Source organism: Sphingobacterium faecale (assembly GCF_016746095.1).
GTDB classification, from domain to species: Bacteria; Bacteroidota; Bacteroidia; order Sphingobacteriales; family Sphingobacteriaceae; genus Sphingobacterium; species Sphingobacterium faecale.
Genome location: NZ_JAERTY010000001.1, coordinates 519,044 through 576,714 on the forward strand (window position 1 = coordinate 519,044; position 57,671 = coordinate 576,714).

Annotated in this window: 36 protein-coding genes (1 of these 36 cut by a window edge); 19 read left to right on the forward strand and 17 right to left on the reverse strand. The window is 42.1% G+C overall.

What is annotated here, in order from left to right; translation table 11 throughout:
* Positions 1–47 precede the first annotated feature (47 nt).
* The 9 genes from JKG61_RS02085 to JKG61_RS02125 all read left to right on the forward strand — a co-directional run bounded on the left by JKG61_RS02085 (position 48) and on the right by JKG61_RS02125 (position 15,631).
* Positions 48–1,463 carry a TlpA family protein disulfide reductase gene (locus JKG61_RS02085; protein ID WP_202101328.1) on the forward strand — a complete coding sequence of 472 codons (1,416 nt, stop codon included), beginning with the start codon at positions 48–50 and terminating at the stop codon, positions 1,461–1,463.
* Positions 1,460–4,624 carry a SusC/RagA family TonB-linked outer membrane protein gene (locus tag JKG61_RS02090; RefSeq protein WP_202101329.1) on the forward strand — a complete coding sequence of 1,055 codons (3,165 nt, stop codon included), beginning with the start codon at positions 1,460–1,462 and terminating at the stop codon, positions 4,622–4,624. The genes JKG61_RS02085 and JKG61_RS02090 overlap by 4 nt, the downstream gene beginning before the upstream one ends.
* A gap of 10 nt (positions 4,625–4,634) precedes the next feature.
* Positions 4,635–5,993, forward strand: a complete 1,359-nt coding sequence (locus JKG61_RS02095; RefSeq protein WP_202101330.1) for a RagB/SusD family nutrient uptake outer membrane protein — start codon at positions 4,635–4,637, stop codon at positions 5,991–5,993.
* 260 nt (positions 5,994–6,253) lie between these two features.
* Positions 6,254–6,859: an RNA polymerase sigma factor gene (locus JKG61_RS02100; RefSeq protein WP_202101331.1), complete on the forward strand. Its 606-nt coding sequence runs from the start codon at positions 6,254–6,256 to the stop codon at positions 6,857–6,859.
* Positions 6,860–6,943: 84 nt separating this feature from the next.
* Positions 6,944–8,083, forward strand: a complete 1,140-nt coding sequence (locus tag JKG61_RS02105) for a FecR family protein (protein ID WP_202101332.1) — start codon at positions 6,944–6,946, stop codon at positions 8,081–8,083.
* A gap of 142 nt (positions 8,084–8,225) precedes the next feature.
* Entirely contained in the window at positions 8,226–11,813 is a 3,588-nt protein-coding gene (locus JKG61_RS02110) for a SusC/RagA family TonB-linked outer membrane protein (RefSeq protein WP_202101333.1), read from the forward strand.
* A 4-nt stretch (positions 11,814–11,817) separates the two neighbouring features.
* Entirely contained in the window at positions 11,818–13,176 is a 1,359-nt protein-coding gene (locus JKG61_RS02115) for a RagB/SusD family nutrient uptake outer membrane protein (protein ID WP_202101334.1), read from the forward strand.
* Positions 13,177–13,194: 18 nt separating this feature from the next.
* Positions 13,195–14,442: a TlpA family protein disulfide reductase gene (locus JKG61_RS02120; RefSeq protein WP_202101335.1), complete on the forward strand. Its 1,248-nt coding sequence runs from the start codon at positions 13,195–13,197 to the stop codon at positions 14,440–14,442.
* Between the two features lie 97 nt (positions 14,443–14,539).
* A complete protein-coding gene (locus tag JKG61_RS02125; RefSeq protein ID WP_202101336.1) occupies positions 14,540–15,631 on the forward strand; it encodes an IS110 family RNA-guided transposase in 1,092 nt (363 codons plus the stop codon).
* Positions 15,632–15,974: 343 nt separating this feature from the next.
* Here JKG61_RS02125 and JKG61_RS02130 read toward each other — a convergent pair whose 3' ends face one another.
* Positions 15,975–17,957 carry a hypothetical protein gene (locus tag JKG61_RS02130; RefSeq protein ID WP_202101337.1) on the reverse strand — a complete coding sequence of 661 codons (1,983 nt, stop codon included), beginning with the start codon at positions 17,955–17,957 and terminating at the stop codon, positions 15,975–15,977.
* 11 nt (positions 17,958–17,968) lie between these two features.
* On the reverse strand, positions 17,969–18,145 hold the full coding sequence (locus tag JKG61_RS02135; RefSeq protein ID WP_202101338.1) for a hypothetical protein: 177 nt from the start codon (positions 18,143–18,145) through the stop codon (positions 17,969–17,971).
* A gap of 755 nt (positions 18,146–18,900) precedes the next feature.
* Between JKG61_RS02135 and JKG61_RS02140 the strand changes: the two genes are divergently transcribed.
* The 5 genes from JKG61_RS02140 to JKG61_RS02160 all read left to right on the forward strand — a co-directional run bounded on the left by JKG61_RS02140 (position 18,901) and on the right by JKG61_RS02160 (position 29,856).
* Positions 18,901–19,752 (forward strand): bifunctional UDP-sugar hydrolase/5'-nucleotidase, encoded by an 852-nt coding sequence (locus tag JKG61_RS02140; protein WP_202101339.1) that lies wholly within the window; start codon positions 18,901–18,903, stop codon positions 19,750–19,752.
* 53 nt (positions 19,753–19,805) lie between these two features.
* On the forward strand, positions 19,806–20,336 hold the full coding sequence (locus JKG61_RS02145; protein WP_202101340.1) for a phage tail protein: 531 nt from the start codon (positions 19,806–19,808) through the stop codon (positions 20,334–20,336).
* A gap of 4 nt (positions 20,337–20,340) precedes the next feature.
* Positions 20,341–21,495, forward strand: a complete 1,155-nt coding sequence (locus JKG61_RS02150) for an ABC transporter substrate-binding protein (RefSeq protein ID WP_202101341.1) — start codon at positions 20,341–20,343, stop codon at positions 21,493–21,495.
* A gap of 18 nt (positions 21,496–21,513) precedes the next feature.
* Positions 21,514–28,746, forward strand: coding sequence for an MBG domain-containing protein (locus JKG61_RS02155; RefSeq protein WP_202101342.1), 7,233 nt, complete (start codon positions 21,514–21,516; stop codon positions 28,744–28,746).
* A 228-nt stretch (positions 28,747–28,974) separates the two neighbouring features.
* Positions 28,975–29,856: a PorP/SprF family type IX secretion system membrane protein gene (locus JKG61_RS02160; protein ID WP_202101343.1), complete on the forward strand. Its 882-nt coding sequence runs from the start codon at positions 28,975–28,977 to the stop codon at positions 29,854–29,856.
* A gap of 50 nt (positions 29,857–29,906) precedes the next feature.
* On the opposite strand, the gene JKG61_RS02165 is transcribed toward JKG61_RS02160, so the two are convergent.
* The 7 genes from JKG61_RS02165 to JKG61_RS02195 form a co-directional block, all read right to left on the reverse strand.
* The gene (locus tag JKG61_RS02165; RefSeq protein WP_202101344.1) at positions 29,907–31,130 is read right to left on the reverse strand and encodes a thioredoxin family protein; all 1,224 of its coding nucleotides are present in this window, start codon (positions 31,128–31,130) and stop codon (positions 29,907–29,909) included.
* Between the two features lies 1 nt (position 31,131).
* Positions 31,132–32,715: a PKD-like family lipoprotein gene (locus JKG61_RS02170; protein WP_202101345.1), complete on the reverse strand. Its 1,584-nt coding sequence runs from the start codon at positions 32,713–32,715 to the stop codon at positions 31,132–31,134.
* 15 nt (positions 32,716–32,730) lie between these two features.
* On the reverse strand, positions 32,731–33,498 hold the full coding sequence (locus JKG61_RS02175) for a DUF4843 domain-containing protein (RefSeq protein WP_202101346.1): 768 nt from the start codon (positions 33,496–33,498) through the stop codon (positions 32,731–32,733).
* A gap of 11 nt (positions 33,499–33,509) precedes the next feature.
* The gene (locus tag JKG61_RS02180) at positions 33,510–35,000 is read right to left on the reverse strand and encodes a RagB/SusD family nutrient uptake outer membrane protein (protein ID WP_202101347.1); all 1,491 of its coding nucleotides are present in this window, start codon (positions 34,998–35,000) and stop codon (positions 33,510–33,512) included.
* Between the two features lie 11 nt (positions 35,001–35,011).
* The gene (locus JKG61_RS02185) at positions 35,012–38,563 is read right to left on the reverse strand and encodes a SusC/RagA family TonB-linked outer membrane protein (RefSeq protein ID WP_202101348.1); all 3,552 of its coding nucleotides are present in this window, start codon (positions 38,561–38,563) and stop codon (positions 35,012–35,014) included.
* Positions 38,564–38,737: 174 nt separating this feature from the next.
* On the reverse strand, positions 38,738–39,874 hold the full coding sequence (locus JKG61_RS02190; protein ID WP_202101349.1) for a FecR family protein: 1,137 nt from the start codon (positions 39,872–39,874) through the stop codon (positions 38,738–38,740).
* Between the two features lie 80 nt (positions 39,875–39,954).
* Complete coding sequence (locus JKG61_RS02195) at positions 39,955–40,539, reverse strand: RNA polymerase sigma factor (RefSeq protein ID WP_317192366.1); 585 nt, start codon at positions 40,537–40,539, stop codon at positions 39,955–39,957.
* Between the two features lie 209 nt (positions 40,540–40,748).
* On the opposite strand from JKG61_RS02195, the gene JKG61_RS02200 reads away from it, so the two are divergent.
* Entirely contained in the window at positions 40,749–41,948 is a 1,200-nt protein-coding gene (locus JKG61_RS02200; RefSeq protein WP_202101350.1) for a M20 metallopeptidase family protein, read from the forward strand.
* A 70-nt stretch (positions 41,949–42,018) separates the two neighbouring features.
* Here the strand turns inward: JKG61_RS02200 and JKG61_RS02205 are convergent, their stop codons facing one another.
* From JKG61_RS02205 to JKG61_RS02215, 3 genes are all read right to left on the reverse strand, one after another.
* Positions 42,019–42,582, reverse strand: coding sequence for a biliverdin-producing heme oxygenase (locus JKG61_RS02205; protein WP_202101351.1), 564 nt, complete (start codon positions 42,580–42,582; stop codon positions 42,019–42,021).
* A gap of 235 nt (positions 42,583–42,817) precedes the next feature.
* Positions 42,818–43,378 (reverse strand): DUF4230 domain-containing protein, encoded by a 561-nt coding sequence (locus tag JKG61_RS02210; protein ID WP_202101352.1) that lies wholly within the window; start codon positions 43,376–43,378, stop codon positions 42,818–42,820.
* Between the two features lie 197 nt (positions 43,379–43,575).
* A complete protein-coding gene (locus tag JKG61_RS02215; RefSeq protein ID WP_202101353.1) occupies positions 43,576–44,124 on the reverse strand; it encodes a thioredoxin family protein in 549 nt (182 codons plus the stop codon).
* 192 nt (positions 44,125–44,316) lie between these two features.
* On the opposite strand from JKG61_RS02215, the gene JKG61_RS02220 reads away from it, so the two are divergent.
* The 4 genes from JKG61_RS02220 (at position 44,317) to JKG61_RS02235 (ending at position 52,542) form a co-directional block, all read left to right on the forward strand.
* On the forward strand, positions 44,317–44,646 hold the full coding sequence (locus JKG61_RS02220) for a DUF6660 family protein (protein ID WP_202101354.1): 330 nt from the start codon (positions 44,317–44,319) through the stop codon (positions 44,644–44,646).
* A gap of 189 nt (positions 44,647–44,835) precedes the next feature.
* Positions 44,836–49,146 carry a CusA/CzcA family heavy metal efflux RND transporter gene (locus JKG61_RS02225; RefSeq protein ID WP_202101355.1) on the forward strand — a complete coding sequence of 1,437 codons (4,311 nt, stop codon included), beginning with the start codon at positions 44,836–44,838 and terminating at the stop codon, positions 49,144–49,146.
* 18 nt (positions 49,147–49,164) lie between these two features.
* Positions 49,165–50,448, forward strand: a complete 1,284-nt coding sequence (locus JKG61_RS02230) for an efflux RND transporter periplasmic adaptor subunit (protein ID WP_202101356.1) — start codon at positions 49,165–49,167, stop codon at positions 50,446–50,448.
* Positions 50,449–50,472: 24 nt separating this feature from the next.
* Complete coding sequence (locus JKG61_RS02235) at positions 50,473–52,542, forward strand: heavy metal translocating P-type ATPase (RefSeq protein WP_237249343.1); 2,070 nt, start codon at positions 50,473–50,475, stop codon at positions 52,540–52,542.
* Positions 52,543–52,554: 12 nt separating this feature from the next.
* Here the strand turns inward: JKG61_RS02235 and JKG61_RS02240 are convergent, their stop codons facing one another.
* The 5 genes from JKG61_RS02240 to JKG61_RS02260 all read right to left on the reverse strand — a co-directional run.
* On the reverse strand, positions 52,555–53,112 hold the full coding sequence (locus tag JKG61_RS02240) for an AAA family ATPase (protein WP_202101357.1): 558 nt from the start codon (positions 53,110–53,112) through the stop codon (positions 52,555–52,557).
* A gap of 223 nt (positions 53,113–53,335) precedes the next feature.
* On the reverse strand, positions 53,336–54,181 hold the full coding sequence (locus tag JKG61_RS02245; protein WP_202101358.1) for an EamA family transporter: 846 nt from the start codon (positions 54,179–54,181) through the stop codon (positions 53,336–53,338).
* 289 nt (positions 54,182–54,470) lie between these two features.
* The gene (locus tag JKG61_RS02250; RefSeq protein WP_202101359.1) at positions 54,471–55,118 is read right to left on the reverse strand and encodes a hypothetical protein; all 648 of its coding nucleotides are present in this window, start codon (positions 55,116–55,118) and stop codon (positions 54,471–54,473) included.
* Between the two features lie 368 nt (positions 55,119–55,486).
* Entirely contained in the window at positions 55,487–55,657 is a 171-nt protein-coding gene (locus JKG61_RS02255) for a hypothetical protein (protein WP_202101360.1), read from the reverse strand.
* A gap of 115 nt (positions 55,658–55,772) precedes the next feature.
* On the reverse strand, positions 55,773–57,671 hold the 3' portion of the coding sequence (locus JKG61_RS02260) for a S9 family peptidase (RefSeq protein WP_202101361.1). The gene runs 276 nt beyond the window's last position; 1,899 of the gene's 2,175 nt are visible here — the last part of the coding sequence; its start codon lies beyond the right edge, outside the window — the gene reads right to left on this strand; the stop codon is at positions 55,773–55,775.

The window sequence follows — 57,671 nt, forward strand, 5'->3', positions numbered from 1 at the left end:
CATCGTTGCTACTTATAGCTTTAGCGGGAATCAGTAGATCTCAAACTATGATAATTGATGAAAAGCAATACATTGATAGTATTAAAGCTTTGAAAATAGGAGATACAATTCCACAAGTCCTTTGGGATGTGAAGCTTGGTGTCGTAGGGCATCCCGCTGGAGCAAAACAGTTGGCGCTCCGTGATTATAAGAATAGTGAACTAATTATTTTGGACTTTTGGGCTACGTATTGTTCCTCCTGCATAGCCGCATTTCCAAGCTTATCTAAGCTGGAAAAAGATTTTGGAAAAGAGCTTAAGATACTTTCTATAAGCCATCAGGATGCTGCTTCAATTCAAAAGTTTATTGATAGGAGTGAATATCTCAAAGAAAATAATCTTGATAAATCCTTCTATTCCGTGGTTAACGATACAATACTGGCCAAATACTTTGGAAGGAGTACGATCCCTTTCAATGTCGTTATCGACAAAAAGGGAAAAGTAAGGGCGCTGACCACCCCTGATGAGTTGACAGCCGATAGACTTGCTATGATGATAGCAGATAATACCGCCAAACCAATTCTGCCGAGAAAAAGCACAATAGATGGCCCTTTATTACGCAGCATAACGGGCGAAGCAAAAGATATTTATTATAGTGCTATACTTCCATATGATCCTACGCTTCCCGTAGCAGTAAAGAAAAAGGTGGATTCTTTACGACAGATCAAGCATTTCGTCTTACCTAACTGGGGTTTAAAACGTCTTTTTGCTTACTTGATCCACCATCAATCTCCTCGTAAGGAAAATGTTACTTTCACTCCTTCACGATGTATCATCGAAGCTGATCCACAAAGTGAAGAATTTTTGTCGGTTTTTGATACCAATGGGAAATATTCAAGAGTGACTTACGAATCTGTTTCACCAATGCTGGTGTCAGACTCCACTATTTTTGCCAAAATGAAGATTGACCTAGATATTCTGACAGGAATGAAAGCTTCGTACCAAAAAAGAAAGATTCCTTGCCTTATAGTGACTGTCTCAAATCAAAAGCTTCTCCCTATTAATAAATCCGGGCTGGGGTACCCCACACTGGTAAGGAATGGACGATCGGATGGAGATGGCACTGGCGACGGTAGATTTGAACAGCGTGTTCAATTAAACAATAACCAGACTAAGAACTTTATGAGTAATTATAGTATGAAGGATATGCTATATGCTTTTAACCAATCAATGGGAGCAAATCTCCCTTTTATGATTGATGAAACGAATTTTAAGGGTAAGCTGGATTTAAAATTACCCCATAAGGTAGATGACTTGCAAAGTCTCCAAGCTTCGTTCGCAGAGCAGGGACTTCGCTTAAGTTTAGAACAGCGTGAATTGGAGGTTTTTGTATTGTCATCCAACAAGTTTAAGATCAACAATGCAACGTTGACGCTCACCTCAAACGGGTATGTTTATTCGAAGAGAAAGGAGGTGCTAAAATGAGACTAGTTTTAATAGTATTCCTTTTTAACATTATTAGTATTGCTGAAGGATCGCATCTAGAATTTCGTTCCCATATGCCCGAGAAAGCTCAAAAAATGCTGTTCCCGCCATCAACCACTGAGGGTTTTTCTCAACATCAGGATAATTTAAAGCCTATTTATGGGTTAAGAATACCAAAGGATACAGCGTTGTTAATATTCAGGCGATTGGGCTATATGTCGGATACATTGAGTACACGACAAATAATAGAAAAAAATGGAGAAGTAAAATTAAAGGTCCTTAGTCAGAAAATGGAAGATATTATTATCTCCACAGGATATCAAAAAATCCCTAAATACCAAACCACAGGTGCAGTGGATCTCGTTGCTAACAAGGATTATGAAAGGCAGATCGGTACTGGCGTATTGGAGCGTATGGATGGATTGGCCGCTGGGCTAACATTTGATCGCAGGAAAGGATACATGAAAGATCTCCAGATAAGAGGGTATAGTACCATGACTTCGACAATTGCCAAACCATTGATTATTATGGACAACTTTCCTTTCGACGGTGATATTGAAGCGATCAATCCAAACGATATTGAAAATGTCTCCCTATTAAAAGATGCCGCTGCTGCTGCGATATGGGGGGCAAGGGCTGGAAATGGTGTATTGGTCATTACCACTAAAAAAGGAAAAATGGATCGGCCAATGGCTGTGCAGTGGAATTCGAATGTCAGCATCATAGACAAGCCGGATCTATTCTATTCACCGAGAGTCAGCAGTAGTCAATTTATAGACAATGAAATTTTTCTTTTTGAAAAGGGAGTCTTCAATGCAAATCTTTCTAATAATACCAAACGTCCGATTGTGACTCCAGTAGTCGAATTACTGGATGCCGTAAAAAAGGGTAATCTAAATGAAGCGGATGCTATAGCCCAGATAGATCGGTATCGGTCATATGATCTAAGGAATGATTATGATCGTTATCTATACCGTAAAGGTATCAATCAGCAGCATTACATAGCTTTGCAGATGGGCGGACAGAAATGGAATAATAGGCTCGCCATTGGCTGGGATAGGGATGTAAGTGTATTGAAAGCCAATGACCAAAATAAATTATCAATCCGTACAAATCAACAATGGCAGCCGTCAAAAAAGATAGAGATCCAAATGGGATTACAATATTCGCATGCACTAGCTCATAACAATAATCCTGGAGAGCTAACATCCATTTATCCATACGCCCGTCTTGCAGGGGCCAATGGCTCGCCATTGGCAGTAGACAACTTGTATCGGTACAGCTATATCGATACTGTCGGACAGGGGCTTTTGATGGACTGGCGTTATTATCCTTTGAATGAAATACAACAGCGCGATAATAGGACATTGCGTAGAAATATAATCATGGATATCGGCGCTACTTATAACCTATGGAAAGGTCTTTCATTTGATCTGAAATACCAATTTAGTAGACAGGTGGGGGAGCATAAAAAATATCAATCCGAGGATCTGTTTTACACGCGGGATTTAATCAATAGGTTCAGCGTAATCAAAAATGGAACGTTGACTTACAACTTGCCCAAAGGAGGGATTTTGGACTATGATAATGACGAAAGCATTAGTCATCAGTTCAGAACGCAATTAAACTTTAACCGTGTTTTGTCAGATAAACATGAGGTACAGTCACTGCTCGGGACCGAATGGCGTAAGATAGATAATAATGCACATATTGGACGGTCTTACGGGTATAATGATGACCTTAAACTGTCGAGTCAGGTGGATTATGTTACCCTCTTTCCCAATTTTGACAATCTTTATTCCAGTATGTCGGTTCCATTTATGGATCAGTATACCTCTTCGGCAGACAGAATGGTTTCATTTTTCTTTAATGGAGGGTATAGTTACAAAAAGCGTTATACATTTTCTGCTTCGGCACGACGAGATGCTTCTAATCTCTTTGGAGTAAATACAAACAATAGATGGAAACCGCTGTGGTCTGTCGGTGGTAAATGGATCGTCAATCAAGAGGATTTTTTTCATGTTCCGTGGATGGATCAGTTGGTGTTGCGAACATCCTATGGTCATAGTGGAAATGTGAACAATGCCGTTCCTGCGGTGGTTACAATCGATTATAATTCATTTTTGAGCCCACTGGCACGATTACCGTATGCGAATCTGAGAAACGCGCCCAATCCTGATTTACGTTGGGAAGATGTAGCACAATGGAATATTGGAGTAGATGCCACTTTTCTAAAAAATAGGATTTCGCTGACGCTAGATTATTATAATAAGACATCAACAGATCTCATTGCAAATGAAGATGCGGATAGAACAACAGGTTTTGCATCCTTTACACGCAATAGTGGAACCTTAATAACAAAAGGGATAGACCTCACATTAAGGACGTTAATTGTAGATCGAACGTGGAAGTGGAAAGCTGATCTGCTGGGAAGTTTCAATAGTAACCGTATGGCTGTACTCAATCGCACGAGAACTTCATTGACAGCAGGAGAGTTTTTTGTGCCGCCAGCTATTGACTATCCAATGAATTCGATGTTTTCATACCGTTTTGCTGGACTAAATGCCAATACAGGTGCACCACAGGGATTTGTTAATGGTGAACTGAGCGAAGACTATACAGCACTGACGAGTACGAGCAAAGTTAAATTGGAGGATCTAATCTATCACGGAAGTGTCGTACCTCGATACTATGCCAATCTAAGAAATTCATGGCATTATAAGGGGGTGGAAATGCTTGTAAATATAAGTGGTAAATTTGGTTATGTGTACCGTCGGAATACAATATTATATGCGCAGATGCTGTCTACTGGTTTAGCGGCCGCGCATGCTGATTATGAAAAGCGATGGCAAAATCCGGGGGACGAGCTTCATACCAATATTCCTTCATTACAATATCCGGCGCTGGCATCAAGGGACAATTTTTATAGGCTGTCGGATGCGACAATCGAACCGGCGGATCACATCAGGATTCAAGACATCAGTTTGGCTTACTCACCAGTCATGAAGTCTAAATACATCAAGGCCGTGCGTATCCAACTTTTTGTCAATAATTTGAATTGGATAGTTTGGAAAAAGAGTAAAAATGAACTCGATCCACTATTTGCTGATAATACTCCGATTGCCCGTTCATATACATTAGGATGTAATTTTCAATTTTAAATCGAATACCATGAATAGAATAATAATATTATTAGCCTGTGTTGGCGTCTTAGGGTTGTCTTCATGTAACGGTTTTCTGGATGTAAAACCAGATAGTTCTCTAGCCCTGGTCAAAACAGTCGATGATTATTTGGCTATAGTTCAAAATGAAACGCGGATGAATGCCAATTACCCTTTCTCATACGATTATGCCAGCGATTTTTTCTATTTGTCAGAACAGAATATTGATGCACTAGATGAGACTGGACGGTATGCATATCTTTGGATAGCTGAACCATGCCATGCAAATAACTGGAATCAAAATTATGTTCGCATATATGATACGAACGTCGTGTTGCAGGGTATAGATCATGCTGAGCTAGGCAATAGAACTGAGTCAGATCGTAAAATGGCTAAGGGACTGGCTGCTTTTTCAAAAGGTTTTACATTGATGCAGCTCGCTGCTTTGTACGCACCACCCTATGAGCGTGGAAATAATATGGGAAAACTTGGTATTCCGATTCGCCCCTCGGCCAATATAGAAGAAAAATCTGTTCGTCCATCGCTCGATGATTGCTATAAGGAGATGGAGCGTTTATTAATAATGGCAAGTAACCTATTGCCAGAGTATACCAAAGCAAAGACAATATCAAATCAGGAAGCCGCATGGGCTGCATTGGCCCGTTTTTATTTAGTGACTCAAAATTATGAAAAGGCATTCGCATACGCAGATTCATGTTTGCAGTTTAATGGAGAACTTATTGACTACAATTTACTTGATCCGATGGCTTCAGGGACACAGTTTCCGATTTTGAACAAAGAGGTTGTTTTCCATGCTACTAAAGGTGATTTTTCGGGTATTTCTTCTAGTTCACGAGCAGTAGTTGATAATCTGTTATACAACAAATATGCGGTGGATGATCTCCGAAAAAGCTTATTTTACAGAAAGAATGTTGATGGAGTTGTAGGGTTTTATGGAAGCTATGATGGTAATGTCTCCTCGGCGGTGTTCAGTGGTATTGCGAGGGATGAAATTTATTTGATTGCAGCGGAATGTGCTGCTCGCCTTGGAAAGTTGGATACTGCTGTGGATAGGATAAATGCACTCCGCGAAAAAAGAATTGCTAAAGGGAGTTTTACAGTTTATAATTCCAAAGATCCGGATAATGTACTTCGATTTGTTCTGGAAGAGCGGGAGAGAGAATTATCTTTTCGTGCTGGTATTCGATGGATGGATCTTAGAAGGCTCAATCTTGAGGAACGTTTCAAAAAGAAAATTATACGATCATACAAAGGGAAAGTCTATACGTTAGAACCTAACGATGTAAGGTATACCTTCAAAATTCCAGATGAGATAGTTTCAATAGGAAAATTAGAACAAAATCAATAGTTATTATACAGACGGTTTTTTTGATCTGAAATGCGATTAATCACATTTAAAAATTGTGAAGTGGGTGATGTATCTAACAATTTACATCATAGAAGTATCATTCTACCGATTTTTTCATTGATTATCTCGGATACCTCCCAAGTACGGTAGGATCAAATGCCAAACTGCTTATTTATTTTTCCCTAACCAGTATTTGCAAATAGTTTCATTTTCCGTAGTTTTGGGCAGACCATAATGTCCAAAACTACTATCCAATCTGAATGAAACCTGTCGTCACAGATACTGTAAGTCGAGAAGATGAACTGTTGTCGCAGTTGCGTGGTGGCGATTATGCGGCTTACCACCAGCTTTACGATAGCTATTCGCCCATGATTATGGCTCGGATCCGTCGACTGGTATTGGATCAAGAGATAGCGCTGGAATTGCACCAAGAGGTATTCTTACAGATATGGAACGAACGTAAAAAACTACCTGCCGATGTCCCATTCAAGGCTATTCTGCTGCACCGAGCGAAACTGCAAGCCTATAAATATTACCATAAAGCTTCACAGGACCGTGACATGCGGGCACACCTGATGACAGTGGCGACGGAGCTCTACGATCAACTGCAAGAGCAGATTGATTTTCAGGAAACGAATGCATCTCTCTTGGCTGCCATAGCCAAACTGCCTGAACAACGTCGTAGAGTATTTGTACGGATTAAACTGGAAGGTCGATCGTATGAAGAGGCAGCGGATGAGTTCGGCGTATCCGTATCGACTATAAAAGACCATATGACCCGAGCGCTCAAATTCCTGCGAACGGAACTGACCCAAGACAACCCATCTCTTCTTTTTTTCCTCTTGGCGGCTACGCTTTTCAGGTAGTTTAAAAATATATCAAAAAATAATTGCCCGCGAGCCGTACTTTTTTCTGTTTGTCCACACTGTATAGGTAAAAGAGGAAAATATATGCCAGACATACAGGAGATATATGCAAAGTTTTTAGCTCGTCAGTGTACAGCCGAAGAGGTAGAGCTATTAATGGTGCAATTTGCAGATAAGGATAATGCGGCAGTGATACAGGAATTGATACAGGCTGAAATTGACCGAGGCCATGATGTGGAAGTCGAACAGAGAGATATAGCGTCAGCGCATCAAAACTGGGGTGCATTGGATACCCGTATCCATCGGCAGGGGCGCATACGTAAGCTACAACGTTACTGGATATCTGCCGTAGCGGGTTTATTATTGATAGCATTAGGTGCGACATTTTATTATTATAACATTAACATCAGCACAGATAACACAGCCGTCGTAGCTGCAAATAAGATTGTACCTGGAACCAATAGAGCCACAGTAACCCTTGCTGATGGGAGTATAGTCGATCTGAGTGATAGGCAGACAGGGCTAGTGGTCGGCGATAACCTTACCTATGAGGACGGTTCTGCTATTTCGGCTGCAACTACCTCAGCGACATTAACTACTCCCCGCGGTGGGCAGTATCGCATCACATTGGCCGATGGTACCAAAGTATGGCTCAATGCCGCCTCGTCTCTGCAGTACCCAGTTCGTTTTGATGGAGATACGCGAGAGGTGACCCTTAGGGGAGAAGCTTATTTTGAAGTCGTGCACAACGCCCGCAAACCGTTTATCGTAAGTAGCGGAGAGCAACGGACACTGGTAAAAGGTACCAGGTTTAATGTCAGTGCCTATGCAGATGATCATCAGATAGCCACTACTTTGTTGGAAGGATCGGTCGCCATCCAGCGGATGCGAACTACCGAAGACGAGGGACTGCTGTTGAGACCAGGCCAACAGGCAGTCATGAAAGATGGCGAGATGAGTATACGACCGGTAGATGCCCATGAGGCGATGGCCTGGTCACAGGGCAAATTTATGTTTACCGATACAGCGTTGCCCGTCATCATGCGTCAGATCGCCCGCTGGTATGACGTAGAAATAGTTTATATGCAACCTGTAGACGACGTGACTTTTACGGGGTCAATCTCTAGATTCGATAACATACAGGATGTGCTGCGCAAGCTGGCACTGACCGAACGTATAAAATTTGAAACACAGGAAAGGAGGATCATGGTCAAGCGGGAATAGTATTTTACAATAAGGTCTAGCCATCGTTTCTACAAAATAAGACCGGATTCTGTTTGCTCCAGAACCCGGTCTAAGACAAGGTAATGACCAACAAAAGTTAGCTAACAACTAGTTATTTATCATTTTAACCCTAATCAAAGATATGAATTTTTATCATCATGTCGTGGGAATTTTATTGTCTATCCCACGGCAGACACGCTGGAGGATTTTTATGCGGGTACAGCTTATACTCATTTCGATATTTTTACTGTTGGCACAACTGCAGGCTACCGATCTCCGGGCGCAGCGCATGTCCTTGCACGCCAATGGGCAGCAGTTGCAGCAGGTACTGAAAGAAATCCGTAAGCAGACAGGATATGATTTTGTGTACAGTCCAGAGACATTGAAAGCGCATGCACAGCCCGTCACTATAGACGTCAGCAACGTTCTTGTTTTGGACGTTTTAAAACAGCTGTTTGGCAGCCAGTCTCGGCTGCAATATACCGTAGATCAACAAACAGTCATTGTCAGACCGAAGGCTACTACGGCAAATAGCCGCCCGGCTCCAGAAGCTAACGATCTCATTCAAACGCCGATCCGCGGGAAGATCACCAATGAAAAAGGCGAACCGTTGGGCGGTGCGTCGATCTATATACTGGATGCACACGGAAATCGTACGGCAGTGCAGACCAAAACCGATGAGCAGGGCTATTTTGTGCTGCCACAGGATCAGATCGGCGCAAAGCTCGAAGTGGTGTACCTGGGGTATGCCGCACAAAAGCTTACCGTCCGAGCAGATATGGGGGTGATTGCATTGAAACCTTTCTCAGCGGAAGTGGAGGAAGTCGAGGTGGTATCTACGGGATATCAGAAGATACCTAAAGAAAGAGCTACGGGGAGCTTTGAGTTTATAGACTCCGCATTATTCAACAGGAAGGTGTCTACGGATATAATAAGTAGGCTAGAGGATGTTGTTCCTGGGCTTTCATCTAATAAGTCTTCTCATAATGCCAAAGGGGTAATGTTGAATATCAATGTGAGAGGGGTAAGCTCCATATCATCTAATATATGGCCGCTCTTGGTGGTAGATGGTATTCCGTACGAAACCAATTTGGCAGATTTTGGGATGGGAATGTTCAATAATATCAATCCCAATGATGTAGAGAGTGTATCTGTCTTAAAAGACGCTGCTGCAGCGTCAATATGGGGTGCTCGGGCAGCCAATGGTGTCATCGTGATCACGACAAAACGAGGTAAGTTTAATAGTAAGGCACAGGTAGCTGTAAATTCAAACCTTAGTATCAAAGAACGGCCTGATCTCTATTACACAAAACCCATGGGTACTTCGGACTATATCGACCTAATGCAGTTCTTTTTTGACAAAGGACGGTATAACTCATCTTTTAATAAATGGAATTTTAATGCGCAGCCGATTATCTGGATGATGAAAGATGAGAGGGAGGGCAAAATCACAAAAGAAGAGTTAAACGGTAAACTTGACGCCTTACGGAATATAGATGCACGGGACGATTACTATAAGTATATCTATCGAAGAGCCGTGACTCAAAGCCATAATATACAATTAAGTGCTGGTGGGGATAGAATCAATACGATATTCTCGGCAGGGCTTGATAAGGATAAAAGAAGTCTCGTAACAGATTCCTATAATCGGATCTCGCTGAAATCCAACTCGGAGATCAAACCAATAGAAAATCTCTTGCTGAATGTCGGTCTGAACTATACAGAATCCAAGAATGTATGGAATCTCGATGATATCCTATATCGTACATCCCGTAATCCCTATGTCCGCTTGGCAGATGATAATGGTAACCCTGTTCGGGTAGATGTAAGCTCGAGGCACCCAGTCTATAGGGATACCGTTGCGGGAGGTAGGTTGCTAAGTTGGGACCACTATCCATTGAAAGAATTGTATGCATCAAAGTTTTATCAGAAGGTAAAGGAGACCGTGTTGAACTTTTCGGCACAGTACACATTCAACAATGGACTCAAGATACAGGGTACCTATAATTATCAGCGTACAATCAATCCAGTGACCAATTATCAAGGGCTGGAATCATTCGCCACTCGAAACCTGATTAACTCGTACGCTTCGTACAACCCCAATACTGTAACGTGGAATATTTCTGTTGGGGATATCATCTATACCAATCATTGGGATACTTATGTACATACTGGGCGACTTAATTCTGAATTCAACAGGACTTGGTCTAACGTTCATGATCTAAACCTACTGGCTGGTTTCGATATGCGTGAACTTGTCAATGAAGTCCATACTTCGCAGTATTATGGCTTTGACCCAGAGACAGGTAAATTTAGCCCTGTCGCCTATGGGAGACAGGTGCCTTGGTGGAACGGAAAGGTCGGGACGACTACGATAACAGACTATAGTGCCTATGATAAGACCACAAATAGATTTGTGTCCTATTATGCAAATGGATCATATACCTATATCCAGCGTTATATCCTTAGCGCCAGTTTCCGCAAAGATGCTTCCAATCTGTTCGGTGTCAAGACTAATGAAAGAGGGCAACCCTTTTGGTCGGTAGGGGCAGCATGGCTATTGTCCAAAGAGGGATTCATAGAGAATAAAAATATCGATGTGCTTAAATTCCGAGCGACATACGGCTATAATGGTAATGTCAATAACCTACTCTCAGCATATCCGATTATTACGGTAAATAACAATCCGAATACAATAACGGGACAACATTTCGCAACAATGCAAAGCCCGCCGAATCCATCCCTGAGATGGGAGAGAGTAAGGAATATAAATTTTGGACTAGATTTTTCATTTTTTGGCAATCGTATTAATGGAAGTTTGGAAGCCTATGAGAAGTATGCAACGGATCTGATATCCATGGCACCCGTAGATCCGACAATGGGGTTTGGTACACTGATGATCAATCACGGTAATATTAAAAATAGGGGTTGGGATGCCTCAGTGAATGCTACCGCCCTCAAAAAGAAAGATTGGCTATTGACGAGTCATATTATGCTATCGTATAGCAGGCCAAAGGTGACCAAAGCCTATTCGGATCCCAATGCTGTTTCGTATCTGTACATGGCCGGACCTAATGCAAGACAGATGACACCGTTCGAGGGAATGGACCTATATAGTTTGCTGACTTACAAATGGGCCGGATTGGATCCTGTTGATGGCACGCCCAGAGCTTATCTAAATGGTGAAATCTCTAAAGACTATAGCAAAATCATAGGTTCTACTGTAGAGGATCTTCGGAATCATGGCTCGACTAATCCTACTTATTTTGGTTCGTTCAGAAATGCACTTCGATATAAAAATCTAGAGGTATCTATAAATATAGCTGCTCAGTTCGGATATGTGTTTTTAAGAGAATCTTTCGATAATGATCTGTTTATAAATAACGATGCCAAACATAGTGACTATAGCCGCCGTTGGCAGAAGCCGGGCGACGAGTTGATTACGGAGGTACCCGCGTTTACCTATCCCAACAAAGCGGCTTCAAGTCAGGTGTACAGGCAGTCCTCTGTATTGGTAGAAAAAGGAGACTTTATAAAATTGCGTGACATCCAATTTAGTGTTTCATTACCAGGCTTAAGACAGTATGGCTTTAGGAATGCCCGTATTTATGCCTATCTGCAAAATTTAGGAACGATCTGGAAAGCAAATGATAAAGGTATAGACCCCGAGTTCGGCGCTTCTGTGCCTGATCCTATCATGTACTCTTTTGGTCTCAACTTTAATCTTTAGAAAAATGAAAAATATAATAATAGTCTGTAGCTTAGGAATAGGGTTCTTTTCTTCCTGCAGTTCATTTCTGGACAAAAAGTCGGATATACATTTAGCTGTTCCAAATAAATTGGAACATGCTACACTATTGCTCAATGATTATACAGAACTCAATTCTGGCTATCCTATCTTCGGTGATCTCGGTACAGATGATTTTTATCTAACGAGCGAAAACTGGGACGCAGCTAATTCCGTAGATCAACGTAATGCCTATATATGGGCAGACGAGCCATATATCGATGCTGCACAATGGCAGCGACCTTATAAAACGATCTATATCGCAAATCAGGTGCTAGAAATATTGGAAAAGGTGCATAAGGAAGAGGATGTTCTGGAATACAGGCGTAACTTGGGTACAGCGCATTTCTATCGGGCTTTTGTGTTTGCGCAGCTTACCGAATTACATTGCCCTGCGTATGATAAGTCCACAGCAGGTAGTGAATTAGGAATACCATTACGACTCAAAGCTGGTATTGATGCGCTTTCGGTGAGAGCGACATTGAAGGAAACGTATAGGCAGATCGTCAATGATTACAAGGCAGCAATAGTGAATCTACCACTTGTAGAGCCCGTTATAGGACGGCCATCGAAAGCCTCCGCTTTTGCAGGTCTTTCCCGTACCTATTTAAATATGGGAGATTTTAGAAATGCCTATCTATATGCAGATTCTTGTCTGCAGATCAATCCGAGCCTTTTGGATTATAATACACTAAATGCAAGCGATGACCTACCGATACCAAGATTTAATGTCGAAGTATTATTTCCGGCGCAGAGTGTTGTTGCAGGATTAATGGATCAAAATACAGCATTGGTTGATGACGATTTATACGATAGCTACACGATCAATGACCTGCGAAAGTCTGTTTTTTTTAAAGCTAATGGGACTCCCGTAAATACGTTCCGATTTAAGGGTAGTTATGATAAAAGTTTGGGAGCTCTATTTATAGGAATAACCACAAGCGAAGTCTATTTGACCAAAGCTGAGTCTGCCTGTCGAATCGCAGAAATTGATGAAGCTCTCTCAGCAATTAATACACTTCTAAAGAGCAGATGGAACAAAGCCGTTGCTTATACACCGATCACAGAATCAGATCCAGAGAATCTGTTATTTATAATCCTGAAGGAGCGAAGAAAGGAGTTACTATTCAGAGGAAGGCGTTGGTCAGATCTGAAGAGACTCAATCTAGACGAACGTTTTAAAAAGACATTAGTAAGGAGTATAGGTAACGATACATATACCTTGGAACCTAATAGTCCGAAATATGCATTCCGCATACCACAGTCGGTCATCGATCAAACGGGGATGCCTCAAAACAAACGCTAATTTTTAAAACATTAAAACATGACGATATTTAGATCAAATATTTGCTTAACAATACTTTTATTGTTTATTTCTGAAATGCTTCTTGCACAACAAGATCCTAGAAAGTTTGATCCGGGGCTTGAACATCATATTGGCGACGCATTCAAGGGACCCGAGAAAGTGCAATGGATGCGGGGTGATGTGAGATCTATAAAATGGAAATCGTGGCATGATAAGGTGATTGTATTGGACTTTTTTGACACCTACTGCACGAGCTGTATTCTGTCTATGCCGCATTTGCAAAAGCTTCAGCAACAGTTTGGTGATAAAATCCAGATTCTAAATGTGACTTGGCAAGATAAAGCTACGCTGGACAAGTTCTTTGCTACAAATGAATATCTTAAAGAGCATCAGGTCAATTTACCAGTGATCTATAATGACAAGATATTGAGAAGCATGTTCCCCTATCAGGCAGCACCTCATATCGCTATGATCTACAAAGGAAAAGTGCAGGCAATTACTTTCAATAGACTGTTGACTACTGATAATATAGAGAAGCTTCTGAATGACGGCCGTATAGATCTACCTTGGAAAAATGACTTTGGTAAAGGGAGTTTAACCCAAGATAATTCTATCGAAGATATAGGTGTATGGCTCAGCGGATACCAAAGTGGGGTGAGGGGGCAATCTTTAAAGTTTGAAAAAGATAGTCTGACTGGAAATTACAAAACGTCAATCTATAATCGAGAACCTTATGCGGCATTGATCAATACATGGGGAAAAATCGTAATACCGAGGGCCTTGCTTCGAGCTGAGCAGGTCGTTTGGAATGTATCAGACTCGAGTCACTACAAGAATTTTACGAACAGCGGAGAGGCGTGGGATGTAAAGCATAGCATATCCTATGAACGGATCGATCGGATACATCGTGCTGATTCTGTTCAGGCAAAAGTGGTACTTCAGGACCTACATAATTTCCTTGGTATCAAAACTTATTGGTCCAAAAAGCGAATTAAATGCCTCATTTTGAAAAAGTGTCCAATAGAGAAAACCGAAAAAGTATTTGATGGTATTGTTCGATATGAAGGAACGGATGTGTTTTCGAAATTTATGGCATTTCGTGAAGATTATCCATTGATCTATGATGAAGCGAAGCTAACTGATATATTAGAGATTGGTGTATTCAACAGTCTTGACGAGCTAAATGAACAGTTGCGGCAATATGGACTAGAGTTGAGAGAAGGGGAAGCAGAGTTCGAAACCTTTGTTGTAGAAGAGGAGAAATAGGGAAGCAATAGAGAGTATCCATGTAATAAAATAAGCCTATGGTTTTTGTAAGTAGTCAATTAACTTGCTACAATTTAAACACAAAACACCATAGGCCATGGATACAAATATACAAACAGATCCAGATAAAGTAACAGTTAGTTTTTCTGATCAGCAGATTTTTTTAGGTATTGATGTTCATAAAAAGAACTGGAATATTAGTGTATATATCGGCGACACATTCTTCCAGAACTTTCATCAGGAAGCAAACTCATTGCTTCTTTTGAATTATTTGAATTCTCATTTTCCGGAGGGGCATTACGTAGCCTGTTACGAGGCCGGTTTCTGTGGTTTTTCGGTTCAGCGTGAACTTAAGTCACTTGGAATAGACTGTATAGTTGTCAATCCTGCCGACATCCCACAAACGAATAAAGGTATGCTGTCCAAGACTGACACTTCTGATTCCCGCCGATTGGGGACGGCCCTGTCCAGAGGTCTGTTGAACCCTATATATATTCCTGATAAAATTACGGAGTCTGACAGACAACTCATCAGATACCGTAGGAAGACACTAACGGATTTACAGAAAAAGCGTAAGATATTAAAATCCGCCTTTCATTCTATGGGGATAGTTATTCCCAAAGAGCACGACAAGCCATATTGGACCAAAAGATTCATTGAGTGGATACGAAACCTTAATCCCGCAGAAATATCTTCGCGGATATTAATAAGCCACGTGGTAGATGATGTTGAGTTTCTTCGCAGGCGGTTATTGCAGATCAATAAGGACGTACGCCAGCTCTCTTCACACGAAAGATATAAGGAAGCCTATTCAATATTAATCTCTGCGCCAGGTATCGGCATTATCACGGCTATGACACTGCTGACTGAAATTGGGGAGATCAAACGTTTTGATAACTTTGGAAAGTTCAATTCCTTTATCGGCCTATGTCCAAGTGAATTCTCTTCCGGTGAGACTATAAGAAAGGGAAAGATGACTTCACGTGCAAACACTGCGTTGCGCCCGTTGCTGATCGAAGCAGCTTGGATAGCCATAAGAACAGACCCTGCTCTAGCACTTAAATTTCAGGAGCTCATTAAAACCAGGACGAAGAAAAGAGCAATAGTGGTCATTGCTAGGAAATTACTTTCGCGAATATATCATATATGGACTAATACAAGATTGTATGAAAAAGGAATATTAAAATAAACACACAACAAACAAGTGAAAAGATAATTTCTACTTGATGCTCCCGACTACTTGAGACAGCCTGAATTTAGTTTCTTTATTTAGAGTGTGTAGCGGGCCATCAGATTAAATCTAACGGATACCTGTAACTTTGATTACTAATAGGAGGCTGAAATAATTATCTTTTTACTAAATTTGTAATAGAGAAAAAAACCGGAGAAAGCGCCTTTACAAAATTTTTGAAGGCCTTTCTTAGGAAGTTTTTTGACTAAAATCCAAGAATTATAGAATTTTATTCATAGGGGGCTGCTCGATGATGACGAGACAGCCCCGTATTTGTTGGATAGATAGCCTTTTTTCTTCGTTAAAATGGCGACCTGTCTACCGGTGTGTAATGCGATTGCGCGATCATTACTGCAAAAGCATTACCAAATAGGGCTGCGTTATGCACTTGCCATCCTTCATTAAGCTTTCCGGGTTCTAGTGCTCCTGTGACGGAATAGTGACCATATTTAGGCTTTGCTATCGGGAAATTTTGCGAATTCGTCGCAAAGGGCTCTATGGTGTAATTAATATAGATTCCGTTTTGAAGTTCGTTGGATAGAAATCCGGTATCTCCAATATAAAAAAAATTGAGTGTCTTATGCCGGAACATAGAGACTGCATTGCCTGCCGTGAAAGGATAATAATTGACGGAAGATCCGGTATAGATAATAACCTGATCTGTAGGAAGGTTTTGTACATACAAGGTCTGTGATCCATCCTGTCCCCAGTATTTGCCCCTGACATCATCAAAAGGCCAGGCCAAAATATCAGATTCTACGTCATTGAATTTGTAGATAGCTCCACCTAAGCCGTTTTCAATGGTCGTTATATTGTTGTCATTAAAGAGTGCCCGTAAGAAAGTCTGTGGTATTGCACTATGGTAGTTTTCTATCATCAAAAAGGCTACGCCTCCACGTTTAATATAGTTGTGCAAAGCCGCATAGTCATCCGCATATAAAGTAGCAAATAGACTGGCAATAATAATATCGGGATAGTTCGTGGGGTCGGCTAATCTGTTTTTTAGATTATTTATAGAAGGAGAAATGGTCTCATAATCAAATCCTTCTATACGTAGATATTCGCTGTCCGGACCAAAATTTAGCGAATCCCTTAAGAAATTTCCTGATGCTTTTGCTGAAGCTGCATAACCGTAAACAGCATTTCCTTCAACATGGAGGATCTTTTTTCGGGGATAGACTTTGTAAATGGCCACTTTGGCGTATTGTATCCTTCCGGCACCGCCCGTCGTGAATTCGAAAGTGCGATTGGCAAGTCCTATATTACTTACCGGTAGATCTTCAACTATGTTGTTGAGAGGTTTGACCGATAGTTGTTCTAAATCGATTATGTATTTTCGTTGGGTAAGATCTGCGGTATAATAGCGTGCTTCTACCTGACGCTCGGAGTCAGCCTCTACGTTGGAAAATGTAAGGTCTTCAATCGGTACGTTGGTCAAAGCTCCTGTGAAAGCTCCCGTCTTTATATTAAATGTGCCGGTTTTGAGCGGTGTATTGCTTGCAAACTTTGCCAACAGGGTAGTTACATTTCCGAATAGACCACGCGTATCTACACGTATTTTTAACTGTTGCAATTGGTGTTTGAAGGTGATTGATAAAGGGGTATCTCCCGTAGTCGTTGCTTTGATTGTCCCTGCGGTATATAAGAAGGGGCGATCGGATTTGGTCTGTATCTGTGGGTTGTTCGGATCCAAAGCCGTGATGTCATTGGTGTCATCGTAAGAATAGGCATACCATTCGTAGTTCTGATTCAGTACCACGTCCAGTTTTGTAGGGGTACCTGATACCAATTGTAGCGATTGTTCAAATTTTTGGGTCGTGGTATTGAACAGCACAAACCAGTACTTGACACCGACTTCCATAGGGATGTCGGCTGCCAGAGGATTAAGGGAGCGGGTACTCATCTGCTTAGATGGTAGAGCCGCTTTTACCTTGTCAAATCTGATCGCTTTCGTATGCTCGCCAAATGAGAGATCCTTGCCTTCAGCCGATGTGAAATCAACTTCAATATCATTGAATTTGACTGTTTCTTTGTGTAGTATCTGCTCGCCTGTCGCTGTTTTGGGAGCAATAGATCTCATCTTTGCACCGGACGAAGACACAAGGTCTTCGTCCGTGATACTGCCTACTGTAATGCTTATCTTGGTCGAACCATCGGGCGTGGTTTGTTTTGTCTCCTCTTTAGAACAGGATGACAATGTAAAAATACACAATGCTATTATCGTAATCAGATGATAGATCTTGGATATAACTCCTGCTATAGCAGTTAAATTAGTCTTTCTCATGTCTCTGTATTTTAAAATTCCCAGTCTTTTTCTACTGTTTCCGTCACTTCTTCCGTGATCCAGGGTTGACTATTGCTGGATCCCCCTCCAGGGCTAATAGTAGTCGATGAGGCTGCAATACTATGCTCGAGCTCTATTTTGGTCACAAGAAGTAATGGAGGGAAGTATTTTTTTTTCTTTCTGTCCATATATCTTAATTATAATGTGCTATACTTCGTTTTTCTGTAATAGGCCAGCAACCATGTCGATTGCCGAGAAAATGTAGGGTGTTATATATGCTGTTTATCCTGCCGCTGAACTGATTCTGGTTACATTATCCGGTGGAATTTAGTTCTGTTTGTTAATTAATGTTTTTCATTCCTTGATGCCATAAAAATGGCAAAGGATTTAGAGCCTATTAGTTTCTTTGATCGAATGTAGACGCAAATTAAGAAAAGCTTTTTTATTACTACCTAATTGGCTCCTGATTTATATACTTAAAAATACTCAAACTGCGTCAGGTTACGTCTTAGCATATTTGCATCTATATTATGTGTTTTCAAACTAATAGATCCTTCTCAACTATTTATAGTGTTTTTTTTGGGTCTGTTTTATCTCGCTGAATTATAGGTTCTTATAATTTTCGATTGCATTTGTCCCCCAATTGTCCACCCCTCCGATGAGTCTGTTCTGTGGCTTTTTGTCTACATTTATAGCGCAATTATTAAGCATCATATCTCATTCTATTAAATCCGATAGTATCTACGAAGTGCCTATCCGGCTATAGATTTCTATCTACAAGACGAGCGTATCGTTATGGAAGAAGGTAGCTGAGATCGGGGGACCTCCGAAATGGCGATGGGGATACGGTCGAAGAATGCAAAAATGGTCAAGAGAATGGTAAGTGCTAAAATTGGAAACAAACTGCGTCCGTCCAGAAACCGGATCATGAAATTATACATAGATGAACAATAACAACCGTCGTTTTTTCCTGAAGAGTTCAGGACTTATATTGGGATCGTTTCTGCTCGCAAGGTTGGGAATGGCCAAATCTCCGGCTCAAGCTGCGCGCTTTAATTTAAGGCTCGACTTGAAGGATGTTAATTTCGTTTTTACCGGAAATCTTAATCGGAAGCAACATCTCGAGACTACAGTAGCGCCGATATTGCAAAATATATCTGCGGTGTATTTAGATACAGGGAATTTTACAGCGCACTCAAAGGCTAAAACGATAGATCGGGTAAAACAAATGAATGATTTGGGATGCCAGGCGGCAGCATTAGGTAGAGATGAATTGACTATGCCGGAGACAGACTTGCTGACATTGGCCCGGTCATGCGACTTTACATTGCTGAATAGTTTGGCTGTTTGGCAGAATCGGGAATTATCCAATCGGATCAAACCTTTTCAGTTGATCCAGATTGTAGATAGGCGTGTCGGCGTCTTAGCTATCGGACCTGTATCTCTTTCCGGATCAGAAGTGCACAGATTGACCTCATTAGCTAAACGCTTAAGGGAAGAAGAACAGTGTCACATGATTATATGTCTGGTACCGGAGGGGCATAACAAGAAAAAGCTTAAGGAAATTGCGGAGCAAAGCGAAGCAATTGATCTTTTCTTATGTGCAGCAACAGATGCGGAGGTTGGATTGTGCTATGTTCTTAAAAACCGGGAGCATACCGATACGACCTTGATCTACGGAGGTAAAGGAGGTGTAGAATGGGGACATTATGCAGCAAATATGGAAAGTGTCGGCTATGTATTGCCGAATACTATGGGGTGCTATACACCTAAAAATCTACCAGGCCTGTCATAGCCTGTACGAATGCGTATTGAATAATATAAGTTAGTTATAAAAAATATAAGATTATGGAAGAATATTTTGGAGTAATAAAAATATTTGGCGGCAATTTTGCAATGAGGGGTACCATGTTTTGTCACGGTCAGATCTTGAGTGTTGCAAATAATAGCGCTCTTTATTCGATATTGGGAATAAGTTATGGTGGTAACGGTCAAACAACATTTGGATTACCGGATCTGCGGGGTCGGGTCCCTATCGGAGCAGACGAAAGATATGCTTTGGGCCAGAAAGCTGGATCTGCGTCTGTTAGTTTGAACATCAGTAATCTGCCGGCTCATACGCATGCGCTGAACGTGAGTACCAACACGGGCGATAGCTCTACGCCGAGTAATACGCTGCTCAGCGTATCACCAAAGGTAGGGTCGGGACCCAATGCTAGTCAGCTCAAAAACTATAGCGCCAATCCAACGGGTATTGCAACAATGGCACAGTCGGCAGTGGGGGCCACTGGAGGAAGTGCGGCGTTTTCTATTATGCAGCCTTATTTGGCTGTAAATTATGTTATAGTGACAGAAGGTATTTATCCATCCCGTCCTTAAAAAAATGGATAAACCCTTGAAAATTGGATTTTTGACACCATTCTCGGCAGTGTATCCCTTCTATGGACAACATATAATGGCTGGTGTATTCACCGCGCTGGCCCAGTATGGGCTTGCCGCGAAGGATGTGGTATTTGTTCCGGTGTATATCGGGCAAGGGCAGTATAAGATGGTGGAGGAAGCAATCCAAAAGCTTTTGTTCTTTGAAGGGGTAGATTTGATCAGTGGAATGGTCAACATCAAATCCCTACTCGAAATAGCACCATTGTTTGATACTTATAACAAGCCGGGACTTTTTATAGATTTCGGAGAGTTGATTCATCCTTCTGTCGGTTACGCTAAAAACGTGGGCTGTATCTCCATGAATTATTGGCAAAGTGAATATGCGCTGGGGAAATGGGCTGTAGAAGAGTTTGGCCCGGACGGACAGATCATTATGCCGACCTATGAATCTGGGTTTAATCTGCATCAGGCCTTTTTGGACGGTGCAGGGGCCGCTGGTTCAAGGGCCTTAAATAGTATGGTCATGCCCGAGCATTATGTTGATAAGAAACATGTCGACCTGCAGCCCTTCTTTGAGGCAATCGAACGGGACACGCCCAACTTTGTCCATGCTATTTTTTCGGGATCACCCGGGACTGCTTTTTTAAAGGAATGGAGAGCAAGTAAGTTTTATGATGCCATACCTCTGCTGACCATAGAGAATATGGCCTATAGAGATATGTTGAGCGATGTGCAACATTTAAATCTGAAATTTTATGCCGCCGCCAACTGGCAGGATACGGATCAATCGGCATTGAACCAGTCCTTTACACGACAGTTCCTAGCAGCAAATCATCAGCCTGCATCTGTATTTAGTATGTTGGGCTTTGAGCTTGGACAGGTCTTGTCGCAAATGCGACAGGAACTGATCAAAGGCGATGCGGCTGCGGCTATAGCTAAATTTAGGCAGTCTGGAGTGACAGGACCAAGAGGTATGATCAACATACAGGGGTGGAGCATGCCGGCTTACCCTATGGTGGATATCAATAGAGTCGTTACGAGCGATCAACATATTAATTATACGGTTGTATCTCAGGGTACTGCGCTGGGATATGATACAACACAAGTTTTCGAAGAGTCAGTCAGTGGTTATTTAAATCCATACTGGTCTGTATAGCTTCAATTAATGAAACCTATGAAAAAATACATCTATCACTTTCTCGTACTTTTGTCCATCTCGGTACTGGGACTATTTTGTGGACAATCGGCTTGGGCTCAGACCTACGACGTTCAGAATATAGCGACCGGAGGACTGTATAGCGCCTTGACCAAGGATGCGGATGGTAACATTTACGTTCTCAGGGCTGTATCTTCGAATAGCTATGAACTGGTTAGATACACCAACGGACAAGGGCAACCTAGGGTCCTTTATTCGGGATTAAGCTATACCGCCGGTGCATTTCCATGGGGTTTGGCGGTGGGGACTGACGGTAGTATTTATTTGAGTACCGCACATACGGATAATGGTAATAAAATTATCAGACTGACCAGTAGTAACGGGATATATACGGTTTCTGATTTTCAGAGCGATCCTTCTAAATATTATACAGGATTGGCAATAGATGCTGCCGGTAGTCTTTTAGCACTACAGTACAATGCGACAGATGCGGTTTATGAGGTCGTAAAGTATACTGCACCCCACACGGTAGGAACAACGGTTTTTAAGGGGATAGTATCGGGGACAGGTTTGTCGTACCCTACTGCCTTGGCCGTATCGAGTTCGGGAGATATTTATTATAATGAACCTTACTGTATTGACGAAAATGAGGCAGCGGCCCTACCTTATAAAGGTGGAGTAGTCAAGGTTACTGCACCCGCATTTAATTTTGGTGCCAAAACATACTTGTCCAAAGATAAGTATGTGTCGGCTTTAGCATTGGATGAAAGCAATAACCTCTATAGTTTGGAAAGTGCAGGAACGCCCTTGAAATATAATTTGGTAAAGTATACGAATGCGACGGGTACAGCCGGGGTGTTGCGCCAGGACTTAGCGAATTCTTCTTTTATTTATCCATGGGGGGTCGTGTTCCATCAGGATATCGGTTACTATACGACAGGTGACGACGGGATCAGTGGTGGGAGTGTAATGCGTATCGTACCAGCTGTAGTAAATCCTACAGAGCCCGCAAATGAAATAACAGGACCGGTCAGCGTAGCTATATGTGCTAACACATCGACAGTTTTTTCTATTTCAACTACCGGTGCTACCGCTTATCAATGGGAAAAAAGTACGGATGCGGGTGCTTCGTACGTCGTTATTTCCAATAATGCGAACTACACCGGGGAAACCACATCAACATTGGCTATCTCCAATACACCCGCAACTTACAATGGAGAGATGTACCGCTGTAAGGTCACCTTTGGCACAAATGGAGTAAAAGCTAGCTCGTCGGCTACTTTGACGGTTCAGCCGGCATTGAGTATACTGTCTCAACCGGTTAATACCTCGCTAACTACCAATAGCTCGGGATCGATAGCTTTGCATGCCGTAGGTGTAACGAGCTATCAATGGCAGGTGAGCAACGATAGTGGAGGTTCCTATACCAACCTGGTAGACGGGACTAATTATGCTGGGACGAATGCCTCTAGCCTGCAACTTATTCAGGCTCCTGCTGCCTATAATAACAATATGTACCGATGTGTGTTGTCCGACCCATGTGGGGCTATTGTTCATTCAGCAGCGGTGAAACTTACTGTAAGTGGAGCACCGACGATAACACAGCAGCCGGCTGATGTGACTGTGCAATCGGGCAATACTACTTCATTTAGTATAGGAGCTGTGGCTGCAACAGCATACCAATGGGAGGTGAGTGTAAATGGAGGTGTATCTTATGCTGATGTTAATAATGGAGCCTCTTATGGAGGTGCAACGACGAAAACACTTACGGTATTGGCTGCATCCACTTCCTTGAATGGTAATCTATACCGTTGTACCGCGTCGGGGAGTGTATCGCCTGCCGCGACTTCTTTAGCCGCAAAATTGACGGTGGAAGGCCCGAATATTACGGCAACTGGTCCTTTGCTACCATTTGTTACCTGTGCGGGAACAAATTCTGCAACACAAAGTTTTGACGTAGCTGGGGCTTTGTTGACAGCCGCTGTTCATATTCAGGCAGCTGCAGGTTATGAACTGTCATTGGCGTCAAGCGGTGCATTTACCAACAGTCTAACATTGACTCCAACTGCAGGAGCGATATCGGCAACACCTATTTATGTCCGGACGACGACTGGTGCGGTTTCTAGCTCGGGAACCCATATAACGCTGAGCAGTACTGGAGCCACAGATGTGCAGTTGGCGGTATCAACGACCATTAAATCGGCGCCATCTATAACCGCTCAACCTGCTGGAAGTACGATTTGCGCTGGGTCAAATACTACTTTCTCAGCGGCAGTAGCCGATGCTACAGGCTATCAGTGGCAGGTAGATCAAGGTCTTGGCTACACAAGTATTGCAAATACGGGGCGTTATTCTGGAGCTACAACAGCGACATTGACCATTACTGGGGCTGAACCGGGAATGAACGGTTATACTTACAGGCTGGTTGCAACAGGCGATTGTACTCCAGCAGCTGTATCTAATGGAGCCTCTCTTACAATCGAATCCGCACCGGTAATAACAGGCGTAACTTCACCGACTGCAGATGGTTCCTATAAAGTAGGCGATGTCATTTCTATACAAGTTAACTTTTCCAAAGCAGTAAATGTAACAGGCACGCCTCAGCTTATATTAGAAACAGGAACTACTGATCAAATCGTAAATTATTCATCTGGTTCGGGGACATCGACATTGACCTTTAATTATACGGTACAGCTCGGAGATATTTCGGATCGTCTGGATTATATTTCTACTGGGGCGCTGGCTTTAAATAATGGGGCTATAACAAGTTTAATCGGCTGTAATGCCAGCTTGGTCTTACCAAATCCAGGAGGTGCAAACTCTTTGGCTGCGAATAAAAATATAGTGATTGATGGAATACCACCTACAGTATTTTCTATTACGCGTGCCGATGGAAGTCCAACCAATGCTACAACTGTTCGTTTTATTGTTACTTTTTCAGAAAGTGTTACTGGAGTAGATGTCTCTGATTTTACGCTATCCGCTACTACTGGTGTTAGCGGAGCTATCAGTTCAGTATCGGGTTCTGGAAATATATACACCGTATCTGTAAATAATCTCAGTGGCGATGGCACGCTTCGGTTGGATGTTAAGAACAGCGGAACAGGAATTGAGGATGCTGCAGGTAATGCCATTGCGGGCGGATATACAGCTGGGGAAATGTATGTTTTAGATTATTCGCCACCAAGTATCCCTACAATTTCTCTCGCGGATGCCAGCGACAGCGGAATCAAAGGTGATGGTATCAGTAATGTAAGTACACCAACGTTTATCGGGGTTACAGAAGCGAATGCTACAGTGACGCTGTGGGACACTGATGGTACTACAGTGCTTGGTACAGCAACGGCTGATGGTTCTGGAAGCTGGTCGATAACCACTGCTGCATTAAGCCCAGGTGTGCATATTATTCGGGTTAGAGCTACCGACCAAGCTGGAAATACGGGCGACGAAGCAACTTTTAGTTATACCCTTGATACCACAGCGCCTACCGGTATAAGTTTGAGTAAAACTACCGTAAGTGTCTCGCAGGCAACCGCTGGGTCTACGATAGCTACATTGACCTCTATTGATGCGACTACGGTTACTTATGTTTTAGCTGCAAGTAATAACGTTACTGATGTAGATAATAGTAAGTTTGCCATTACTGGAAATTTGTTAAAAGCAGCTCAGAATTTACCAAAGGGTATTTACTCTATCAATGTCGTCGCAACAGATGCAGCTGGGAATACGGCAGTTCAGGCGTTTAGTATTCATGTTTCAGATAAACCCCGAGTAACCTCCGTAAAATCTGGAATGGTAAATGGAACTTATAAAATAGACGATGTTATTTACCTGAAAGTGACTTTCGATCAGGCTGTGAATGTAGATATGTTTGGAGGAGCGCCTATTCTCTTGTTGGAAACAGGAACTGTAGGTCGTTTGGCGACTTATGTATCGGGGGGCGGAAGTAATACGTTAACATTTAAATATACGGTTCAGTCTGGAGATGTATCAGATAACCTGGACTATCAGTCGACTAATGCTCTTGAACTGGATGAAGCATCAACTATTAGAAATGCTGACGGGGAAGATGCCATATTGACCCTTCCTGCGCCTGGGACTGCTGGCTCTTTAGGAGCAAGTTCAAATTTAGTGATAGATGGTGTCCGACCAACTGTAATATCGGTAGTTCTTTCTAAAACAGTCTTAAAAATAGGGGAGACAGCAGCAGTTACCATAACGTTTAGTGAGAAAGTTACGGGCGTAAGCGTAGCTAATATTATCACGAGTAACGGAACATTATCTAGTTTATCGACAGCGGATAATATAGTCTATACAGCAACCTTAACGCCACTTGTAGATATAAATAGCGAAGGGAATACGATAACAATAGATTTAGCTCATGTGAAAGATGTCGCTGGAAATTCCGGTGAGGGTACGGCGTCATCTCTGGCCTATGAGGTGCGTACTAAAAAACCTGCGGCGCCTATTACGCCGAAACTTTATCCAAATGATGATACTGGAATTTCAAATAGTGATAATATTACGTCTAAAACACAATTGAATTTTCTCGTTAATAATCCTGATGAAGTAACACTTAATGAAGTATGGAATGCGTATAAATTTTTTGTTGATGGTGTAGCGCATAATACTACAAGTATTTCTAGTTCTACAAATGTGGATTACTGGGTTACTTTGTCTCCGCTGACGGAAGGTACACACGTTATTAAAAATAAATTTACCGACAAGTATGGTAATGAAAGTGATTTTTCGGAAGAGGTACTAGTTACTATTGACCTGACTGCGCCAACAGGTACTATATTGATTAATAATGGAAATCTTTACACGAATAAGCGGGAGGTCACGCTAGGGATGACATCCGATGAACTGGGCGTACGGATGAGTTTTTCTACGGATGGAACCACATGGTCGGATTGGGAGGCCTTTTCTGCTAGTGAAATTTTAACATTACCAGCAGGAGACGGAACTAAAAAAGTGTATTTAAGATTGCAGGATATAGCGGGGAATATATCTTCGACCTATAGCGATGAAATTATCTTGGATACACAAGCACCGATTGTGACAGGAGTGACTGGTGGGGGAATTTATAATGATGACCGAACGATTGTTTTTAATGAGGGGGATGCTACGCTGAATGGGGCGAATATTGCCTCAGGAGCTACTGTTTCTGCCGAAGGTAATTATACATTGATCGTAACTGATGCGGCTGGAAATTCTACAACGGTGCAGTTTGAAATTGATAAAACGCCGCCGATGGTTCCTGCTGCGTTTGTTGCTATAGGTCAGAACGGACAGATTTCGCTCACTTGGTCTGCTAATACGGAACCAGATCTTGACAAGTACATACTCTATGTAAAACCAAAAGATGGTGTCAAAATACATTTAGCAGATGTAGTAAAAGGAACGGAACATTATACGTATGCTGGCCTCGCGAATGGAAAAACTTATGAGTTCTATTTGGTAGCAGCGGATCAGGTAGGTAATCTGAGTGGAGAAGCTCTTGCCTCCGCAAAAACGATGGGCGAACAGTCGATTAGCTTTGCTACCATCCCCAATCTAACTTATGGGCAGCAGGGGATTGTAGTGACGGCTTCGGCAACATCGAACCTACCAGTAGCATTTGCATCTTCTGACTCGAATATAGCTGAAGTATACCAAGATAACAATGATGGGGGTAAGTGGAAGATTAATGCTAAAAAAGTGGGTAATGTTACCATTATAGCTACTCAGACCGGAAATAATGAGTACTTACCTGCGCTACCTGTTAAACGGTCATTTACCATAGTGCCTGCAAGCCTTACCGTAACAGCGGATGCGAAGACCAAGGTGTACGGTGACACCGATCCTGCACTGACCTATACGGTGAAGGCTTCGGATCTGCGTAACGGTGATGCGGTATCGGTGGTAAGCGGTAGGCTGACACGTGAAGTCGGTGAGTCTGTGGGCAGTTACGCTATTACCAATGTGGATCTTGCGGCAGATAACTACAGTATTGACTATGTGAAATCACAGCTGAGCATTACCAAAGCGGTACTAACGGTATCAGCTGATGCGAAGACCAAGGTGTACGGTGACACTGATCCTGCGCTGACCTATACGGTGAAGGCTTCGGATCTGCATTATGGTGATGCAGTATCGGTGGTGACAGGAACATTAACACGTGCAGCCGGAGAAAACGTAGGTAGCTACGCTATTACCAATGTGGATCTTGCGGCAGATAACTACAGTATTGACTATGTGAAATCACAGCTGAGCATTACGAAAGCGGTACTAACGGTGACAGCTGATGCGAAGACCAAGGTGTACGGTGACACTGATCCTGCGCTGACCTATACGGTGAAGGCTTCGGATCTGCATTATGGTGATGCAGTATCGGTGGTGACAGGAACATTAACACGTGCAGCCGGAGAAAACGTAGGTAGCTACGCTATAAATAATGTAAACCTTACAGCAAGCAACTATAATATCAATTATAAGGCAGCGAATTTGGATATTACAAAAGCGACACTCTCTGGATTGAAGTTCGAGAATAAAGATGTGGTCTACGACGGTACGGTTAAATCTATTGTACTTAAAGGCACACTTCCGGTAGGGGTAGAAGTAGTCTACGATAACAATGATAAAATCAATGCAGGAAATTATCAAGTGAAAGCTGTTATCGCTGAAACGCAAAACTATTTTGGAACAAGCTTTAACGCGACTTTACTGATCCGTAAGGCGAAACAGACGATCCACTTTACAGCCCCTGAAGTATCGGGTCGCGATGCCGGTATAGTTTCATTGGATGTACGGAGCAGTAGCGGGCTTCCCGTGGCACTGACAGTGGATGATCCGATGGTGGCCACCGTATCCGGCACCGAATTACATGTTCATCGCTTGGGAACGGTACATATCACCGCTGTACAGATTGGTAATGAAAACTATGAAGCGGCAACACCTGTGACGGTATCCGTACGTGTGGCAAATGATGCTGCTTCACCATTGCCTATCCGTGTACACCAGGCACTATCGCCAAATGGTGATGGCTTGAACGAGTTCCTAGTTATAGAAGGCATCCGTGATTATCCGGACAATAAGGTGACCATCTTTGATAAAAACGGTTCGGTACTGGCCGAGATCGCAGGCTACGATAATAGGGATAAGGTATTCTTTGGCAAAGACCATCGGGATGGTACCTATTTCTATTATATTGATGTGAAAGACAATGGCGTGTGGAAACGGGAGAAAGGATATTTTGTGATTAGGAGGTAGAAAGTTAGGTAAGGTTAACGAGTTATCGAGTGAACAAGTTAACGAGTAAGGGAAGTGATGTTGGAGCGTCACTGCTAGGCTTGTCGAAGCAGTCTGTTTTAATGAAGATGAAGAAGGTTAACGAGTTATTGAGTGAACAAGTCAAGGAAATGATAAACTGATTAAGGTTAACGAGTGAACGCGCTATTATGATAACATGATCACTTGTTAACATTATAACAATACAACATGATAACAAAGAATACAATCATAGCCCTATTATCCCTGCTGCCGCTGTGTAGTATGGCCCAACATGGGGTAAGCTATAACCAGTTCGGTCAGTTGCGTAATGCATTTAACTCATCGCTGAGTACGATGGACGAGCGTGGCAGCCTTGCTACGCTGGGCCGGAGCCAGTGGACAGGGGTGGATGGTGCGCCGAGATCGGTCTGGGTGACAGGGCATGGCATGGTCAAGAATCTTGGTCTGGCTATCGGTGGTGATTTTAAGCATGCTTCGCTAGGGGTAGTGCGTGAGAATGAAATTACAGCCTATGCTGCTAAAGCAGTGCAACTTGGGGAGAATGAATACCTGAGCCTATCCATGGGTGGTGGGCTCTTATTCTACCAGGGTAACTACCGGCAGCTGGATGGTGAGGATCCGGCCTTCTGGGAAGATGTGCGGGGTACGGCAGGGGTGCTGAGTGTGAGCTCTTCGTACTACCAGAAAGATAGATTCTACGTGGGGGTAGCGATGCCGCGTTTTTCCTTAAACAGAAACACGGATCGGGAATATGAGTTCCGCGATGTGATCTATGTGACAGGGGGGATGCTGATCCGGCTGGACGACACGTTCAGGTTGCGTCCGTCATTCTTGGTGAGCCACATGCAGGAGATGTCTCCACGCTATGATGTAAGTGTCCTGGCCTTTATGGGACCGAAGATCGGATTGGGGATGGGCGTACAGAACCAGGGTGACCTTTCAGGATTGATGCAGCTCAACTTCGGTAATTTTGGTGTGGGATACAGCTATCAGTTCAGCGTCAACGGACATACGCTGAACCAGAAAATATCGACCAATACCCACGAAGTCGGCTTCCGTTATCGTATAGGTGGAATAGGGTTGTTGTAAAAGCAGAAAAAGCCTGAGATATGAAATCTCAGGCTTTTTCGTGTTAAGTTTTATCCTCCGTACTTAATTTTTAGATCTTTTATCATTTGGATCTGTGTGTCGACATCGGATGTGGATGCGTTATTAGAAATGGCGTGTCTTTTTATATCTTCGGCGATTTCTAAAGCTTTATCCCATTGGTGATTGCGCCAGGTAATATAGAAGTAGGTCTGAAGGTATCTCGAATTGTTGGTTCGGGACAACAGATCTTCCATCCATTTTATTCCTTCTGGACTTTGGTTTTTACGGCCTGTGAGGTTTCCCAGTAGGCTCGTCAAAGAAATAGTATACGCATCATTGTTTTTACCATATTGATTTAGAAACTCGGTGCCCCGTTCAATATAGAGTCTGATGTCGTAAGCTCCTGTTGCGTCCTTAGCGTCAAAAATGTGGTAAAAGCTGGCATATTCTTCATAGTAAGGATAATTTTTGGCTTTGAATTGAGCCATTTTTTGATCAAAAGCGTCCCTGTCCTGCTGGGTTGATGCGGTTGAATGAATGCTTTTTAGATATCCTAAGTACTGTGAAGCAATGAGTGAGTCTATTTCTAACGGAGCTATGTTGTTTTTATAATACTCATTTTTGTGCTCTTCTAAATACGTAAAGGGTACTGTAAATGGTGCCACCTGCACGATTTTCATAAGTTCGATTGTGTTTCTGCTTGTTTTTTCTTTTGCAGATAGTTCGTCGAAATACTTTTCAAAATCGGCTGTTGCTTTCTCCTTTTGGTAAGAACGTGTCAGGTTCTGAAAATAGTTGATCAGAAATTCAGGCTCTCGGTTCCCGGAGTTCCACTTATTAATCATCGCTAACTGATTCTTAGTGGGATCCGCAGCTATTTTAGCCAGCTTGATCAACCCCTTTACACTTTGTCCTCCGGCTGTAGAATGAACTAAGTTGCCCCTTTGATCTAAAAACATTAGTGTAGGGTAGGCCATAATGTTGTACTTCTTGCCGAGTTCTACACCTTCTCCCTTATCATCACACTGTACCTTGACATTTACAAACTGGCTGTTGAAAAAATCTCCAGCTTCTTTCTGTGGGAATACATCCGCAGACATTGCTTTGCAGGGACCGCACCAAGAAGTGTAAAAATCGACAAATATCATTTTGTTTTCCCGTTTGGCTTTCTCCAATGCGATATTGAAATTGTCTTCAAAATGTATACCCTGTGCTTTAGCAAAACTTATAGCCAGTATAAATGTACCTGCTAGTATAGTTGTTAGTCTTTTCATGTTAATTTTGTAATCCAAAAGAAGTAATACGACCAAAGCCTCGATATTCGCGGATATAATCAGGGTTTGTTACCAAGCCACCGACACCTAATGATTCGATTGGAATTGTTATTATTTTTCCCTCTTTGGTATTTTCATTATAGATACTTAGGAGCAACAAGCGCTGTGAAGCATTGGTGGAGATACGTTTGGTCCAATCCAAAGGATCTGAGCTGCTGGGCAAGTACATGCGTCCTGAACCGGTAAAGATCTTCATCCCAGTGATTTTTTCTCCAGGATTGGTTTGATAACGTAACGTTGTCGTGGAAGGAGATCCGATTTCAACAATAGTGGTGTATACTTTATCAGGTGTGCCGTAAAATAACACTTGCTCCGAAGTAGAAGAGGTGAAAAATCTAGCGTTTGAAATATCTGGATTCTGACTAAGATCGTTTACCGCTACACCCATACCACCAGACAGCGGGGCGGTGAACCTAATCTGATAGGCATAGTATTTTTCCTGATCACGTTCTTTCATAATACACATCATACTTTTGTCATACCCCTCAAACATATGTAGACATGTTTTATTCCCCATTTGACCCGGGTCAAATTTTGCGGATGAATGTTTGGGGTCAAACGTCGGAAAATTGCGTAACGGATCTGCCATATAGACGATACCGGGTAAGATTAAAAAGCGGCTATTCAACTCATCATATAACACACCACCTGGTATGGATAAGCTTGGGTTTTGTAAACCAATTATTTTTTTTGTCTCATAGCCTAATTTGTCGGAAGCCAAAAATGAATATAGAAATTGTCGGCTCTGTCCATAACGTCCGTGTGCTTTTCCATTGTTAACTAGATATTGATGTTGATTGGTAACAATAGCTGTCGATATATCAGTGGGTACAATTTTAGTCGGAGGTATGAGAAACAGTTTCTCGTCCGTATCGACTTTTTTATAAGAATTGACATCGATACGCGTCAAGGCTTTGTCTGTCAATAGCGTTACGTTTTTTTCGGCGTTATAGCGGTAAAAGTCTAAATGGCTAACTAACCCTTCTATTTTTTCACCATTTGCCACACTATAGGCATTATAAATTATTCGTTCGGTTAAGCTGTCTTTCTGAATAGCTGTAGTGAAGTTAAATGCCATGATCAGATTAAGATCAGTGGTTTTTTCATCTCGCGTATCTGCAACGACCAATCCCTGACCGAAAGGGGAGATGACAGAAATATCCCAGGTGAAAAAGGTTTTGATATTGTTGAGGGAATCTGTAGCAGTGAAAATAAGCTTGTAGGCCGTTGGAGACGGGGCTTCATTTATTACTGCCTCTAGACGGGATGCTGTCCCCACTAATCGCTCGTATCCAAAAGTATTCATAGTCCATTTGTACTTCAGTCGATTCCGGTCGCCGTGTTCAATTGTAATGACGGGCTCGATGACAAGGGTGTCTTGTTGGAATACGGTGTGCCTTGTGGCAAATCCAGCTGTATCAATGCCTATGATAGGAATTTCATTGATGGCCAGGGTAGATTCGTCTTTTATGCAACCTCCGATCAATAGAAGAATTGCTGAAAAAATGAAGATAATATGTTTCATGTTCTAATCTGTTAGTTAGTAAAATACGACAGGAAGTCCTTTCTTGGGACCGTCGTTGTGCATAAATGCAGTATCCCTATCAGGGTATTGATGCTGTAAATTTAAATTGTATTGGATTAAAGCGTCTTTTACCATAAGCCCCCAACCCTGTATTTCTCCCGCAGACATCCACCATGTTTCTGGGTCTGTTTTGGCCCATGTCGGATGGTAAGGGAAAGAGTTTCTTCCGGTTACATCAATGATAAAGGAGAACCATGCGGTTGAGAAATCTGCTCCTAAATAATAGCGCATCCAGGACCAGTTTGAGGGTTGGATGATTCTTCCTGTCCAGGTGATTTTTGCTTTAGTATTTAGAATAGTACCAAGCGAAGTGGAAGGGACTAACTGCAGGTTGAGGTCGACCAATGAGGTGTCGATAGTGGTATTCCGCTTTAATACAATCGGAATGCGGCCATCTACGCTGTTTTTAGGTAGTATACCCTCCTGGATTTCGAACCATTCTGGTTTTGCTGTCGTAGTGCTGTCGAAGATGGCTTCCATTTTAAAACTACGGTCGTGGTCTGCCATTTCGCCTGATAGTTTTACGGCTAAATAGATGGTTTTAGAGTTCGCATCTTTATCATCAATAAAGGAATAGGAGTAACTTGTAGTTCCCATATAGATTGCTGGCGAATCATCGGAAAATAAAGGGATCTGTTCTTTTTGACAGGCTGTAGCAAACAGTACAATAAGGGTCAAAATAGCCGAAAATCCCTGTTTTATTTTTATGTTATTACGATTCATACTTTTAATAATTAATTACCCATTTCGATCTCTCGCTGAGGAAGCGGTAATACATAAACTGAATTATTCATTTCTTTATTTGTACTAGGGATACTGCTATTTCCCCGACGTTTGTAATAGTAAAATAGCTGCCCCTCGGAAACAAATTCTTTTCTATATTCCAATTGAAGCTGTGCATGAACTTCTTCTTTACTTAAAGTTTCATTTAGTTTAAAGTTGGGTGCAATGCCTCGATTAGTACGGACTGTATTCAGGTATTGTACAGCTTTAGGGCTGTCACCTAACTCATTGTAACATTCAGCGAGAATATAAAACATCTCTGGAAGTTTGATAAGGGGCATCCTGTCTTTGTACCTTGAATTTTTTGCGTGCGTGAATTTTAGTAAAAGATAAGCCGTTGTCGAAATTTTGTTGTACAGCTCTTTGTAACGATAGTCCGATAAGGACATGTCGCCTTTGGTATCGATTTCATATAGCGTTTTGGCCATAGTGGCGCTATGATGTAATCTACGGTTGTTTTCATTTACCCCATCTGGTCCGTACTGTCTTATAAAGGGTTCTACATAGTCAAACATATTCTGGATATTCAGGCCAAATATGTGTTCTGTACTAAAAGTAAAATCTTTATTAATAGGATCTGGATCATTTATGTTTCCAGAATGAAAGGATACAAGTGGCCCCCTGGCTTTGGTAGCTACTTCGTCTGCTGCGTCGCGGGCTTTTTCATAATCTCCGAGCCATAAATATAGTCTGGCAAGTGTAGATTTGACGGCGTAATAATTGAAACGCAACCGACGATTGTCATAGAAGTGATCGGTATTGGGAATCTCTACTCCTCCAAGATTGTTTGTTGGAGTGATCAATGCAGGCTCATAATGAACCATCAATTTTTCGGCTTCATTAAGATCTCTTTCTACAAGTTCTAGAAATGCGCTGCCTGATACCGGAGCACTAATGCTTTTTGAATACTGGTCTACATAGGGAAGACTGATCCGTTCTAGGTCAGTAGGTGATTTTTTTAGGTTGCCATACCCGAAAAGCCTGTAAAGATCAAAGTGTACGAATGCGCGTAATCCCAGTGCTTCTCCCTTGATAAGATGATAGTGTGCTGGATGTATTTTATCCTTATATCCATCAATTGTATTGATTAGATTGTTTAAGTTGGCTATAACACTATAGCTTTTTGTCCAGATATTGTCCTTATAATTCGTTACTACCGATGACTGGTATTGATAGGAAGAGACGTTGGCATAGGGATGGTTTAACGCTGTTGTTGGGTATTGCTGGGCTAATACATCAACAAAGCCTATGGTACTTTCAAAGCCATATATTCCCCGCTCGGTCATCATCAGATAGACACCTATTAATGCGTCTTTAAATCCTTGTTCCGATTTAAATAGTTCATCTGAAGCAATTTCAGATTTAGGAGTTATAGAGAGCCATTTTTCACAAGAACTCAGACTGAGAATTGTGAGTATAGCTAAAGGTATAAATTTTCTCATTTTGTTGATTTTTAAAATGTTGCTGTTAGACTGAATGAAAATTTACGTGCGAAAGGGTAGATCATACCTCGCTCGATAGGCACACTGGATACGGTAAATACATCATTGGTATATAGTGCACATCTCAATCGGTCTAGTCCTATGGTTTTTAAGTAGTTCCAGCGGTAGAAGTCGTAGGAAAGACTTAATGACGACAATGCGAGTTCATTTTGATTCATTACAAAGCGGTCAGATACCTGTGTCCGGACATGTTGTCTGATCCAGGTTCCGTCTTCCTGTTGGGTAAGTACACTACCGAGTGCTTTATAAGGTTTTATGTCTCCAGGTTTCTGCCAAGTACTATTTAGTACTCTCTTGTCAACATTGTAGCTCATATCCACGTTTTCTACGCGGTCTACCAACGTCTGATTATACAATTGACCGCCGTATAGAAATCTAAAGTATGCAGACAGTCCAAATCCTTTATATTCTCCATTAATACCGAATGAACCCGATACCTTAGGGACTTTGTCTCCTACAATGACTTGGTCGGCAGCCGAATAGGTATATGTTTTTGCTCCATTCTTTTTGAGATAGATCTCCCTTCCATTGGCAGGATCAATTCCTAAGGAATGGACGGCCCAGATAGCGTTCATAGAGGCTCCATCATAATACTTGGTAACAGGTTTGTTGTTGAATTGATCGCCTGCAATCTTGTCCTGAGCTTGGTTGAAAGCTTTGAGCGCATCCGAAATAGAGACAATTTTATTGGTATTTCTTATTGCAGAACCCGTAATTGAAAAATAAGATCTGTTTTTTGGATCGGAATAGAGCATGTAGTTCAGCATTAACTCCATACCTGTGTTTTTTATTTTACCCATATTCTCTTTAACCGATGAAAAACCGGTAGAGGGTGGCAGACTGAAATCTACAAGCGTATTCTCCGTAATCGAATTGTAGTAATCAAATCGTCCGGATAGTTTTCGGAAAATGGAAAAATCAAGACCTACGTTGTAATCCATTTTCTGTTGCCATTTTAGATCAGGGTTGGCTAGGCCTTTTAAAAATGCCCCTAAATATTCTTGATACACCTTGTCCATGAAATAGGTGTATGTCGCGATGGACTGGTAGGAACTGAAATTTTGCGATCCGGTCGAACCTATAGATGCTCTTAATTTAAGGCGGTCGAAGATCTGATACTCATTTAACCATTTTTCGTTGTGGATGTTCCAGCCGACTCCTGTGCTCCAAAAAGTACCCCACCGTTGGTTCGTACCAAATTGTGACGATGCGGAGGCACGAACAGAAGCATCAGCAAAAAGACGGTTATCATATGAGTAACTGGCTATCGATAACAAACCGAGGTCTCGTGTCGTTCCCTCCGTACCTGAAGGTCTATTTTGATATTTGGCGTACTGCTTCGCAAAGAGAATATCGTTCATGCGATCATTTGGAAAGCCTTCGGTATTATATATAACTTCCTCAAAGCTACGTTGGCTTATTGTTCCTCCGGCATTAATAAATAATAGATGTTTTTCGCCTATTGGTTTATTGTAATTAATATTTAAGTCGCCCGAGTATCGCATTTGAGTTCCTTCATTTTTCTTGTAGGAACCTTTACGGAAGAAGTCTTCGTTTATATAGCTATCAAATTTTAGGTGATTGGCCGGATAAAATTCGTCCGCTTCGTTTTTAGTGTTCGTGAAACTACCGCGGAGAAGCATTTTTACACCTGTTGCCAAAGTCGCTTCTGCGTATAGATTGTTCGTAAACTCCGTATACTGCTTGGTTAGCTTGGTATTTAAGGTTGAGTTGTATAAAGGATTTGAAAAGCTGAGATCTTCAATAGACGAAGTCCCTATCCAAGGTACTAAACCAGTCTCCGCATTTTTCTTCAGATTGCCAAACTCATCATAGGGCGTCCAGTAGGGGTTCATTTTGGCATAGTCGTTGAATGTTCCGTAAGGAGAGTCACTGCTGCTACCGTTAGTATAGCTGATGATATTACGGAATAGAAATCCTTTAAAACGATAGGACATCATTGCATTTGTTGATATCACATCACGTTTAGATCCTTTCATCACACCTTCCACATTATTGTACGAAAAGTCGGTGATGAGCTTTAGATCGCGGTCTCCTAATTCGACGGATACACCGTGCTTCTGTCCAATGGCATTGCGTAATGGCAAAGACATCCAATCTGTATTGACACCGGAAAGAACAGCCTTAAGCCGTTGATTATATTGTTGGTCTAATTTTAGTTGTGTAGCATAGCTCGGTATATTGTCACCTGTCTGTTCGTATAAGCCGTAGATACGTTCTGCTTCTAGTTTTTCTGCTGCATTGGTCAGGTTGTAACTGCTTAAGTCGGGAACCTCGGCATCTAAACTCCCACTGTAGGTTATGAGTACTTTATTTTCGGTGTTTTTTTTCGTTTCGATAACGACAACGCCATTTGCTGCTTTCGAACCATAGATTGCTTTAGCGGAAGCATCTTTGAGGATAGTGATCGATTCAATACGATTCATGTCCAGGTCAATAACCTTAGTGAGTCCGACTTCAAATCCATCCAGGATGAATAGGGGTTGGTTGGGGTTGTTGACATAGTCTCCTTTCAAATCAGAAACACCATCTTGAGGAAAAGTGGAATTACCACGCAATGTCATTTCGGGCAAAGCATTGGGGTCTGATCCAAAGTTGAGATTATCGAAAATCATCAATGATGGTTCTAGAACCTTTAAGCTCTGGATGACATTTTTATGGCTTACACGTTGTAGCTCATCTTTAGTAATACGTGTGGCAGCACCGGTGAAGGTATTCAGATTACGGTCCACAATACCTGTACTGACGACGACTTCTTCCATCAGATGGTCTGAATTCTTCAGTACAATTTTATTGTCGGTACCAGATATCGTTATTTCTTGGTCAAAATACCCTATACAGGTAACAATTAGTACCTCTGTTTTACCTGCATTTGGGATCGTGAAGCTACCATCTTGTTTGGTGGAGATGGAGCGTCCATTGGACTTGAGCTTGATGGAGACACTAGGAATACCTTTGCCGTTTTCATCCACGATACGTCCGCCTAAGGTATGCTGTTGGACCTCTATTGACTTGAGTGTCGAAGAGGTCTGTTTGGTGTTTTTGTCTTCTGATCGTTTTAGTACAATAGTGTTGTCAAAGAAGTCTACATTAAGGTTAGTATGTTGTAATACTTGATTAAGTGCTTCTTTGAAAGGTTTGTTTTGTATGGATACATTGATGTTTTTTATACTTTCGACTTCTTGCTTATCATATAAAAATACATAGCCACTTTGCCTTTCAAGTTCTTTGATAACTTGCTCTAGGTGAATTTTTTGCTTCTTGATCGTTATTTGCTGACCATAGGTGTGGGCATTGACCTGCGACAGACATGTGCCGACCAAAAGCACGATAGCATTCATTTTCATAATTTTTCTTCGCATTGATCTGGTCCAAAATGCTAAGGGGTCTCTGTTGGTGTCCAAAGGTGATACAGAGCTCACATCGGCTGACACAGAAAGGGAAGCCCACGAAGAACCAGTTTGGTTTTTGTGAATTTTCATTAAATTTGGTTGTTGTAATAGAATGATTTGTTAGTAACTCATGATTCATTGTTGCAACAATAAAAATGGACCGGAGGATGAGCCAACATTCTTCGGTTTTTTTATGTCACTGGAATAGGTCAAATGATCGTTTTTTTTCTTTTCATACTTTTTTTAAAAGGTTAGTTATTGAATCTATTTTATTATTAGTTTTAATCTATCCTGCTGTAGGATAGGCTCTGCCTTTAGCTCTGTGAATGTCAATAGATCGATTAGTTTATTTAAAGGTAAATTCTTTGGAATCTTGCCTTTATAATTGTTCTGTTTTTTGCTTTGGTTATAATTGATTTCGATATCGTACCAGTTAGCTATCTCTTGCAGAACTTCTGCAGTATTTTGTCCATCCAGGTAAAAGTAACCTTTGGTCCAAGCCAGATAAGGTTCTAGATCTACTGTTTTAATTTTCGTAGTTGTAGGACTGATTTCCATCTGTTGACCCGGCTGTACGATTTGTAACGCTGTATTTCTAGTATTCACCACTCGGATAAGACCTTCTTCTAGGGAGATCTGCTCCGAAGCTTGATAATTTCTAGCTTTGATATTGAATGTCGTTCCCAGGACTTCGGTGATCTGCTGACGGGTCTTTACCAAGAACTTTTGCTTACTTGTTGTTTTCTGAACTATAAAATAGGCTTCTCCATCAAGTTCTACGACACGATCTCCTGTGTTAAAACTATTGGGGTACTTTAGTTTGGTGCCGGCATTGAGTATGACCACAGTCCCATCGGATAGATTGAGCGTGTAATTCGCGTTATTAGGTGTTTCGATAGTGCTACTTTTGGATGATCTACCTCCTGTGTCGTTTTGAACATAGGTGATCTGTCCTGTACTATCCTTCCGGATTTCGATATCTTCGAATCTAAGGCAACTGTCGATGGCCATTTTTTCTAGATCAATGATCTGCCCCGATTCTAATGTGATCTTGGCCTTAGGATCAGAAGGGGTAATGCTCGACAAAAAATGGGAGTCGGGAATCTGAATACTATCTCTTGTGAAAACCCAAAAACTTATGCCTGCAACGAAAATTATAGATGCGGCAGCTATGACAGGACGCCACCAATAGGCTCTGTTCTTTTTGCTCTGTTCTTCTTGGATGCTATGGAATACCCTTTGTTTAACAGATTCACCCGTCAGCTTGATGTGTTCTTTACTGGGGGTGTAGTCAATCTGATAATTCTCATACCAATTCATTATTTCTTGCTTTTCTTTATCCTTTTCCTCCCGAATCAGAAAACGGTAAATAAGTGCAAGTATGTGTTTTACTTCCTTCATAATCGTAATAACGGTCCATCCGTATAGATGGTTAGTTATATAGGAAGTGTTGGAACAGGGGAGGAGGTTCTAGTCTATTTTCAAAAAAAAAGTATAAAACTGAATTTGTTTTTCGAACTGTTTCGTAAATGCCTGATGGCCTTGTTTATATGTTTTTTTACGGTGGACTCTGATATGGACATTTCTTCGGATATCTGTTGTATGCTCAAATAATGCTCTCTACTCAATTTGAAGACCTGTTTACATTTTTCGGGAAGATTTTCGATTTCGCGGTGTACCTCATCAAGTATATAACGGTAGTATAACCGATCTTCGAGTGGTATATCTTCTTGAATAACATCAATATCACCAATATCCGACAGTGCTAATTCTCGTCGTTTCTGTTTACGGTATTGCGCTAATATGAGATAGCGCACCGAGCTGTAGAGGTAGGCGGGAATGGATTCTATTTCGGTAATATTGATCCGATTACGCCATAAAGAAAGGAAGAGATCATGTAGGATATCTTCAGCGGTAGTTTGATCTTTTATTTTGCTGAGCACGTGACGCGTTAGCTCGGGATAAAAAATATCATAAAGTTTAGAAAATGCCTTTTCATCACCCTTTGAAATCCGAATAAGGAGTTCGGCGTATTTCACCGTATTGCTAATACCACTATTATCCACGCGACAAAAATAACAATAATTTCGTGAATCGATTCTCGAATTAATTGTGAGTTATAGATTTGAGAATACCGAGCAAGTATAAAGGGAAATGTAGTTTTTATAAATGTAAAGAGACATTATGGAAGAAGTTGGTGCCTGCTATGTAGATTTGTTTTCTTAGTATCGATGCTTTTAGTTAATTTGCTTGACTGTATCAGTAAAAACTAACGATGGACCAATTAACAGATCAAATAGGTAAAAGCGTAGAAGAGTTGTTTTCACAAGCGGTGTATGACCGCAGGTATCTTCATCAGCATCCTGAGCTTTCTTTTCATGAGTTCGAAACAAGCGCTTATATACGTCAGCGGTTGGACACCTTGGGGATTGCTTATCGAACGGTAGCAAAAACAGGTGTTGTAGCTGTTTTGGAAGGAGAGAAAGGGGGAGGTGATGATGTCGTCGTAATACGTGCGGATATTGATGCGCTACCTATTGAGGAAAAAAATGCTATTGATTATAGGTCGGAACACCACGGCGTGATGCATGCATGTGGGCATGATTTTCATACGGCAAACCTGCTGGGGATTGCCGGTATACTACAAGCGGTACGATCGACCTATTCCGGAAAGATTCTTTTGTTATTTCAACCCGCTGAGGAAAAAATACCTGGAGGCGCTATCCAAGTTCTAGAATCGGGTGTTTTGGAGTCATTTGGAGGATGTATAAAAGCGGTATTGGGATTGCATGTAAGCCCAAGATTGGAGTTGGGGAAAATTGGGGTCTGTGAAGGCCGGTTTATGGCTTCGAGTGATGAGTTCTATCTCTCCGTAAAAGGAAGCGGTGGTCATGCAGCGGAGCCGCATCGAGCCGTGGATCCCATCATGATAGCTGTGCAGCTGTTGAGTACGCTGCAACAGATTGTAAGCCGAAAAGCAGACCCTAGTACACCATCTGTCTTAACTTTTGGTCGTTTTGAAGGCCGAGGGGCTGCAAATGTGATCCCTGATGAGGTGGTACTGGAAGGTACTTTTAGAACTGTCGATGAAAAATGGCGGGCAGAAGCGGTACAGCAGATCGAGGAAGTGATCCGTACGCTGCCCCGTTCTTTAGGGGCTTCCGTACAACTAGAGGTGCGCCGTGGGTACCCAACATTGTACAACGACCCTTCCTTGGCTACCCATTCGAAAATCGTTTGGGGAAATCTGTTCGGTCAAGAACGGGTAACAGATGTGGGAATATGGATGGCTGCTGAGGATTTTGCTTATTATTCCCACACATACCCCTCTTTGTTTGTATTGGTCGGAACCGATAATGGCCGGTCAGAAACGAAGTATGGATTGCATAATGCGCAATTCAACCTTGATGAGGAGGCGCTCAAAACATCCATGCCTGCTTTAGTGCACTTGGCTCTGGATCTGCTTAAAGGATAAATCTGTTTGAGGTAGTATATAGAAGACAAAAAGGCGTACTGTCCAGTACGCCTTTTTCTGAGTGTTATATTTAGTTTTCGGACAATACCTCTGTGAAGACTTTACCAAAGTTGAAAAATGTCTGGTTAGCTATCTCAATAGCCTGTGGATGATCGGCAGGGTTTTTCCCGTATTCGTTTAGAACAGCAGTAAAACCCACCCACATGGCGTTACTATCCGCGCCATATCCTTCGAAGAAAGAAGTACCTCGCTCTATCCCATATTTATGGAGCATTTGTACGATATAGGGCCCACCCATGATTGAACCTTCCAGTACATATAGTGCGCTGAGCGCTTCTAGTGTATTGGTCACCGTAGGGGCGTTGGCACGGGGTAGGTTATCGATGGCGCCTCCAAGAGATTCTATATCTTTTTGAATATAGGATGAATTACGGCGTTCGCGTATGTCTTTCAGCACATCGGTAGTAATAAATGGTGCTATATTGTCTTCTACAGCACGGAAATAGGCGTAAAAGCCCTTTAAAACGTCGACGTAGTCCTCTTCTGTACGGATGGCTTTTAATTGCCGTACTACTATTCCTTCCGTTTTTTGGTGTGCCAGGTGCGTGTCTTCCTTGATATTTTGACTTAACATGTTTTTCCTTTCTATTCTATGTGTACAATGTGTTTTTTACCTGTCACTCCCCCAGCTGGCGGACTCATGTATGTCGCTCAGCATGAGTATTTCATTTAAAAACGAAACAATCTACAAAATCGTATTTACTTTGATTCTTTTTATGGGGGCTTATTTTCTGACTTTTACATAATAATGACGCTCGCTATGCGGATGACGAAAAGGTAATAGGAAGACTGTAACTTCAAAAAGTTATTTATTTAAAGGTTAAGTTTACTTTTTTGAAACCAAGGCCTTCTAACAAAGGTTGAAATACGTGTATGGCATTGGATTGTGTCTGGGCTAGTATATCTGATTTCTGTACTTGTTTGGTAATTTCTACTTCAGCGCTTTTGAATGCCTCGTCTACTAAACCTGCTTCTCTAAAAAATGCCATTTTCGTATCATATACCTTTGACGCTTTATGGTCTATCTTCACATAACAAAGCTCTGCTTTAGGAAGTTCTATCGTAGCAGAATCACCAGATATGGTCACATCCTCGGGTTTGAGTTTGCTTAGATCGATACAGCCTACGGCATCAGCCTTGACAATCAGTAATACGCTGGCATCGGGTAGATAGTTACTGATGTCTTTGTGTTCGATGACATCACTGAATCGGTATTTTACCAGTTCTAGTTTTCCCATAGACTCTATGCGTTCCACGAGAATCTGATGTTTGCTCTCGGTAGTGATTTTAGGTGTGAATCTGTCTTTTACCAACCATACAATGACTCCTATTAGGATAGTAGGAATAAGAACTCGTATTAATGCTTTCATCTTTTTCTGTTTTTTGTATTTCCAGATTCAAACTGTGATGTTTAGAATGATGATTGTTCATATGTTTTACATATCATTCTAACCATTTCGAATCTATGTTATACTTATAAGACAAAAAATAGACCACTTCGTTTAAAGTGGTCTATCGGTATTGATGTTATAAAATAGTAGGATTGGTGTACTGCCATTTAGACAGCTTAACTTTTTATTTTTCGAAAGACACTGGCGATTTCAGTGAGCTGAGCTTTACTTAATGTTGAACTCTTTTGTAGACAGTCTATAAAGTGTGCTACGTCTGCTGGAGCAGCTGGACATCCTGCGTTTTCACCTTTTGTACTTAAGGAAGCACCCTTGGGGCGTATCTGTGAGTCAGCGATTAGATTTTTTTTACTATCAAATACTAACCAGGTGGGTAGGCCTTGATCTGCGTTGTTATATTTTTTCAATAGATCTGCAGCTCCGGGGTTCTCTAAGTTTTCTTTACCTTTAGTTTCATATACAGTAAAATCGGCTATAATATAATGTTTATCAAAGTAGGACTTCACGGCTGGATCGTTCAAACTCACTGTCATTTTGTGGCACCAGCCGCACCACGAAGCATGAAAAATCGCTAGGACGCTTTTATTCTCTTTGGCAGCTTGTGCTACAGCTGCATTCAATACGTCTTCGGCAGGTGCTGGAGTGTTTTGTGCGAAGGTGGTTTGTAGACCCAAGGCCAGAATGAAACCAAGTAGTAGTGTTCTCATAATTTTTTTTGTATAAAAATAGGTAATCTTCTATAATTGGCTAAGTTATTATTTTGTTACATAGCTCTTTTTTTTCCTCATTATTGGTCATGAGACCTTTTTGGATGACTCGATGTATATATGGTGGAGAAAGTAGGGGTGTAACTCATGGCATAGTTTTTGTTTTTTTATCGAAAATATGTAATATTGTTTGTGTTGAGATGGTTGACCTATATATTGCCCCTTTATATATTAGTACTGGCTATGTTGCCTTGTACCGACCAACTTACTGTTTCAACAGAAAGTAATCTGACAGAGCTGGAACAGGGAGCCCCTAGTCACGATCATGCTGACGAGGATACCTGTACCCCCTTATGTGGCTGTGCATGTTGTGGAGCACATATCAGCGAAATCGCTTTTTTTTGGTATGAAAGCCCTGAACAACCTATGGTGTATCAGCTTACTAACAGCTTCTTTAGAAAGTATGCCCTAGTTTCAGACTTCAAAGGAAGTATTTGGCAACCACCTCGGGTTATTGCCTAATTCTATCCTGATCTTTTACACTGTATACAGCCGTATATAGGAATTTATTTATTGATTTTTAATACTGTTTTGCAACAACAAATTTGGATGCTATTTGTTGTTAGAGCATGACACTATTGTAGAGCTCACCTATGGCAGGATCGGATATTCGTGTGTTAGAATAAACTATAAAATTTAATTTAAGGTATTGTGTTAGATAGTATTATAAGATTTAGCATTAAGAATAAAATCATCATTGGGTTAATGACCTTGTTGTTGATCATCTGGGGTGGCTGGAGTGCCACAAAACTACCCATCGATGCCGTGCCTGATATCACTAATAATCAGGTTCAGATATTTACCTCGGTACCCACGCTGGCGGGACAGGAGGTCGAACAGTTAGTCACGTTTCCGATTGAGCAAAGTATAGCCAATGTGCCCGATATCGAGGAAATAAGGAGTATTTCACGTTTTGGTTTGTCGGTTATTACGGTAGTATTCAAGGAAGAGGTCGATATCTATTTTGCCAGACAGCTTATTAATGAGAAGCTTAAAGAAGCCGTGGAAGATATCCCCGCAGGAATAGGAAGTCCTGAAATGGCTCCTGTGAGCACAGGATTAGGAGAGGTGTATCAGTATATCATTCACCCTAAAAAAGGTAGCGAAGATAAATACAATGCAAAGGATCTGCGCGAGATGCAGGACTGGATTGTCGCCCGACAACTCTATGGTACACCTGGGATTGCTGAAATCAATAGTTTCGGTGGGCAGTTGAAACAGTATGAAGTTGCTGTCAATCCGGATCGATTGCGGGCGATGAATGTAAGTATACCGGAGCTGTTTTTGGCCCTGGAGAAGAATAACCAGAATACGGGCGGAGCCTATATAGACAAGAAGCCTAACGCTTATTTTATACGGGGGATAGGGTTGGTCAGCTCGTTGGAAGATGTCGGCAATATCGCTGTAAAAACGACTGGAGCGGTGCCGGTGTATGTCAAAGACATCGCTGATGTGCGTTTTGGCAGTGCGGTACGCTATGGTGCATTGACGTACAATGGAGAGGTGGATGCTGTAGGTGGGGTAGTCATGATGTTGAAGGGCGAAAATAGCAATGAGGTAGTAAACCGTATTAAGGATAAATTGCCTACGATTCAGAAATCGCTACCTGATGATGTCGTTATTGAACCTTACCTGGATCGGACGGACCTCGTGGGACGAGCGATACAGACTGTGGAGAAAAACCTGATTGAAGGGGCTCTTATCGTAATTTTTGTACTGGTGTTATTCTTAGGAAACCTAAGAGCCGGACTCATTGTTGCCTCAGCTATTCCACTGTCCTTGCTATTTGCTCTTGGGATGATGAATGTATTTGGCGTCAGTGCCAATCTGATGAGTCTAGGTGCTATTGATTTTGGTTTGATTGTGGATGGGGCCGTCATCGTGGTAGAAGCTACGTTGCACCATCTGGGCTTACGGAAATCTACTGAGCGGCTTACTCAGGAGCAGATGGATGAGGAGGTATTCGAGTCGGCTTCCAAAATAAGGACAAGTGCGGCGTTTGGCGAAATCATTATCTTAATCGTATATATCCCTATTCTTACATTGGTCGGTGTAGAAGGGAAAATGTTTACCCCAATGGCCAAAACGGTTGGATTTGCCATTCTAGGTGCATTGATTCTTTCCCTGACCTATATCCCTATGATGTGTGCGCTGTTCCTTCCAAAGAGAAATAGTGGAAAAGAGACGTTCAGTGATAAAATGATTGCGCGTTTACAAAGAGGGTATAGACCGGTATTGGAAAAGATGATTAAGGTCAAGTACGCTATTGTATCACTTACGGTACTGCTATTTGGAATAGCCGTATTCTTATTCAGTAGAATGGGGGGAGAGTTTATCCCACAACTGCAGGAAGGGGATTTTGCCTTCCATTGTATTTTGCCTCAAGGGAGTTCCTTAAGTCAGAGTATAGAAACATCCATGAAAGCTTCGCGTATTATCAAGGAGTTTGATGAGGTACGTATGGTGGTTGGAAAAACCGGCGCCGCTGAAGTTCCGACAGATCCTATGCCTCCGGAAGCCACGGATATGATGGTTATATTGAAGCCTCAAAGTGAATGGACGTCCGGTAGAAGTTATGATGAGTTGGGGGATGCCATATTGGAGAAGCTGGAAGTCATCCCTGGAGTTTTCTTCGAGAAAAATCAGCCTATACAGATGCGGTTTAATGAATTGATGACCGGTATACGTCAGGATGTAGCGGTCAAGATATTTGGGGAGAATATGGATACATTGGCAAATTATGCCAATAAGGTAGCAGCAGTGATCCAAGGGGTGTCTGGGGTGACAGCGCCGCAGATAGAGCGCGTGAGCGGGCTTCCGCAAATCAATATTGTATACGACCGCACACGCATTGCAAATTACGGAATGACCATTCAGGACGTCAATGATATCGTAAGTACTGCCTTTGCAGGTAAGCGCACGGGAAGTGTTTACGAAAACGAACGTCGCTTTGACTTGGTCGTCAGACTGGATAGCACGCATAGAAGTAGTATTGATGACGTTCGGAACTTATTGGTGCCCACGGCTAACGGAGTGCAGGTCCCATTGTTTCAGCTGGCAGATGTTGATTTCAAACTAGGTCCTGCACAGATCAGTAGGGAGTCGGGCAAGCGAAGGATTGTAATCGGATTTAATGTTGCTGATCGTGATGTTCAATCTGTCGTGAAGGAGATTCAACAGAAATTGGAAAATGTAGCGCTTCCTTCTGGCTATTACTTTACCTATGGAGGACAATTCGAGAATCTGCAGAAAGCCTCTGCGCGTTTGATGATTGCGGTGCCTATCGCTTTATTGCTGATCTTTATGTTGCTGTATTTTACTTTCCATTCGTTCAAACAGGCTATCCTGATCTTTACGGCAATCCCGATGAGTGCTATTGGTGGAGTATTGGCGCTTTTAATCCGTGGCATGCCTTTTAGTATCAGTGCGGGCATTGGATTCATCGCCCTGTTTGGAGTAGCAGTATTAAATGGAATAGTGCTTATAGGGACCTTCAATCAACTCGAAAAAGAAGGTATAAAGGATGTGCTGCAACGTGTACGGGAAGGTACCTTGATCAGATTACGACCTGTGTTAATGACAGCTACAGTAGCTTCTTTGGGTTTTCTACCAATGGCTATCAGCAGCAGTGCAGGAGCAGAGGTCCAGAAGCCATTGGCTACGGTGGTTATCGGAGGTTTGGTAACAGCAACGTTCCTGACTTTATTTGTGCTGCCGCTGCTCTATATTATTTTTAATTCAAAACTAAAGGGGAAGAAGAATACTATGATGAAAACAATGTTGACCGTATTCCTATGTGGAACCGGATTGTTTTTTGCCCAGGCTCAAAGTAGGGTGTCTGTCGATAATCTGATTGACAGTGCCATGAAGAATAATCTGCAGTATAAGATTAATCAAAGTGAAGTGGATGCTGCCGGTTATACGGTTAAGACAGCGGTAGATATTGCAAAATTTGGGGTGTCTGTATTGAACGATGAAATGCAACCCTCTAACACAACAGGAAGACCCCAAATAGGCTTATCGCAGGATATTGCTTGGCCAGGGCTCTACTCTGCACGTAAAAAGTATTTTACGGAACAGTTAAAATATGCGGAATTGAATAAGGAGCTTTTAACGGCAACAATAAAAAGGGATATCCGCCTCGCCTATTTTCAATTATGGTATTTACAGGACAAACAGACCTTGTTCAATCAGTTGGATAGTATCTATGACAATCTTTTCAAGGCGACGGATCTACGTGTTCGTACAGGCGATGTGGCTATGTTGGACCGTATTGCGGCAGAGGCAAAGCTCAATGAGCTGCGGGCGCAGATTGAACAGAATAAGAAAGAAATGATCGTCCAGCAACAGCAGCTGATGTTGTTGACCAATCGTAATGAATGGATGTTGCCTATTGTAGATCCTATGCAGAAAGTAAAAATGGAGTTGTTGGGGGATAATGTGATGCATCCGATAGTGGCTTTACAGCAACAGAATGTAGCCATTGCCGAATCTAATGTGAGTGTACAGCGTAACAGTAATATGCCTGATTTCTCTGGATCTTTTTCTTCACAGCGCTTCTTGGGTAAGAAGGATCCTATTACTGGATTTTCTATAGGTGCTTCTTTCCCGTTGTTTGGTCTTGCTGCTGCAAAAAATAAAATAAGGGCAGCACAGGCGGAAGTGAAGACGCAGGAAGGTTTGTTGGCTTACAATAAGCAGTTGCTACAGACCGATAGGGCGACAGCGGTGGTTGATATGGAAAAGAACAGCGCTTTACTTCAGTTTTATGAGAAATCGGGACTCCGGCAGGCCGATGAAATCATTAAGGCTGCAACCTTGAGTTATAATACAGGAGAAATAGGGTTTGCTGAGCTGAGCCAGTTTTTGGGTCAGGCTATAACTATTAGACAGAATCATCTCGATGTGCTCAACCTGTACAATAAGTCGGCTATAGAGATCAATTACTTAAATAATAAATAGTGTGCAATAATGAATAAGATGAAACTATATATAAAGACAATAATACCGGTACTACTGATTTGTATATTGTCCTGGGGCTGTAAGGGGAAGGGAGCTCAAGGTGACGGTGGCGGCACTGCTGGATCGGAGACTGCCGAAGAAGGGCATGTCGAAGAGGTGACGACTATTGCAACCCTGAATAAAGAACAGATTGCTTCAGTGGGGATCACCTGGGGAAGTCTGGAGTATAAAAGCCTGTCCAGTACTGTTAAAGTCAATGGACAACTGAGTGTGCCCAATAATAACAAGGCAAATGCAACGTCTCTGTATGGAGGAGTTATCAAGACACTCTTGGTTCAATTGGGAGATTATGTTCGTAAAGGACAGACGATAGCGTCCATTACTAATCCGCAATATATTCAGCTACAGGAAGAATACCTTACGGTATCGAGCCAGATCGTGTTGGCTGAACAGGAGTTGCAACGTCAACAGGAGTTGAATGCGTCCAATGCCGGCGCAGGAAAGAATCTGCAGGCTGCTCGTACCACAATGAACACTTTGAGGACACGGCGTGCATCGCTGCAGCAGCAAATCGAGCTGATGGGGATAGATATAAATAGCCTTAACGATGCAAACTTGAAATCCATATTATTGGTGAAAAGTCCAATAAATGGCACCATAAGTAATGTTTTTGCAAAAATCGGTAGCTATGTGGATGTGTCTTCGCCTGTAGTGGAGATTGTAGATAATAGTTTGCTCCATCTGGATTTACAGGTTTTTGAAAAGGATCTGCCTAAGGTGAAAATTGGACAGGTTATCGATTTTATGCTTACCAATAATCCCGGTGTCACTTATAAAGCAAAAGTCTTTCGGATCGGTTCTTCATTTGAAAATGACAGTAAGTCTATAACGGTACACTGTGATGTGTTCGGTAACAAGCAAGGGCTGATAGATGGTATGAACACGATTGGATTATTGGACGTTAATGAAAGTAAGAGTTTGGCTGTACCAAATGACGCTATCGTCGAAGCGGATGGGAAGTATTATGTTTTCGTGCTTACTGATAAGGAGGGAGAAGCTCACCACGATGAGGAGGGACATGATCACAAAGAGGGGGAGGAGCATGGACATGCTCATGAAGAAGGAGAGACGAAAGGAGGGCAGATCAATTTTGAGAAAATAGAGATTGCGAAAGGAGCGAGTGAGCTCGGTTATACAGCCATTACTCCTGTACAAGAATTTGCGAAAGATACGCAGGTTGTCACAAAAGGAGCATTCTTTATTAATGCCAAACTGAGTAATACAGGTGGGCACTCCCATTAATTATAAAAATAGTATATTGTTGATATGGAACATAAACATCGTTATGACGAGATGGGAAGGCAGCTTTGCTGTACACAAACCCAAAAAATATATGATAAAGCGGGGGCTTCTGAACTTGTCGGTTCAAAAAAAGGAAAAGATATTGGGAGCTGTTGCACACATGACATGGCAGCAGATTCTGACGATGATGATCATGATGGACATGACCATAGCCATGATTTTACAGATGGTAGTTATTTAAAGCTATTTATGCCGGCTATTATCAGCTTGGTATTACTGCTTGTTGCTTTAGGTATTGATAATTATTTTCCTCAGGATTGGTTTAACGGATGGATTCGCTTACTATGGTATGTAGTGGCGTATTTACCAGTAGGGCTACCCGTTCTTAAGGATGCTGTATTCAGTATCCGCCGGGGCAATTTCTTTTCAGAGTTCTTCTTGATGGGGATTGCTACGCTGGGGGCTTTTGCGATTGGCGAGTACCCAGAGGGGGTGGCAGTCATGCTCTTTTATGCAGTTGGCGAGAGCTTCCAGACATTAGCCGTTTCAAGAGCCAAGTCCAATATCAAGGCGTTGTTAGATCAACGTCCTGATGAAGCGACCGTAATCCGAGACAATGTAGCTTCATTGATCAAGGCAAAGGATGTACGTATCGATGATGTCGTACAGCTCAAACCCGGAGAGAAGCTCGGCCTAGACGGTGTTCTTCTGAGCGATCAGGCTGTTTTTAATACAGCGGCCTTGACCGGCGAGAGCAAGCCTGATACGAAATATGCGGGCGAGGTCGTGCTGGCCGGTATGATCAATCTGAATACATTGGCAAATGTTCAGATTACTACAGCTTATGCGGATAGTAAGCTGAGTAAAATTCTTGAAATGGTACAGCAGGCCAGTAGTAAAAAAGCACCGACCGAATTGTTTATCTCTAAATTTGCAAAGATATATACGCCTATCGTTGTTTTTCTAGCCATAGGGATTGCATTGCTGCCCGCTTTATTTGTAGCGGAATACCAATTTGTAACTTGGTTATACAGAGCATTGATCTTTTTGGTTATTTCCTGTCCTTGTGCATTAGTCATATCTATTCCTTTGGGCTACTTTGGAGGGATAGGAGCCGCCAGTCGCAATGGTATCCTGATCAAAGGTTCTAACTTCCTCGATATCTTAGCTGATATTCAGAACGTAGTGATGGATAAAACCGGCACCATGACCGAGGGCGTATTTGAGGTGCAAGACGTTGTTATAGCGAATGAATTTGACCGTCAGGAGATGTTGGCCATGGTCAATATATTGGAAAGTAAAAGTTCACATCCAGTGGCGACAGCCATTCATAAATATGTAGGAGATCTGGACTATAACCTTTTACTAGAAGATGTTGAGGAGATAGCTGGGCATGGATTGAAGGCCACGGTAAAAGGAAAAGAGCTTTTGGTCGGTAATTTCAGGTTGATGGATAAATTTGCGGTACAATACGATATAGATCCGGGCAGTATTGTCTTTACCGTCATCGCTATCGCTTATGGTGGCCAGTTTGTCGGTTACATCACTATTGCCGATCGTATCAAAGAAGATGCTTTAGAGACTATCCAACAGTTGCATAATAGCGGTGTAAAAGCGACCATGCTGAGTGGCGATAAGAGTTCAGTAGTACAATACGTCGCTAAGGAGCTGGGGATTGACAATGCTTTTGGAGATCTGTTACCCGAAGACAAAGTAAAACGTGTGGAGGAGATTAAAGGTAAAGGTGAATCCGTTGCATTCGTAGGCGATGGTGTCAATGATGCTCCTGTGGTCGCACTCAGTGATGTAGGGATAGCAATGGGGGGATTGGGGAGTGATGCGACGATAGAGACTGCAGATGTTGTGATACAGGATGACAAGCCCGGTAAAATCCCTGTTGCGATACGGATAGGGAAGAAGACCAAAAGAATAGTATGGCAGAATATTACCCTTGCTTTTGTCGTTAAGGGAATTGTTCTCATTTTAGGTGCCGGAGGTTTGGCTACGATGTGGGAGGCTGTATTTGCCGATGTCGGAGTCGCTTTGATTGCTATTCTGAATGCGGTTCGGATTCAGCGGTCCAAGTTTGATTAAAGGAGTTTGCACTTATTGGAGTGCTGATATTATAAACTGTACACGTTCAACTATGCTTAACTTAGGAATCTCGATCAGGGTGTAGCCCAGATTGCTATACACTAGCTTAATAGCTTCATAAGTGTCTATTGCTTCCGAGAAAGACTGTTTACGTTCGGCATCATTAATGTATATTTCTTTCCAGGGAGGTGTGATGAATACTTTATTGAAATAGGGGAGACTGTGGCACGCTTCTTCCAGTACAGGAGGGATAGCTATGCCGCAGATCGATAGATATCCCATGATATCGGGAATTCCCCGGTCAAAGAATGTAAATCCACGGGTCTGATCATGTACCAGCTTATGGTAGTCAGCTGTAGACTGTCCTAGCATTTCCATGGCAAAAGCCAATGGATCAACCCAAGGCAGCTTGTTTCCTTGGGTACGCATCTGTTCAATAATAATCATACGTCCCACTTCGGGAATACAATGATAGCCCTGTGACGTCAGGTGTGTGATGATAGAGGTTTTACCCATGCCTGGTCCTCCAGTAATCACCATGTTTTGTGTGTGCTGTGCTGTATATATCATGCTAATAAATTAAGTGAATTAAATAGTTGTCCCTTTGGGGCTGGGAATCAAAAAAGATAAAGGGGGAGGAAAAGAGTACTATCAAGGTTTGGCCTATTCGGAGCGAATAAACGGCAAACCCCAACTTAGATAAATTGCCTTTAATTGCGTCGTATATAAAAGCAGTTTATCGATCTCTCCTCAGCCATTGAGAAACTTATTTATAGAGGAAATATACGTATTTTTATTTCGAATTGCTAAAAATCGTTGTTCCCATACTTGCCGCTACGACACAGCATATCGACATCCACTGCATAAATGTAAGCGTTTCCTGTAGGAAAAGTAAGCCTGAAAATGCAGCAAAGGCAGGTTGGAGACTCGTCAGGATACTGAAAGTCTTTGCTGGTAATCGCTTTAGGGCAATAAAGTCCAAAGAGAACGGAAGCGCACTGGAGAAGATGGCGACCCCCAATCCTTTCAGTAGTAAAAGTGGTGTGACCTGAAAGATGGCCCCGTCCCAAATAGAAAAAGGAATGATAAGCAATGTCGCAAACAACATTCCCGTTGTTACAGCATCCTTACCTTCCATTACTTTAGAGACCTTGCCTCCCATGACGATGTACATCGCCCAGAATGTACCTGCTAGTAAAGCCAGACCTAAGCCTACCAGATCAATATCATTATTGGCCCAAGGAACGATCAGCAATATACCCGCACAGGCCAGTAAAGCCCATACTACATCCAGTAGTTTTCGTGATAGGACCAGTGCCAGGAATAGCGGTCCGACAAATTCCACGGTTACAGCCAGTCCCAGTGGTATACGTTGTATTGCCATATAGAAAATAAGGTTCATCGCTGCGATACCGATGCCATATAGTGCTGCGTACAGCCATTGTTGCTTGGTAAATCTAGAAAATTTGGGGCGATTGATCAACGTCAATAGTACAGCAGATAAGCCAATACGCAGTGTACTGGTGCCTACTGCACCTATTGCAGGGAATAATTGTTTTGCGATAGAGGCGCCTCCCTGTACACAAGCCATGGATAGAAGTGCAGCAGGAACAGCTATTTTGGTGTTTTTAGTTGACATAGTTGTTTTGTTCTAAAAGTAAACGACTGGTGAATAGACAGCGATCCGATATACGATTGTATATCGTTATTATTCATTATAAGACTGTAGGGGACTATAATTTACAAGGATCCATATTGATCTGCTTACTTTGGCGATAAATCTACAAAATCTTCCTGATATCTGGTGTGTAACAGTTTTTTTTACAAACCATTCCTTATGATTATAACGTCCGAAGTTGCTCAGCTGACCAGTATGTTTATTACGACAAGTAGTGGAAACCTTTATTGCTTCGATATAATAAAGATCCTCAATCAAGGAGATACTCAGGCAGCTTGTAGTCATTGCTATCCTTATAGCTTTTTATATACAGTTGCTGACGGATATTGGTTTTGACACTATCACTCAATAAGGAAAACATTTCCGTGATGTATCGGGCTTCAGAAAGAGGTTCTTTATAATATAGGTCCTCCGGTTTGGGTTTGATAGGAGGCAGCTGTTCGTTGAGGATCAACTGCGTACCTAGTGACGGGGTTGAGCACCACAGTTTGACAATCCCTTTGTCCGCTACAACCAGCGTAAATACCAAAGGTTCGGAAGAGATTGTATATTTTTTCCAGGTAGAGTCCATCCTGTTTAGTGGCAGTATACTATTATAGAAAAGCGAGTCTGTATAAGAGAAATACTCGATATGTAAGCTGTCTGGTATATCCATCCGGTCGTTCTCAAAATACTGGTCAACCTGCCGCCAAGCAAAATAATTGGGATCGGCATCATAAAAATAACCTAGATCAGAAGATCTGTGGTCTGTGAAATAGAGGTTTCGAACATGTATAGGTACGGCAGAGAAAGTTCCTGCTTTATATCCTGTTTTTTGAGCCGATCGACGAACTAAAAAGACCATACTCACGAGCACAGCTACAAGCAATACGATGTATATTTTATTGAGTATATTCATGTCTTAATGTTGGTAGGCAGCTGCAAGGCCGGTAATGTAAACACTAAATGCCAGAAAAAGGCAGAACAAAACAAAAAATATAATCAGTAGAACTGCAGACCAGGATTTTAAAGGGAATCTGTAATAAGCAACATAGCTCAGTTGTAGCACTGAAACTGCCGCTAGGTAGTACATGGGAACAAAGACCTGATCATTCTCTTTAGGAAAGAGGAATGCAAGTAGGAAAAAAATAAGAACGTACAATACAAACAACAAAAGAGCACTTCGCTGTTTCTCCTTTGTATTATCTTGTTTTAAAATATAGTCTTCCGATACCTTATTCATCGGAATAAAGATAAAATAATACTAATAAAAAAGCGATTCTTGCGCTATTCCTTGTTTTTAATATGTTGGGTGTTGAGGATAAGTGCTGTGAAATTTAAGAGGATAGCTGCTCCCATCAGTGTAAACTTCATGTACGTTTCCGTACTGGTCATACCAACAACCAACAATAGCATTGCTACAGGAACCAACGTCTGGTCTAATTTGAATTTTCTCATGTACTTTAGATTTATATCATAAGGAGACAGCATCAGAGCGACTCTATCTCCTTATGACTAAAGATACTTAGGAATATTTAGAAAAACAAATTGTCCCTAACTTTTTTTTGATTGGCTATCTAGCGCCCGGTGGACAGTGTTGCTTTAGGTATCGCGTGTACAGTCTAGCTAAATGCTCCGATGTACCTTCCCCTTCGTTGATCGAATGGCTGCGGTTTGGATAGGCCATCATGTCAAAGGTGATACCATGTTTGATAAGCTCATTGATATATACCTCGGCATTCTGATAGTGCACGTTATCATCACCCGTACCATGAATCAGCAGGAGATTGCCCCTTACATTTTTGGCATAAGTCAGTGCTGATCCTTTTATAAAATCAGCTTCATTTTCCTGTGGCAATCCCATGTATCGTTCCTGGTAGATATTATCGTACAAGAGTTGGTTGGTCACGGGTGCTATCGAGATTCCTGTTTGATATATATCTGGATATTGCCCCAAAAGATTGAGGGTAGAAGCCCCTCCTCCAGACCATCCCCATACAGCCACACGGTCTGTATCTATAAAACCCCACTTGAATACTTCTTTGGCTCCCATAGCCTGGTCCCTGATGTTGATTATGCCTATGTTTTTATAGATAGATTTACGCCACTCACGCCCCCTAGGAGCAGGAGCCCCCCGGTTTTCCAGTGAGATATAGACATAGCCATCCTCGGTCATATCGCCAGCATAGAGGAAGTTCTTGCCCGCAAAAAAGTTATCCGTCACCGTTTGCGAAGCAGGCTCACCGTATACGTAAAAGACTACCGGGTATTTCTTCTTCGGGTCAAAGTTTTTAGGCTTCACCATCCAGCCATCCAGTGTCACCCCATCCACCGTTGTCACCTGGAAAAATTCCGTTTGTGGTACGGTTTTGTCCGCTTGCATCTCCCGCGTAGGAGGGATGAGCTGCGAATGAGCAGGCAGGGATACTATAGCGCCATTACGATAGGCTGTGGTACTACTTTGGGTAAAAATAGCCAGTTTCCCATTGGGTGAGATCGTATAGCTGTTCGTGCCTTTGAGTTCAGCCGGTGTAATTCGTTTTGCTTTACCTCCTGCAAAAGACAGCTGATAAAGATGCTTTTGCGTTGCGTTGAGCGGAGAAGCACTGAAATAAATACTTTTGGATAGGGGATCAATACGGTCTATCTGGATCACATCAAAGTTGTCTTTACTTAACAGCGTCTCCTTACCTTGAAGATTGATCTTATAGATCTGTCTCCACCCTGATTTTTCCGAGAGCCAGATAAAAGCTTTGCCTCCGTCCATCCAGTCCCAGCCACTGGGATCACCGTCATTCCAACGCGCTTTGATATCTATCCAGGCAGGGTCAGTTTCGGTATGTATTGTACGGCTAGTTCCTGTATGGGCATCCCCAAGCATGATTTTACTCTCATTCTGTTTGCGGTTCAGCTGTTGTAATATCACAGATTTCGCATCCAGCGTCCATTCCATGCGTGGGATATAATGCTGGCTGGGATCACCGGGGATATCCATAGGCTTGTTGGTGCTATTGTTTAGGTCATACACCCATATACTGGTAGCTGAAGGTTTGAGTCCTACCTTTGGATACTCTACAGGGATGATAAACGAATACAGGCTATCGGTATTATTGATCATATAGAAATGGCGTGTATCTTTCGCATCCTGCTTCCAGTAGGCTATTTTTTTTCCATCAGGAGACCATCTGAAACCGTCCTTCGTGCCAAATTCCTCTTCATAGACCCAGTCGAAGGTACCATTGATCATACGATCAGTGCCATCCTGCGTTATCTGTTTATAGTGTAGCGTATTGATATCTTCTATGTAGATATTATGTTTAGAGACATAAGCCACCTGTTTCCCATCGGGCGAGAATTTGGCAAACATCAATGACGATTCCGGCAGTCCCTTTCCCAACTGTGTCAGCGCTTTATTGTTCAGGTTGTACAGCCAATAATTACCTCTCGTGTTTTCGCGCCATACCCGTTTGGT

What these genes read in the sequence shown, in the direction of transcription:
- JKG61_RS02085 (WP_202101328.1), top strand. Translation starts at nt 48, where the DNA reads ATGATAATTGATGAAAAGCAATACATTGATAGTATTAAAGCTTTGAAA.
- JKG61_RS02090 (WP_202101329.1), top strand. Translation starts at nt 1,460, where the DNA reads ATGAGACTAGTTTTAATAGTATTCCTTTTTAACATTATTAGTATTGCT.
- JKG61_RS02095 (WP_202101330.1), top strand. Translation starts at nt 4,635, where the DNA reads ATGAATAGAATAATAATATTATTAGCCTGTGTTGGCGTCTTAGGGTTG.
- JKG61_RS02100 (WP_202101331.1), top strand. Translation starts at nt 6,254, where the DNA reads ATGAAACCTGTCGTCACAGATACTGTAAGTCGAGAAGATGAACTGTTG.
- JKG61_RS02105 (WP_202101332.1), top strand. Translation starts at nt 6,944, where the DNA reads ATGCCAGACATACAGGAGATATATGCAAAGTTTTTAGCTCGTCAGTGT.
- JKG61_RS02110 (WP_202101333.1), top strand. Translation starts at nt 8,226, where the DNA reads ATGAATTTTTATCATCATGTCGTGGGAATTTTATTGTCTATCCCACGG.
- JKG61_RS02115 (WP_202101334.1), top strand. Translation starts at nt 11,818, where the DNA reads ATGAAAAATATAATAATAGTCTGTAGCTTAGGAATAGGGTTCTTTTCT.
- JKG61_RS02120 (WP_202101335.1), top strand. Translation starts at nt 13,195, where the DNA reads ATGACGATATTTAGATCAAATATTTGCTTAACAATACTTTTATTGTTT.
- JKG61_RS02125 (WP_202101336.1), top strand. Translation starts at nt 14,540, where the DNA reads ATGGATACAAATATACAAACAGATCCAGATAAAGTAACAGTTAGTTTT.
- JKG61_RS02130 (WP_202101337.1), bottom strand. Translation starts at nt 17,957, where the DNA reads ATGAGAAAGACTAATTTAACTGCTATAGCAGGAGTTATATCCAAGATC.
- JKG61_RS02135 (WP_202101338.1), bottom strand. Translation starts at nt 18,145, where the DNA reads ATGGACAGAAAGAAAAAAAAATACTTCCCTCCATTACTTCTTGTGACC.
- JKG61_RS02140 (WP_202101339.1), top strand. Translation starts at nt 18,901, where the DNA reads ATGAACAATAACAACCGTCGTTTTTTCCTGAAGAGTTCAGGACTTATA.
- JKG61_RS02145 (WP_202101340.1), top strand. Translation starts at nt 19,806, where the DNA reads ATGGAAGAATATTTTGGAGTAATAAAAATATTTGGCGGCAATTTTGCA.
- JKG61_RS02150 (WP_202101341.1), top strand. Translation starts at nt 20,341, where the DNA reads ATGGATAAACCCTTGAAAATTGGATTTTTGACACCATTCTCGGCAGTG.
- JKG61_RS02155 (WP_202101342.1), top strand. Translation starts at nt 21,514, where the DNA reads ATGAAAAAATACATCTATCACTTTCTCGTACTTTTGTCCATCTCGGTA.
- JKG61_RS02160 (WP_202101343.1), top strand. Translation starts at nt 28,975, where the DNA reads ATGATAACAAAGAATACAATCATAGCCCTATTATCCCTGCTGCCGCTG.
- JKG61_RS02165 (WP_202101344.1), bottom strand. Translation starts at nt 31,130, where the DNA reads ATGAAAAGACTAACAACTATACTAGCAGGTACATTTATACTGGCTATA.
- JKG61_RS02170 (WP_202101345.1), bottom strand. Translation starts at nt 32,715, where the DNA reads ATGAAACATATTATCTTCATTTTTTCAGCAATTCTTCTATTGATCGGA.
- JKG61_RS02175 (WP_202101346.1), bottom strand. Translation starts at nt 33,498, where the DNA reads ATGAATCGTAATAACATAAAAATAAAACAGGGATTTTCGGCTATTTTG.
- JKG61_RS02180 (WP_202101347.1), bottom strand. Translation starts at nt 35,000, where the DNA reads ATGAGAAAATTTATACCTTTAGCTATACTCACAATTCTCAGTCTGAGT.
- JKG61_RS02185 (WP_202101348.1), bottom strand. Translation starts at nt 38,563, where the DNA reads ATGAAAATTCACAAAAACCAAACTGGTTCTTCGTGGGCTTCCCTTTCT.
- JKG61_RS02190 (WP_202101349.1), bottom strand. Translation starts at nt 39,874, where the DNA reads ATGAAGGAAGTAAAACACATACTTGCACTTATTTACCGTTTTCTGATT.
- JKG61_RS02200 (WP_202101350.1), top strand. Translation starts at nt 40,749, where the DNA reads ATGGACCAATTAACAGATCAAATAGGTAAAAGCGTAGAAGAGTTGTTT.
- JKG61_RS02205 (WP_202101351.1), bottom strand. Translation starts at nt 42,582, where the DNA reads ATGTTAAGTCAAAATATCAAGGAAGACACGCACCTGGCACACCAAAAA.
- JKG61_RS02210 (WP_202101352.1), bottom strand. Translation starts at nt 43,378, where the DNA reads ATGAAAGCATTAATACGAGTTCTTATTCCTACTATCCTAATAGGAGTC.
- JKG61_RS02215 (WP_202101353.1), bottom strand. Translation starts at nt 44,124, where the DNA reads ATGAGAACACTACTACTTGGTTTCATTCTGGCCTTGGGTCTACAAACC.
- JKG61_RS02230 (WP_202101356.1), top strand. Translation starts at nt 49,165, where the DNA reads ATGAAACTATATATAAAGACAATAATACCGGTACTACTGATTTGTATA.
- JKG61_RS02235 (WP_237249343.1), top strand. Translation starts at nt 50,473, where the DNA reads ATGGAACATAAACATCGTTATGACGAGATGGGAAGGCAGCTTTGCTGT.
- JKG61_RS02240 (WP_202101357.1), bottom strand. Translation starts at nt 53,112, where the DNA reads ATGATATATACAGCACAGCACACACAAAACATGGTGATTACTGGAGGA.
- JKG61_RS02245 (WP_202101358.1), bottom strand. Translation starts at nt 54,181, where the DNA reads ATGTCAACTAAAAACACCAAAATAGCTGTTCCTGCTGCACTTCTATCC.
- JKG61_RS02250 (WP_202101359.1), bottom strand. Translation starts at nt 55,118, where the DNA reads ATGAATATACTCAATAAAATATACATCGTATTGCTTGTAGCTGTGCTC.
- JKG61_RS02255 (WP_202101360.1), bottom strand. Translation starts at nt 55,657, where the DNA reads ATGAGAAAATTCAAATTAGACCAGACGTTGGTTCCTGTAGCAATGCTA.